The 57,671-nt window shown below is 58.8% G+C and carries 48 protein-coding genes, 1 tRNA gene, 1 pseudogene and 1 riboswitch (2 of these 51 only partly in view); of the genes and pseudogenes, 11 read left to right on the plus strand and 39 right to left on the minus strand.

Features of this window, described 5'->3' with window-relative positions; translation table 11 throughout:
- On the minus strand, positions 1–1,352 hold the 5' portion of the coding sequence (locus AC1ME2_RS10620) for a YgiQ family radical SAM protein (protein WP_480440983.1). The gene continues 949 nt to the left of window position 1, outside the view; the window shows 1,352 of its 2,301 coding nt (coding positions 1–1,352); it begins with the start codon at positions 1,350–1,352; the stop codon falls past the left edge of the window.
- 280 nt (positions 1,353–1,632) lie between these two features.
- On the opposite strand from AC1ME2_RS10620, the gene AC1ME2_RS10625 reads away from it, so the two are divergent.
- Positions 1,633–2,817, plus strand: a complete 1,185-nt coding sequence (locus tag AC1ME2_RS10625) for an alginate lyase family protein (protein ID WP_480440986.1) — start codon at positions 1,633–1,635, stop codon at positions 2,815–2,817.
- Positions 2,818–2,852: 35 nt separating this feature from the next.
- Here AC1ME2_RS10625 and dnaB read toward each other — a convergent pair whose 3' ends face one another.
- The 7 genes from dnaB to rnr all read right to left on the minus strand — a co-directional run bounded on the left by dnaB (position 2,853) and on the right by rnr (position 10,207).
- On the minus strand, positions 2,853–4,247 hold the full coding sequence (gene dnaB / locus AC1ME2_RS10630) for a replicative DNA helicase (RefSeq protein WP_480440987.1): 1,395 nt from the start codon (positions 4,245–4,247) through the stop codon (positions 2,853–2,855).
- Positions 4,248–4,356: 109 nt separating this feature from the next.
- A complete protein-coding gene (rplI, locus tag AC1ME2_RS10635; protein WP_480440988.1) occupies positions 4,357–4,803 on the minus strand; it encodes a 50S ribosomal protein L9 in 447 nt (148 codons plus the stop codon).
- A gap of 19 nt (positions 4,804–4,822) precedes the next feature.
- The gene (locus tag AC1ME2_RS10640; protein WP_480440989.1) at positions 4,823–5,719 is read right to left on the minus strand and encodes a hypothetical protein; all 897 of its coding nucleotides are present in this window, start codon (positions 5,717–5,719) and stop codon (positions 4,823–4,825) included.
- Positions 5,720–5,756: 37 nt separating this feature from the next.
- Entirely contained in the window at positions 5,757–5,987 is a 231-nt protein-coding gene (gene rpsR / locus AC1ME2_RS10645) for a 30S ribosomal protein S18 (protein ID WP_002551829.1), read from the minus strand.
- Between the two features lie 28 nt (positions 5,988–6,015).
- Positions 6,016–6,441 (minus strand): 30S ribosomal protein S6, encoded by a 426-nt coding sequence (gene rpsF, locus AC1ME2_RS10650; RefSeq protein WP_020293663.1) that lies wholly within the window; start codon positions 6,439–6,441, stop codon positions 6,016–6,018.
- 383 nt (positions 6,442–6,824) lie between these two features.
- On the minus strand, positions 6,825–7,592 hold the full coding sequence (rlmB, locus tag AC1ME2_RS10655) for a 23S rRNA (guanosine(2251)-2'-O)-methyltransferase RlmB (RefSeq protein ID WP_480440991.1): 768 nt from the start codon (positions 7,590–7,592) through the stop codon (positions 6,825–6,827).
- Positions 7,589–10,207: a ribonuclease R gene (gene rnr, locus AC1ME2_RS10660; RefSeq protein ID WP_480440994.1), complete on the minus strand. Its 2,619-nt coding sequence runs from the start codon at positions 10,205–10,207 to the stop codon at positions 7,589–7,591. Before rnr ends, rlmB begins: the two co-directional genes overlap by 4 nt.
- A 223-nt stretch (positions 10,208–10,430) precedes the next feature.
- On the opposite strand from rnr, the gene AC1ME2_RS10665 reads away from it, so the two are divergent.
- Positions 10,431–10,517 (plus strand) — tRNA-Leu (locus AC1ME2_RS10665).
- 129 nt (positions 10,518–10,646) lie between these two features.
- On the opposite strand, the gene AC1ME2_RS10670 is transcribed toward AC1ME2_RS10665, so the two are convergent.
- The 13 genes and pseudogenes from AC1ME2_RS10670 to AC1ME2_RS10730 all read right to left on the minus strand — a co-directional run bounded on the left by AC1ME2_RS10670 (position 10,647) and on the right by AC1ME2_RS10730 (position 25,649).
- Entirely contained in the window at positions 10,647–11,531 is an 885-nt protein-coding gene (locus tag AC1ME2_RS10670; RefSeq protein WP_480442085.1) for a methyl-accepting chemotaxis protein, read from the minus strand.
- Between the two features lie 21 nt (positions 11,532–11,552).
- A pseudogene (locus AC1ME2_RS10675) lies at positions 11,553–12,245 on the minus strand (methyl-accepting chemotaxis protein); the annotation flags it as partial.
- 498 nt (positions 12,246–12,743) lie between these two features.
- On the minus strand, positions 12,744–14,036 hold the full coding sequence (locus AC1ME2_RS10680; protein WP_480440997.1) for an adenylosuccinate synthase: 1,293 nt from the start codon (positions 14,034–14,036) through the stop codon (positions 12,744–12,746).
- A 54-nt stretch (positions 14,037–14,090) separates the two neighbouring features.
- On the minus strand, positions 14,091–15,278 hold the full coding sequence (locus AC1ME2_RS10685; protein WP_480440999.1) for an ATP phosphoribosyltransferase regulatory subunit: 1,188 nt from the start codon (positions 15,276–15,278) through the stop codon (positions 14,091–14,093).
- A gap of 291 nt (positions 15,279–15,569) precedes the next feature.
- Positions 15,570–16,439 (minus strand): protease modulator HflC, encoded by an 870-nt coding sequence (gene hflC, locus AC1ME2_RS10690; protein ID WP_480441001.1) that lies wholly within the window; start codon positions 16,437–16,439, stop codon positions 15,570–15,572.
- Positions 16,439–17,605 (minus strand): FtsH protease activity modulator HflK, encoded by a 1,167-nt coding sequence (gene hflK, locus AC1ME2_RS10695; RefSeq protein WP_480441002.1) that lies wholly within the window; start codon positions 17,603–17,605, stop codon positions 16,439–16,441. The genes hflC and hflK overlap by 1 nt, the downstream gene beginning before the upstream one ends.
- 96 nt (positions 17,606–17,701) lie before the next feature.
- Positions 17,702–19,003: a ribosome rescue GTPase HflX gene (gene hflX, locus AC1ME2_RS10700; protein WP_480441003.1), complete on the minus strand. Its 1,302-nt coding sequence runs from the start codon at positions 19,001–19,003 to the stop codon at positions 17,702–17,704.
- A 12-nt stretch (positions 19,004–19,015) separates the two neighbouring features.
- Positions 19,016–19,276 carry an RNA chaperone Hfq gene (hfq, locus tag AC1ME2_RS10705; protein ID WP_219062428.1) on the minus strand — a complete coding sequence of 87 codons (261 nt, stop codon included), beginning with the start codon at positions 19,274–19,276 and terminating at the stop codon, positions 19,016–19,018.
- A gap of 91 nt (positions 19,277–19,367) precedes the next feature.
- Entirely contained in the window at positions 19,368–20,339 is a 972-nt protein-coding gene (gene miaA, locus AC1ME2_RS10710; RefSeq protein WP_480441005.1) for a tRNA (adenosine(37)-N6)-dimethylallyltransferase MiaA, read from the minus strand.
- Entirely contained in the window at positions 20,339–22,276 is a 1,938-nt protein-coding gene (gene mutL, locus AC1ME2_RS10715) for a DNA mismatch repair endonuclease MutL (protein ID WP_480441006.1), read from the minus strand. Before mutL ends, miaA begins: the two co-directional genes overlap by 1 nt.
- Positions 22,273–23,685 carry an N-acetylmuramoyl-L-alanine amidase gene (locus tag AC1ME2_RS10720; RefSeq protein ID WP_480442086.1) on the minus strand — a complete coding sequence of 471 codons (1,413 nt, stop codon included), beginning with the start codon at positions 23,683–23,685 and terminating at the stop codon, positions 22,273–22,275. Before AC1ME2_RS10720 ends, mutL begins: the two co-directional genes overlap by 4 nt.
- A 15-nt stretch (positions 23,686–23,700) precedes the next feature.
- The gene (gene tsaE / locus AC1ME2_RS10725) at positions 23,701–24,171 is read right to left on the minus strand and encodes a tRNA (adenosine(37)-N6)-threonylcarbamoyltransferase complex ATPase subunit type 1 TsaE (RefSeq protein ID WP_480441009.1); all 471 of its coding nucleotides are present in this window, start codon (positions 24,169–24,171) and stop codon (positions 23,701–23,703) included.
- Complete coding sequence (locus AC1ME2_RS10730) at positions 24,159–25,649, minus strand: NAD(P)H-hydrate dehydratase (RefSeq protein WP_480441011.1); 1,491 nt, start codon at positions 25,647–25,649, stop codon at positions 24,159–24,161. The genes tsaE and AC1ME2_RS10730 overlap by 13 nt, the downstream gene beginning before the upstream one ends.
- A 62-nt stretch (positions 25,650–25,711) precedes the next feature.
- Here AC1ME2_RS10730 and queG point away from each other — a divergent pair, with 62 nt between their 5' ends.
- Entirely contained in the window at positions 25,712–26,791 is a 1,080-nt protein-coding gene (gene queG / locus AC1ME2_RS10735; RefSeq protein ID WP_480441013.1) for a tRNA epoxyqueuosine(34) reductase QueG, read from the plus strand.
- A 20-nt stretch (positions 26,792–26,811) separates the two neighbouring features.
- Here the strand turns inward: queG and AC1ME2_RS10740 are convergent, their stop codons facing one another.
- On the minus strand, positions 26,812–27,423 hold the full coding sequence (locus AC1ME2_RS10740) for a trimeric intracellular cation channel family protein (protein WP_480441014.1): 612 nt from the start codon (positions 27,421–27,423) through the stop codon (positions 26,812–26,814).
- Between the two features lie 115 nt (positions 27,424–27,538).
- Positions 27,539–28,096 (minus strand): oligoribonuclease, encoded by a 558-nt coding sequence (gene orn, locus AC1ME2_RS10745; RefSeq protein WP_480441016.1) that lies wholly within the window; start codon positions 28,094–28,096, stop codon positions 27,539–27,541.
- 100 nt (positions 28,097–28,196) lie between these two features.
- Here orn and rsgA point away from each other — a divergent pair, with 100 nt between their 5' ends.
- Complete coding sequence (gene rsgA, locus AC1ME2_RS10750) at positions 28,197–29,228, plus strand: small ribosomal subunit biogenesis GTPase RsgA (RefSeq protein WP_480441017.1); 1,032 nt, start codon at positions 28,197–28,199, stop codon at positions 29,226–29,228.
- Positions 29,229–29,290: 62 nt separating this feature from the next.
- On the opposite strand, the gene motB is transcribed toward rsgA, so the two are convergent.
- A complete protein-coding gene (gene motB, locus AC1ME2_RS10755) occupies positions 29,291–30,340 on the minus strand; it encodes a flagellar motor protein MotB (RefSeq protein WP_480441018.1) in 1,050 nt (349 codons plus the stop codon).
- 3 nt (positions 30,341–30,343) lie between these two features.
- Positions 30,344–31,195 (minus strand): flagellar motor stator protein MotA, encoded by an 852-nt coding sequence (gene motA / locus AC1ME2_RS10760; protein WP_480441020.1) that lies wholly within the window; start codon positions 31,193–31,195, stop codon positions 30,344–30,346.
- A 207-nt stretch (positions 31,196–31,402) separates the two neighbouring features.
- Between motA and AC1ME2_RS10765 the strand changes: the two genes are divergently transcribed.
- The 4 genes from AC1ME2_RS10765 (at position 31,403) to AC1ME2_RS10780 (ending at position 36,743) form a co-directional block, all read left to right on the plus strand.
- Entirely contained in the window at positions 31,403–32,938 is a 1,536-nt protein-coding gene (locus tag AC1ME2_RS10765) for an HDOD domain-containing protein (RefSeq protein WP_480441022.1), read from the plus strand.
- 45 nt (positions 32,939–32,983) lie between these two features.
- Positions 32,984–33,799, plus strand: coding sequence for a rhodanese-like domain-containing protein (locus tag AC1ME2_RS10770; RefSeq protein ID WP_480441023.1), 816 nt, complete (start codon positions 32,984–32,986; stop codon positions 33,797–33,799).
- A 90-nt stretch (positions 33,800–33,889) separates the two neighbouring features.
- Positions 33,890–34,759, plus strand: a complete 870-nt coding sequence (gene asd / locus AC1ME2_RS10775; protein WP_480442087.1) for an archaetidylserine decarboxylase — start codon at positions 33,890–33,892, stop codon at positions 34,757–34,759.
- 178 nt (positions 34,760–34,937) lie between these two features.
- Positions 34,938–36,743: a molecular chaperone gene (locus tag AC1ME2_RS10780; protein ID WP_480441024.1), complete on the plus strand. Its 1,806-nt coding sequence runs from the start codon at positions 34,938–34,940 to the stop codon at positions 36,741–36,743.
- A gap of 71 nt (positions 36,744–36,814) precedes the next feature.
- Here AC1ME2_RS10780 and serB read toward each other — a convergent pair whose 3' ends face one another.
- Positions 36,815–38,032, minus strand: coding sequence for a phosphoserine phosphatase SerB (serB, locus tag AC1ME2_RS10785; RefSeq protein ID WP_480441025.1), 1,218 nt, complete (start codon positions 38,030–38,032; stop codon positions 36,815–36,817).
- A 130-nt stretch (positions 38,033–38,162) separates the two neighbouring features.
- On the opposite strand from serB, the gene AC1ME2_RS10790 reads away from it, so the two are divergent.
- Positions 38,163–39,716 (plus strand): histidine kinase, encoded by a 1,554-nt coding sequence (locus AC1ME2_RS10790; RefSeq protein ID WP_480441026.1) that lies wholly within the window; start codon positions 38,163–38,165, stop codon positions 39,714–39,716.
- A gap of 762 nt (positions 39,717–40,478) precedes the next feature.
- Here AC1ME2_RS10790 and AC1ME2_RS10795 read toward each other — a convergent pair.
- The 9 genes from AC1ME2_RS10795 to AC1ME2_RS10835 form a co-directional block, all read right to left on the minus strand.
- A complete protein-coding gene (locus AC1ME2_RS10795; RefSeq protein ID WP_480441027.1) occupies positions 40,479–41,189 on the minus strand; it encodes a PqiC family protein in 711 nt (236 codons plus the stop codon).
- Between the two features lie 180 nt (positions 41,190–41,369).
- A complete protein-coding gene (gene parC / locus AC1ME2_RS10800; RefSeq protein WP_480441029.1) occupies positions 41,370–43,628 on the minus strand; it encodes a DNA topoisomerase IV subunit A in 2,259 nt (752 codons plus the stop codon).
- A gap of 10 nt (positions 43,629–43,638) precedes the next feature.
- Positions 43,639–44,118 carry a retropepsin-like aspartic protease family protein gene (locus AC1ME2_RS10805; RefSeq protein ID WP_480442088.1) on the minus strand — a complete coding sequence of 160 codons (480 nt, stop codon included), beginning with the start codon at positions 44,116–44,118 and terminating at the stop codon, positions 43,639–43,641.
- A gap of 38 nt (positions 44,119–44,156) precedes the next feature.
- On the minus strand, positions 44,157–45,134 hold the full coding sequence (locus tag AC1ME2_RS10810; RefSeq protein ID WP_480441030.1) for an esterase-like activity of phytase family protein: 978 nt from the start codon (positions 45,132–45,134) through the stop codon (positions 44,157–44,159).
- Complete coding sequence (parE, locus tag AC1ME2_RS10815) at positions 45,134–47,038, minus strand: DNA topoisomerase IV subunit B (RefSeq protein WP_480441032.1); 1,905 nt, start codon at positions 47,036–47,038, stop codon at positions 45,134–45,136. The genes AC1ME2_RS10810 and parE overlap by 1 nt, the downstream gene beginning before the upstream one ends.
- Before the next feature lie 148 nt (positions 47,039–47,186).
- The gene (locus AC1ME2_RS10820) at positions 47,187–47,804 is read right to left on the minus strand and encodes a YqiA/YcfP family alpha/beta fold hydrolase (protein ID WP_480441034.1); all 618 of its coding nucleotides are present in this window, start codon (positions 47,802–47,804) and stop codon (positions 47,187–47,189) included.
- Positions 47,805–47,910: 106 nt separating this feature from the next.
- Entirely contained in the window at positions 47,911–48,726 is an 816-nt protein-coding gene (cpdA, locus tag AC1ME2_RS10825; protein WP_480441035.1) for a 3',5'-cyclic-AMP phosphodiesterase, read from the minus strand.
- A gap of 147 nt (positions 48,727–48,873) precedes the next feature.
- On the minus strand, positions 48,874–49,326 hold the full coding sequence (locus AC1ME2_RS10830) for a DUF1249 domain-containing protein (protein WP_480441036.1): 453 nt from the start codon (positions 49,324–49,326) through the stop codon (positions 48,874–48,876).
- Positions 49,317–49,934 carry an NUDIX domain-containing protein gene (locus AC1ME2_RS10835; protein ID WP_480441037.1) on the minus strand — a complete coding sequence of 206 codons (618 nt, stop codon included), beginning with the start codon at positions 49,932–49,934 and terminating at the stop codon, positions 49,317–49,319. The genes AC1ME2_RS10830 and AC1ME2_RS10835 overlap by 10 nt, the downstream gene beginning before the upstream one ends.
- A 207-nt stretch (positions 49,935–50,141) precedes the next feature.
- Between AC1ME2_RS10835 and AC1ME2_RS10840 the strand changes: the two genes are divergently transcribed.
- On the plus strand, positions 50,142–50,888 hold the full coding sequence (locus tag AC1ME2_RS10840) for an RsiV family protein (RefSeq protein ID WP_480441038.1): 747 nt from the start codon (positions 50,142–50,144) through the stop codon (positions 50,886–50,888).
- Here AC1ME2_RS10840 and cytX read toward each other — a convergent pair.
- Positions 50,857–52,149 carry a putative hydroxymethylpyrimidine transporter CytX gene (gene cytX, locus AC1ME2_RS10845; protein ID WP_480441040.1) on the minus strand — a complete coding sequence of 431 codons (1,293 nt, stop codon included), beginning with the start codon at positions 52,147–52,149 and terminating at the stop codon, positions 50,857–50,859. The genes AC1ME2_RS10840 and cytX overlap by 32 nt on opposite strands.
- A 176-nt stretch (positions 52,150–52,325) precedes the next feature.
- Positions 52,326–54,215, minus strand: a complete 1,890-nt coding sequence (gene thiC / locus AC1ME2_RS10850) for a phosphomethylpyrimidine synthase ThiC (protein WP_480441041.1) — start codon at positions 54,213–54,215, stop codon at positions 52,326–52,328.
- A 156-nt stretch (positions 54,216–54,371) separates the two neighbouring features.
- A riboswitch (TPP riboswitch) is annotated at positions 54,372–54,476 on the minus strand.
- Between the two features lie 178 nt (positions 54,477–54,654).
- Between thiC and AC1ME2_RS10855 the strand changes: the two genes are divergently transcribed.
- Entirely contained in the window at positions 54,655–56,094 is a 1,440-nt protein-coding gene (locus AC1ME2_RS10855; RefSeq protein ID WP_480441042.1) for a TolC family outer membrane protein, read from the plus strand.
- 100 nt (positions 56,095–56,194) lie between these two features.
- Here the strand turns inward: AC1ME2_RS10855 and waaA are convergent, their stop codons facing one another.
- Positions 56,195–57,472: a lipid IV(A) 3-deoxy-D-manno-octulosonic acid transferase gene (gene waaA, locus AC1ME2_RS10860; RefSeq protein WP_480441044.1), complete on the minus strand. Its 1,278-nt coding sequence runs from the start codon at positions 57,470–57,472 to the stop codon at positions 56,195–56,197.
- Between the two features lie 14 nt (positions 57,473–57,486).
- Positions 57,487–57,671: the end of a LysR family transcriptional regulator gene (locus AC1ME2_RS10865; RefSeq protein ID WP_480441045.1), read on the minus strand. It continues 700 nt past the right edge of the window; only the last 185 of its 885 coding nucleotides appear in the window; its start codon lies off the right edge, out of view — the gene reads right to left on this strand; its stop codon occupies positions 57,487–57,489.

Here is a 57,671-nt window from a genome sequence, read left to right on the forward strand (position 1 = left end):
GCGGACTCGATCTCGGTGCTCTTGCAGGCGATGCGATACATGTTCGCCGTCGGGCCGCCGAGGTCGGAAATAACGCCGGTAAAACCCGGAACCTTGTCGCGAATTTCTTCGATTTCGCGAATGATCGACTCTTCGGAACGGTTCTGAATGATCCGCCCTTCGTGCTCGGTGATCGAGCAGAAGGTACAGCCGCCGAAGCAGCCACGCATAATGTTCACCGAGAAACGGATCATGTCGTAGGCCGGGATTTTCTCCTTGCCATACGCCGGGTGCGGAACACGCGCATAGGGCATGCCGAACACGTAGTCCATTTCTTCGGTGGTCATCGGAATCGGTGGCGGGTTGAACCAGACGTCCACTTCTCCGTGCTTCTGCACCAGTGCGCGGGCGTTGCCCGGGTTGGTTTCCAGGTGCAAAACGCGGTTGGCGTGAGCATAGAGCACGGCGTCAGCGCGGACTTTTTCCATGGACGGCAGACGAATGACCGTCTTGTCGCGAGTCATCCGAGGGCTGGCCAACAACTGCACAACCTTGGCTTCCTGCGGATCGTCCACCGGACCTTTTTCCTGCTCGATGGCGCAGGCCTGGGTGTCCTGGGTGTTGACGTACGGGTTGATGATCTTGTCGACCTTGCCCGGACGGTCAATACGCGTGGAGTCGACTTCGTACCAGCCTTGCGGCGTGTCGCGACGAATGAATGCAGTGCCGCGCACGTCGGTGATGTCTTCGATCTTGTGACCGTAGGACAGACGCTGGGCCACCTCGACAATGGCGCGTTCGGCGTTGCCGTACAGCAGGATATCGGCGCAAGCGTCGATCAGGATCGAGTTGCGAACCCGGTCCTGCCAGTAATCGTAATGCGCGATGCGGCGCAACGAGGCTTCGATACCGCCCAGCACGATCGGCACATGTTTATACGCTTCTTTGCAGCGCTGGCTGTACACCAGACTGGCACGGTCCGGACGCTTGCCGGCCATACCGCCCGGCGTGTACGCGTCATCGGAGCGCACTTTTTTGTCGGCGGTGTAGCGGTTGATCATCGAGTCCATATTGCCCGCAGCGACACCGAAGAACAGGTTCGGCTCGCCGAGCTTCATGAAGTCGTCTTTGGACTGCCAGTTTGGCTGGGCGATGATCCCGACGCGGAAGCCCTGAGACTCCAGCAGCCGGCCGATGATCGCCATGCCGAACGACGGATGGTCAACGTATGCATCGCCGGTGACGATGATGATGTCGCAGGAATCCCAGCCAAGCTGATCCATTTCTTCCCGGCACATGGGCAGGAAAGGCGCGGGTCCGAAACATTCGGCCCAGTACTTGGGATAGTCAAATAATGGCTTGGCTGCTTGCATGTCGATGACCGGCGTTGGTGTTCAGGGAGGCAATTTTTATCGAGAAAATCGCGGTCGCGGAATATAGCACAAAAAATAACCAATTCCGACTACGACGGTCGGCTTTAAACGATAGACCCTCGCCACGCCAGCCCCGCTAGCGGGTGTGGCAGCCCAGCTTTTTTCTTGCCTCCCACAGCGATGTCTGATTAACCCGAAGTCACGAGCTGTTGCTCCAGACACGTCGGCAGGACATGGATCGCCAGCCCGACAGGGTTTTATCATTCAGGGAATATAGGCCGTGAACCTACAACGCAGCTCCACCGTCCTGCTCGCAGGGCTCACCTTCAGCGCCGCACTGAACAGCATTGCCGCCGACTCAGCTGCATTCATTCACCCAGGGATATTGCTGAACAATCAGCGACTGGATTTTGTCCGGGAAGCCATCGAACAAGGACGCTCACCCTGGCGACCATCGTACGTGCTATTGATGGCGGATCCCCTGGCCGCTCTAGACTATCGACCATCGCCCTGGAAAACCGTCGAATGCGGGCCGTTTTCCAAGCCGGACAAGGGTTGTTCGGATGAGGTGCGCGATGCACAGGCGGCTTACACACAGGCTCTGGCGTGGTCCTATAGCGGTGAACGCAAGCATGCCGAGAACGCCGTCGCCATCATGAATGCCTGGGCCCGCACACTTGCAGGCGGGCATACCCACTCCAACGCACCGCTTCAAGCCTCATGGTCCGCGCAACTCTGGACGCGAGCAGCGGAAATCATCCGCTATCGCTCCGACGCTTGGGCGCACGTCGATATCGAGCGTTTTTCACACATGCTGCTCACCCAGTATCTACCCGACATACAACGCGGTGCCGCGCAGCGCATCGGCGTCTGTCACTACGGCAACTGGCAAGCGAGCGGTATCGAGGCGCAGCTCAATATCGGCGTATTCCTTGATGATCGCCAACTGTACGAAAAAGCCATCGCTGACTGGCGCAAACGGCTTCCAGCCTTCATTTACTCAAGCGCCGACGGCCCTTTGCCTATCGCGCCACCTGATTGCAGCAAGACAGAAGCCGAGCTGATCACGTACTGGGAGGGCCAGACTGTGTTCGTCACAGGGCACGCTCAAGAAACCTGCCGCGATCTTGAACACACCGCCTATGGATTCGCGGCGTTTATCAATGTCGCCGAAACCGCCTATATCCAAGGCATCGATCTGTATGAAGAGCAATCGCAACGACTGCGCGACGGCATGGAATTCCACACGCGCTACCGGAACGAAAAGGTCACGCCCGACTGGCTGTGCAACGGCAAGCTGGTAGGGGATCTGAACGGAACGCTTGAGGTGGCGTACAACCACTTCGCCAATCGCAAGCAGCAAGCCCTGCCTGAAACACAACGCTGGCTGCTAGAGCGACGTCCGGCACGGGGCTATTTCCACTACCTTTGGGAGACACTGACCCATGCCGAAACCGGTTCGTAATCAAGCAGCCTTGCCGCGAGTGAGTCTCTCGCGGATCAATCGTCGTCGAAGTTGTAACTGCCCGGCGCGAGGTTCTCGAAACGGGTGTATTTGCCGATGAACGCCAGCCGCGTCGTACCGATAGGTCCGTTACGCTGCTTGCCGATGATGATCTCGGCGATGCCTTTATGCTCGGTTTCCGGGTGATACACCTCGTCCCGGTAAACGAACATGATCACGTCGGCATCCTGCTCGATCGCTCCGGATTCGCGCAAGTCGGAGTTGATCGGGCGCTTGTTGGGACGCTGTTCCAGGGAACGGTTGAGCTGGGACAACGCGACCACTGGGCAGGCGAATTCTTTGGCCAGGGATTTCAACGAGCGAGAAATCTCGGAAATCTCGTTGGTACGGTTGTCACCGCTAGAGCCCGGAATCTGCATCAATTGCAGGTAGTCGATCATGATCAGGCCAACTTCGCCGTGCTCACGCACCACGCGACGAGTACGCGCGCGCATCTCTGAAGGGCTGATGCCGGCGGTGTCATCGATAAACAGTTTGCGGTCGTTGAGCAGATTGACCGCGGATGTCAGGCGTGGCCAATCGTCGTCTTCCAGCCGCCCGGCGCGGACTTTGGACTGGTCGATGCGACCCAGCGACGACAGCATACGCATGATCAGCGATTCACCTGGCATCTCCAGCGAATAGACCAGGACGACCTTATCGCTACGCAGAACCGCGTTCTCCACCAGGTTCATGGCGAATGTGGTTTTACCCATCGACGGACGACCCGCAACAATGATCAGGTCAGACGGTTGCAGGCCACTGGTTTTCTCGTCGAGGTCGGTATACCCGGTAGACAGCCCAGTAATCGCGTTGTCGGTGTTGAACAACGTGTCGATGCGATCAATGGCTTTGGTCAGCAGGTCGTTGACGCTGACCGGGCCGCCACTTTTTGGACGCGCTTCGGCAATCTGGAAGATCTGCCGCTCGGCCTCGTCGAGAATCTCGGCGGCGCTACGGCCTTCTGGATTGAACGCGCTGTCGGCGATTTCGGCACTGATGCCGATCAACTGCCGCAAGGTCGCCCGTTCACGCACGATCTGCGCGTAAGCCTTGATGTTGGCGACCGACGGAATGTTTTTTGCCAGTTCGCTGAGATAACCCAGGCCGCCGACCTGCGAGGTCTGGCCTTCCTTGTCCAATTGCTCGGCAAGGGTGACCACGTCAATCGGACTGTTTTGATCAGCCAGTTTGGCGATAGCACGGAAAATCAGGCGGTGGTCATGTCGATAGAAATCGCCGTCCGACACTTGATCGAGCACGCGCTCCCAGGCGTTGTTGTCCAGCATCAGACCACCGAGCACAGCCTGTTCGGCCTCGATGGAGTGCGGCGGTACCTTGAGGGCAGCAGTTTGCAGATCGTATTGCTCAGGCGCGGAAATATCGTTCATGGCCACACGGAATCAGGGGGAACAGAAAGACAAAAGGCACGACCTGTGAACAGGATCGTGCCCGATGTTAACCGCCTGACGAGCAAGTCGCCAGACGATTGAGTGTTGCTTAAGCCGCTACAACAATAACGCGTACAGTGGCTTCTACGTCGCTGTGCAGATGCACGGCTACGTCGAATTCGCCAATGTTACGGATAGTGCCGTTCGGCAGACGAACTTCGCTTTTTGCAACTTCAACGCCAGAGGCGGTCAGTGCATCAGCGATGTCGTGGGTGCCGATCGAACCGAACAGCTTGCCTTCGTCACCGGCGGTGGCAGTGATAGTCACTTCCAGCTCAGCCAGTTGGGCAGCGCGAGTTTCGGCAGAAGCTTTTTTGTCTGCAGCCAGTTTTTCCAGGTCAGCACGACGCTCTTCGAACGCAGCCACGTTGGCAGCGGTCGCAGCGGTAGCTTTACCGTACGGCAGCAAGTAGTTACGACCGTAACCGGCCTTAACATTTACTTTGTCGCCCAGGTTGCCCAGGTTGGCGACTTTTTCCAGAAGGATCAGTTGCATGTGAAAATCCTCTTAACTTTTAACCTTCACCGTCCGCAGATCCGTTATCGACATCTTTCGACGCGAAACGACCGCGAAAATCAATCAGGCTGTCGACGATGGCTAACACCACCAGCAACGGATAGATCAGCTGCATAAACAGCAACAGCGTTACGTACAACCCCACCAACCAGAACCTGCCAAGGTGCTTTCCAGCCACCAGGCCATGTATCAAGGCCAGCCCTGCAAACACCAGCGGTACGCTGCACAACGGTGTCAACATCGCCATCTGTGGACCGAAATTCGGCCCCAGAAGCATGCACACCAGCAGCACCAACGCCGGCACCCGCGGGAGTCTTATGCTGCGAAACTCGCTGCCAAAACCACCTGGGTTGTACAACAACGCTTGCCAGTAACGCCCAAGGATCAGGCTCAACAAACTGACGATCTGCAACAAAGCCGCTATAAGGCCATTAAGGACCGGTGCAATCAGTGCCCCCAGACGCGCTCGCTCTTCTACCGATAACTGCTGGTAGAGACCATCGAGGACTTGCGGCAGGAGTTTTTGCAACTCCAGCGCCATCGCTTCGATGGGTTCGCGGAAAACCGCACCCAGGATTACTGCATACAACAACCCCAATGCCACGCTGACCAGCAGCACGCGGACCCAGGACTGGCTGACACGTAACAACGCTGCCAACCCTAGCGAACCCAACAACACCATAAGCGTGCGGGGTTCACCGAAATACCACCAGACCAAAGCTGGCAGCAGAGCCCAGGCGAGGATGCCAACGGCATCACTCAAGCCGCGCCGCAGAAGCACAAGGCATCCTGCGGCAGCACTCAACCAGAACAACAGCGGCAACGCCGCACATCCGACCACTACGAGAGTGGCCTGCACGCGGCCGCGCATGATGAAATTAGCCATGGCGCGCATGCGTTCTATCCCTTACTACTTTGTCGACTGCCTGGTCTCAGCGGCCGTGGCTGTCGGTGTAGGCCAGCAGGGCCAGGAAGCGGGCACGCTTGATAGCGGTGGCCAGCTGACGCTGATAACGTGCTTTTGTACCGGTGATACGGCTTGGAACGATTTTGCCGGTCTCGGATACGTAGGCTTTCAGAGTGTTGAGATCTTTGTAATCGATCTCTTTCACGTCTTCAGCGGTGAAGCGGCAGAATTTACGACGACGGAAGAAACGTGCCATGTAATTGGCTCCTCAAAAGGTCCGTGGATTACTCGTCAGCGTTATCGCTGGCGTCGCTGTTGTCGCCGTCATCGCCATCGGCGCTGTCGGAGTGCTCAGGACGGTCACGACGCTCACGGCGCTCACTGCGGTTTTCTTCAGCCTTGAGCATCTCGGACTGGCCAGTAACGGCTTCGTCGCGACGGATGACCAGGTTACGGATCACGGCATCGTTGTAACGGAAGTTGTCTTCCAGTTCAGCCAAAGCTTTACCGGTGCATTCAACGTTCAGCATCACGTAGTGAGCCTTGTGAACATTGTTGATTGCATAGGCCAGTTGACGACGGCCCCAATCTTCCAGACGGTGGATTTTGCCGCCGTCTTCTTCGATCAGCTTGGTATAACGCTCAACCATGCCGCCGACTTGCTCGCTTTGATCCGGGTGGACCAAAAAGATGATTTCGTAATGACGCATGAATGCTCCTTACGGGTTGTAGCCTGCCGCTAACTAAAAAGCGGTCAGACAAGGAGTGAATGACACTGTTTGTCTTGCTCAGGGACAGGCACATGAGCGCCTGCCGTGACAGCAAGGGGCGCAATTGTAGAGAAGGGCTTGGAGAGGTGCAAGGCAATTGGTGATTATTTGAGCAGAGAGCCGCTCAGGAGCTTCAGCCATGCTTAGACAAGAACTGTAGGAGATTCCGCCCCGTCTTCGACGCCGCGCTGTCGCACAGCAAACCGGGTCCCTGTAGGAGCTGCCGAAGGCTGCGATAAGGTCCAAAGGACCTTCGCGAGACAAGCCTCATGACCACTTCGCGGTCAATCGCAGCCTTCGGCAGCTCCTACAAAAAAATCAAATCAGCCTTTTTTACCCGTTGCCGCCGCCTTGACGCTGCGCTGACGCAGCGCTTCGAACAGGCACACGCCCGTCGCCACGGAGACGTTCAGGCTGCTGACGCTACCAGCCATCGGCAGGCGCACCAGATAGTCGCAATGGTCGCGGGTCAAACGACGCATGCCTTTGCCTTCAGCGCCCATGATCAGAATCGTTGGGCCGGTCAGGTCTTGCTGATACAACTCCACCTCAGCCTCACCCGCCGTACCGACAACCCAAAGGCCGCGCTGCTGAAGCTTCTCAAGGGTACGGGCCAGATTGGTGACCGCCACCAGGGGAATCACTTCCGCCGCGCCGCAGGCCACTTTTCGTACCGTCGGCGTCAACGTCGCCGACTTGTCCTTGGGTACCACAACCGCGAGTGCACCGGCCGCATCGGCGGTGCGCAGGCACGCACCGAGGTTGTGCGGATCGGTCACGCCGTCGAGCACGAGAATCAGCGGCGCGCCTTCGGTACGGTCGAGCAGCTCGTCGAGCATGGCTTCGCCCCACACCTGACTCGGGCTGACTTCGGCAACCACACCCTGGTGCACGCCTTCGACCCAGACGTCCATTTCGCGACGCTCGGCCTGACCTACGGACACACGGTTCTCGTTAGCCAGCTGAATCAACACCTGAACCCGCGGATCATTGCGGTTTTCAGCCAGCCAGACTTGCTTGACCCGTTTTGGGTGGTGACGCAACAGCGCTTCTACGGCATGCATGCCGTAGATTTTTTCCAACTGACTCATGACTTGGCCTTAGGTTTACGCACCCCACCGCTTTTCGCAGCGGGGGCCGAGCCCGATTTTGGCGGACCCTTACGGTGTTTGCTCGGTTTGGATGACTTGGGCGACGAATCGGAATCCACTTTACTGGACTTTCCCGACGCCGCCTTTCCACCACCTTTCGCTTCTGCCAACAAGGCCTGCTTCAGCTCTCGGCTTTTGCGCACTTCCGCGTTTTTCGCGGCAGCATCACTTGGCCGATAAGCTTCAGCGACTGGCGCAGCCTTGGTCGAAGCGCCACGGCGCCCCGCTTTGGCCGGCGCAGCAGCTTTTTCCACGGCAGCAGGTTCAGCGCCACGACGCTTGCGACCAATCGGTGCGCTGATGGTTTTTTCAGCCATCTCGAAGTCGATCTTGCGTTCGTCGAGATCGACGCGCATGACCCGCACTTCAACGGTATCGCCCAAGCGGAAACTACGACCTGTACGCTCGCCCGCCAAGCGGTGATGGACCGGATCGAAGTGGTAGTAATCGCCCGGCAAGGCAGTGACGTGCACCAGACCTTCGACGTAGATATCGGTCAGCTCGACGAACAGACCAAAACCGGTAACCGCCGTGATCACACCTGGGAACGACTCACCCACGCGGTCTTTCATGAACTCGCATTTGAGCCAGTTGACCACGTCGCGAGTGGCCTCGTCGGCACGGCGCTCGCTCATGGAACATTGCTCGCCCAACTGCTCCAGAATCGCTTCATCGTACGGATAGATGCGCGCTTTCGGGATGGTCATGGCACCTGCACGACGAACGTGCGGGGTGTCTTGCTTGGAGTGGATCACGCTACGGATAGCCCGGTGCGTGAGCAAGTCCGGGTAGCGACGAATCGGCGAAGTGAAGTGCGTGTATGCCTCGTAATTCAGGCCGAAGTGACCCTGGTTATCCGCGCTGTACACCGCCTGACTCAACGAGCGCAGCATCACGGTCTGGATCAGGTGGAAATCCGGACGATCCTTGATGCTTGCCAGCAGCGCCTGGTAATCCTTCGGCGACGGACCGTCTTTGCCCTTGTGCAGCGACAGACCCAGCTCGCCGAGGAAAGCCCGGAGTTTCTCCAGACGCTCTGGCGGCGGACCATCGTGCACGCGGTACAAGGCAGGAATTTCGTGCTTTTTCAGGAATTCAGCCGTGGCCACGTTGGCCGCCAGCATGCATTCCTCGATCAGCTTGTGAGCATCGTTACGCGTGGTCGGCCGGATTTCGGCGATCTTGCGCTCAGTGCCGAAGATGATCCGGGTTTCCTGGGTTTCGAAATCGATCGCGCCACGGGTATGGCGGGCGCTCAGCAGCACCTTGTACAGCGCATAAAGCTGCTTGAGGTGCGGCACGACGCCAGCGTATTCGCTACGCAATTCCTTGGCTTCAGTGGTTTTCGGCTGTTCCAGGATTGCACTGACCTTGTTGTAGGTCAGACGAGCATGGGAGTGAATGACTGCTTCGTAAAACTGGTAATCGGTCATCTCACCGGTTTTGGAGAGGGTCATCTCACAGACCATGGCCAGGCGATCGACGTGCGGGTTCAGCGAGCACAAGCCGTTGGACAGCTGCTCGGGCAACATCGGAATCACGCGCTCGGGGAAGTACACCGAGTTGCCACGCACTTGCGATTCAGCGTCCAGCGCCGAACCGATCTTGACGTAGCTCGATACGTCGGCGATGGCCACGTACAGCTTCCAGCCACCGGAAAACAGACGCAGCTTGCCAGGCCTGGCTTCGCAGAAGACCGCATCGTCGAAGTCGCGGGCATCTTCGCCATCAATGGTAACGAACGGCAGATGACGCAGATCGACGCGGTGTTCCTTGTCTTTCTCTTCGACTTCCGGCTTGAGCTTGGCGGCTTCTTTAAGTACCGCTTCAGGCCAGACGTGCGGGATGTCGTAGGTGCGCAGGGCGATGTCGATCTCCATGCCGGGCGCCATGTAGTTGCCCACTACTTCGACCACATCACCTTGCGGCTGGAAGCGCGGCGTCGGCCAGTGAGTAATTTTCACCTCGACGAACTGACCAATCTTGGCGCTGGAATTGCGTCCCGGAGTGATCAGCACTTCCTGCTGGATCTTTGGATTGTCAGGCACGACGAAACCAATGCCGCTCTCTTCGAAGTAGCGACCAACGATGGTTTCGTGAGCGCGGGAGATCACTTCGACGATCACGCCTTCGCGACGACCTCGACGATCAAGACCAGAAACACGCGCCAGTGCACGATCACCGTCGAACACCAGACGCATTTGCGCCGGGCTCATGAACAGGTCATCGGTACCATCATCCGGAATGAGGAAGCCGAAGCCATCACGGTGACCGGTGATACGGCCAAGGATCAGGTCGAGCTTATCCACAGGGGCATACGTGCCCCGGCGTGTGTATATCAACTGAGCATCGCGCTCCATGGCGCGCAAGCGGCGACGCAGGGCTTCGAACTGGTCTTCAGTTGTCAGGCCAAACTCTTCCACCAATTGCTCGCGACTCGCCGGAGACCCTCGATCGGCAAGATGCTGCAAAATCAGCTCACGGCTGGGGATAGGGTTTTCGTATTTTTCCGCTTCACGAGCGGCCTCGGGATCGAGGGACTGCCAATCGGCCATTAGAATGAGTTCACCTTATCTATATATATTTAGTTTGGCATATACCGGATTGAAACGCGAAGACACCATTCGCCATCTCCGTTCGCTATTTCAAAAATATTTTTCACCACGGGGGTTTACAGGTACTAAGCTCCTCCGTATGATGCGGCCCACAACGACGGCAAACGTTGTTGTAGTTGAAAGTAAACAATAGCTTAACCGCTGTTGCTGAACCCAACGAACTGCCCAGATGGTGAAATTGGTAGACACGCCAGCTTCAGGTGCTGGTGACCGCAAGGTCGTGGAAGTTCGAGTCTTCTTCTGGGCACCAATTCAAACAAAACCGAGCCTCGTGCTCGGTTTTGTGTTTTCTGCGTTTGATATTCTAGATCAACCATCAGAAGCCGCCACCTCAGGGTGCGCCCGGCACACCCTCTTCTAATTCAATAGTTCCGAGTTGTTAAGCGCGGAACTGACCCAGGCTGGCCTTCAATTGTGCCGCCAGACCATCAAGCACTTTACCGCTGGCTGTGGTTTCCACAACCGCCTGAGCCGCGCGCTGAGCCTGAGCATGAATAACTTCCACCCGCCCTCTCACCGCGTGCGCCCCTTGCGCCTGATGCGCCGCAGCCTGAGTTGCAAGGCCAATGGCGGCATGCACCTGCTCTACCGACGCCTGTACCGTCAATTGCAGCTTCGCGCTGTTACGCAGCACTGCCAGACCCTCATTTGCCTGTCGACCTGCCAGACCAATGGCTGCCACCGCTTCTTTGGCGCCCTGCTGCAAGGCCCCAATATGCGCCTGGATATCGCCCGTAGAGCGCTGAGTCTTGCTGGCCAGTGCACGCACTTCGTCCGCCACCACCGCAAAACCGCGACCGGTTTCACCCGCCCGAGCCGCCTCGATCGCCGCGTTAAGGGCCAGCAAGTTGGTTTGCTCGGCGATGCCGTGAATAACGGTCAACACCACTTCAATCTGCTCGCTTTGCTGCGCCAGACGCTCAATGACCTTGGCGCCAGTATCGACCTGCCCCGCCAGCGCTTCGATCAAGTTACCCACCTGCGTTGACGTCCGCGTGTTTTCGTCGGTCGCCACTCGAATGTCGACGACCTGCTTCAAGGCCGCCTGCATCGCATTACTTTCTGCCTGAGCCTCATCCGCCATCTGCGAAAGCGCTTTGAGGCTCGCAGCCACCTCATCACGCTGCAGCTCAGCCGCCTTGCCCGACCCGGCGTTACGCAGGCTCAGGGCGCCGATTTCCACCCCGGTACGCTGCGCCACATCACCCGCCTCGCGCACAATGGGTTGAAGTTTATCGACGAAGCGATTAACCGCTGACGCCATGTCACCGATTTCATCGTCGCTATTGAGCTGCACCCGCTTGGTCAAATCACCCTCACCGGCCGCAAGATCATCCAGGGCGGCAATCAGCAGGTGCAACTTGCTCACGACCCGGCGCCCGAGCACCACAGCCAGTAGCAGTAACACGCCAAGACCAACCAGCGCCAGGCCCAGACCGATCCGCCAGCGCAAGGTGGCTGCCGCTTCCTGAACCGTAACGCTGGTATTGGCGGCCATTGCCGTAGCGGCGGTCTGCGCCGACTGCAAACGCGTACGCAACGCCGCCGAACTATCGGCCGCAGCCCCCACCAGACTGTCAGAAACCAACTGCTCGCCGCTGACGATCAATGCCGAGAAGCGCTTATCCAGAGCAGCAAGGTTCTCCTCGACCGCCGCCGTGGAGACGCCCATCAACACCTTGCCAATCTCGACGCCATTCGGGCTAATTGATGCTTCGACGTAATAAACCGAAGGGTCATTCTTGGCGGCGCTCAGGACTTTATCCATAGGCCGCTCACCCTCCCCCTTGGCGAGTAAGGCCTTGATCTGCGGGCTCTCACGATTCAGGTAGCGGGTCAGGTGCTCACCCTGCGCATCGTCATAAATAACAAACAATACGTTGGGATTGCGCTGAGCGCGGCGGGCAAACTCCGACAGGGTCGGCGTATCGTTATCCCACATGGCACGCGGGGCGACTGCCGCCAGCAACTGCGCCATGTCGTTAGCCGAATCTTGAAGGTTTTTTTCGAGCGTCCCGCGTAACTGCACCTGCTCATCTTTCAGACGCGACGACAGGCCCGCACTCAGACGCTGACGAGTACTGGAAGACAACCCGTCCAGACTGGAGGTAACTTCCCGACTCGCCTGCTCCAATTCCGTAGACAAGTGTTGCGAATCTACACCTAGCCGAGCGGCCAGATCAGCCTCAAGCGCCGTCACCGTGCTCCGCGTCAGAGCGACCGCCACCAACACTTGCACCAAAAGGGCGACACCAAGGGCAATGAACACAGGCCGCAACAAGCGGCTACGTAAAAGAGAAAGGACAGCAGACACAGGATTATCCCTCTACTACGGATGCCACTGAAATGATGGCACTCCTTGAGAGGATAATTACAGCAAGCGTCGTGCCGCGCCAGCACTAACCGATAGGCAGATACGACAAAGGGCCACATAAGTGGCCCTTTGTCGCATTCCAATAACTATTTCAACGGTTTATCAAGCAAACGGATGACGCAGTACGATCGTCTCGTTGCGGTCCGGACCCGTGGAAATGATATCGATCGGCGCACCGACCAACTCTTCCACACGCTTGATATAGGCACGAGCATTTGCTGGCAGCTCTTCCAGGGTTTTGGCGCCCACGGTCGACTCGGTCCAGCCCGGCATTTCTTCGTAAACCGGCATCAGGCCGATGTAGCTGTCAGCATCGGTCGGTGCGTCGATCACTGCACCATTTTCGTTCTTGTAGCCGACGCAGATATTGATGGTTTCCAGACCGTCGAGCACGTCGAGCTTGGTCAGGCACAGGCCGGAGATGCTGTTGATCTCGATAGCGCGACGCAGGATGACCGCATCGAACCAACCGCAACGGCGAGCACGACCGGTGGTTGCACCGAATTCGTGACCGCGCTTGGCCAGGAACGCACCTACATCGTCGAACAACTCAGTCGGGAAAGGCCCCGAACCGACACGAGTGGTGTAAGCCTTGGTGATGCCGAGGATGTAATCCAGGTACATCGGGCCAAAACCCGAACCGGTCGCGATGCCGCCAGCGGTCGTGTTCGAGCTGGTCACGTACGGGTAAGTACCGTGGTCGATGTCCAGCAGCGAACCCTGGGCACCTTCGAACATGATGTCTTTGCCTTCGCGGCGCATCTCATGCAGCGCAGCAGTGACGTCGAGCATCATCGGCTTGAGCAGTTCGGCGTATTCCATGCACTCGTCGAGAGTCTTCTGGAAGTCGATAGCTGGCTCTTTGTAGTAATTGACCAGAACGAAGTTATGGTAATCGAGCAGCTCGCCCAGCTTGGCCGCGAAACGTTCGCGATGGAACAGGTCGCCAATGCGCAGACCGCGACGTGCGACCTTGTCTTCGTAAGCCGGGCCAATGCCACGACCGGTCGTACCGATCTTGAGCTCGCCACGCGCCTTCTCACGCGCCTGATCCAGCGCAACGTGATAGGACAAGATCAGTGGGCAGGAAGGGCTGATACGCAGACGATCACGTACCGGAATACCCTTCTCTTCGAGCTTAATGATTTCTCGCATGAGCGCGTCAGGCGCAACCACCACACCGTTGCCGATCAGGCACTGCACGCCATCGCGCAGCACACCGGACGGAATCAGGTGCAATACGGTTTTTTCGCCATCGATCACCAAGGTGTGGCCAGCGTTGTGGCCACCTTGGTATCGAACTACAGCGGTAGCATGTTCGGTCAGCAGATCAACGATCTTGCCTTTGCCCTCATCACCCCATTGGGTGCCCAGGACTACGACATTCTTACCCATAACACTTGTCCTCTTTCGCGCAAACTTGGTGCCGGCTGCGGCCGGCAGGGAAACTCAAGAAGCCAGCGGCACTAACTGCCAAAGCCCGTCATGCTGAATCAACTGCCGGTCACAATCAGCTTCACGTGCGGCAGATACCGGCTGCCCAGGCAACGCCTGAACCACACGATGGCCGTCGCTACGCAATTGGCAAACCTGCTGCCAGAGCGCTGTATCGGTACTGTCGGGCATCCAGATACCGCCAGACGGTAGCTTGATATCCGCACGCCCCAGTGTGACCAGGGTTTTCAAATCGGTGGAGAAACCGGTCGCCGGGCGTGCCCGACCAAAATCCGCGCCGATATCGTCATAGCGACCGCCCTGGGCGATCATTTGACCTACGCCCGGCACGAACACCGCAAACACGACGCCGGTGTGGTAATGGTAACCACGCAACTCGCCGAGATCGAAATACAGCGGCAATTGCGGGAAGCGCACAGAAAGACGCTCGGCAATCACCAGCAAATCATCCAGGGCCGCCAATACCGGAGCGGGCGCGTGCGCCAGACGATCACGAGCGGACGCAAGCACTTCACGGCCACCACACAAATCAACCAACGCGCGCAACATTGCTGCCAGATCAGCCGGCAAATCAGCCGTGAGCGCGATAACTTCATCTATCGCCTTGCGCTGCAAAGCGTCGAACAGCTGCTGTTCGGCCTGACCAGACAAACCGGCGGCACGCGCCAGGCCACGGTAAATACCGACATGGCCCAGGTCCATATGCACATCCGGCACATCGGCCAACTGCAGCATAGCCAACATCAGGCTAATGACTTCGACATCACTGCTCGGGCTCGCATCGCCGTACAACTCGGCGCCCAACTGAATAGGGCTGCGCGAGGACGACAAGGCCCGCGGCTGCGCATGCAACACGCTGCCGGCATAGCATAGACGGCTCGGCCCTTCGCGACGCAAAGTGTGCGCATCGATACGCGCCACTTGCGGCGTGATATCGGCTCGAAAACCCAGTTGCCGGCCTGATTGCGGGTCGATCACCTTGAAGGTGCGCAGATCCAGGTCCTGCCCTGCGCCAATGAGCAGCGACTCCAGGTATTCGATATGCGGGGTAACGACGAACTCATAGCCCCAGCTCTGGAACAGATCCAACACCTGACGACGCGCCACTTCAATGCGCGCCGCTTCCGGCGGCAGTACTTCTTCGATGCCATCTGGTAGCAGCCAGCGGTCAACCGTTGCCATTACGCCAATCCCCTATGATCCGGGCGGCCAGCCCTGAGGGCGAGCCTTGAGTGAAGCAGAGTGTGGTCATGTTTGGCGTGCTTGTACGTGCAAGCCCAACAGAACGAGCGGCCCGAGACCCGCTGTACAGACCACTCTCCTCGAAAAACCTTGCCCAGCGCTTTAACACGCCACGGCCAATCAATCGTGCAGACGCAAAAAAGCCGGGATTTTCCCGGCTGCCGCATCATACACACGTTTTCCTAAACGATCACCCCGCCAGGCGGTTTTGCCGCCCGGCGGGTGAACCGATTATGGCTTCGATTTTTCCAGATAGCGGAAGAAATCGCTGCTTGGGTCCAGCACCATCACGTCGCTTTTGTTCGCGAAGCTTTCACGGTAGGCGCGCAGGCTACGGTAGAAACCGTAGAACTCCTGATCCTGACCATAGGCCTTGGCGTAGATCGCGGACGCCTGGGCATCGCCATCACCGCGAGCTTCTTCAGACTCACGATAGGCTTCTGCCAGAAGAACCCGACGCTGACGATCGGCATCGGCACGAATGCCTTCTGCCAGCTCGTTACCCTTGGCCCGATGCTCACGCGCTTCACGCTCACGCTCGGTACTCATCCGCTCGAAAACGCTGCGGTTCACTTCTTTCGGCAGGTCAATACCCTTGACCCGGACATCAATAACTTCAATGCCCAGCTCTTTGCTTGCCATCGTGTTGAGCGAAGCGGTGATATCCGCCATCAACGCATCACGTTCGCCCGACACTACCTCATGCAAGGTGCGCTTGCCGAACTGATCGCGCAGCCCGGATTCAAGACGGCGTGACAGGCGTTCATCAGCGATCTGCTTGAGACCGGAGGTCGCGGTATAGAAACGCTCAGCGTCCTTCACCCGCCACTTGGCATAGGCATCGACCATGACGGCTTTCTTTTCAAGCGTCAGGAAGCGCTGCGTCGGTGCATCGAGGGTCATCAAGCGCCCATCGAACTTGCGCACCTGATTGACATACGGAACCTTCACATGCAGACCCGGCTGGACGTCCGCCTGGACGACGCGACCGAATTGCAGCAAGACCGCACGCTCAGTCTGGGCAACGATGTAGAAGCTATTCCAGGCAACGACCGCCAGCACTACACAAACAATCAGGGCGATCAGCGATTTATTGCTCATCAGCGACTCTCCCTTGAACGCGCATCGTGCTGCGGTTCACTCGCGGCACGTGCCCCGACTTCATTGGCAGTAGCAGGTGCTCCGGTTGCAGGAGCAGTGGCGCTACGACCGCTTTCGATCATCTTGTCCAATGGCAGATAAAGCAGGTTGTTCTGCCCTTTGTTGCCACCGGTCACGAGAACCTTGCTGGTGTTGCTGAATACCTCTTGCATGGTGTCCAGATACAAACGCTCACGCGTCACTTCTGGAGCCTTGCGGTACTCGACGACCAGTTTGGTAAAGCGATCTGCCTCACCCTTGGCACGAGACACGACTTCATCGCGATAGCCATTGGCATTTTCGACGATGCGCTGAGCCTGACCACGCGCTTCCGGGATCACACCGTTAGCGTAGGTTTCAGCCTGGTTGCGCGAACGCTGCTCGTCTTCACGTGCACGAATCACGTCATCGAAGGCTTCCTGAACTTCACGCGGCGCCGCAGCGCTTTGCACGTTCACCTGGGTCACTGTGATGCCGGTACGGTACGTATCGAGGAAGCGCTGCAGGCGTTCCTTGATTTCGCTGGCCATCAGCTCACGACCTTCAGTCAGCACCTGATCCATCGCGGTGGAACCCACCACATGGCGCAAGGCGCTTTCAGTCGCATGCTGCAGACTGATTTCCGGCTGATCGACGTTCAGCACGAAATCCTTCAGGTTGGTGATTTTGTATTGCACGGTCAGCGGCACTTCGACGATGTTTTCGTCTTCGGTCAGCATCTGCCCTTGCTTGCTATAGGCACGCTCACGCGTGACGTTTTCCATGAACTTCTGATCGAACGGCGGGAAGTAGATATTCAGACCGGCACCGACGGTTTCGTAGTATTTGCCGAAGCGCAGCACCACGGCTTGCTCCTGCTCATCCACCACGTAAATGGCGCTGTACAGCCAGATAGCGGCCAGTACGACAAGACCAATGCCGAGCAGACCCAAACCGCCGCCCTTGCGCTGACCACCGTCCTCACCACCACCACGTTTTTTACTACCACCGAACAACCCATTCAGGCTTTCCTGCAGCTTTCGGAAGGCCTCGTCGAGATCTGGTGGCCCCTTGCGGTCGCCGCCCTTGCGCTTACCACCCCAAGGATCCTGATTATTCGAGTTGCCACCCGGCTCATTCCAAGCCATAGCGCTCTCCATCTGATAAAGCAAAGACGCACCCACGGCGCGCCGACCAATGCTACAGAATGCCTGTGTCCGCGGCACAACCGCTTTCCCACGCTTTTATTGCAAAGTGTGTTGCTCGATGAATTCCAGCGGTTGCATTCCTTCGCGACTTACCAGGCGATTGAACTCAACACGCGGTAAACGTACCGCCAACAGACTCCCACCCTCCTCATCGTGCTCTTCGCTTTGCACAGCGCCCAACTTGAAGAACTGTGCACGCAGTCGAGCAAAACGCTGAGGCAAGCGCAAGGTGCCAACGAATAAATCATCGCCCAGCAGCTCAGCCACTGCCTGCTTAAGCAGATCCAGCCCTCGACCATCGCGGGCAGACACCCAGACTCGTTGCGGCTTGCCATCGGCATCACGCTGAATCTGGGGCTCTACCCCTTCAAGCAAATCGAGTTTGTTATACACCTCAAGGATCGGCAAGCTTTCTGCCCCGATCTCGCCAAGCACCGCCATCACTTGCTCGATCTGCGCCATGCGTTCAGGCTCATGGGCATCGATGACGTGCAGCAGCAAGTCGGAGTTGCTCGACTCTTCAAGCGTGGCGCGAAACGCTTCGACCAGTTTGTGCGGCAGATGACGAATGAAACCCACTGTATCAGCCAACACGATTGGCCCAAAGTCATCGAGTTCAAGACGACGCAGGGTGGGGTCGAGCGTAGCAAACAGTTGATCTGCGGCAAAGACATTGGAATCGGTCACCGCATTGAACAGCGTCGACTTGCCGGCGTTGGTATAACCCACCAGCGATACCGAAGGAATATCGGCACGCTTGCGACCGCGACGGGCCTGCTCTCGCTGACTGCGGACCTTCTCCAAACGGCTCTTGAGCTGCCGCACGCGAACCCGCAGCAAACGTCGGTCGGTTTCCAGCTGGGTTTCACCCGGACCGCGCATACCGATACCGCCGCCCTGCCGTTCCAGGTGAGTCCAGCCACGAACCAGACGAGTACTCATGTGATCGAGCTGAGCCAGCTCGACCTGCAACTTGCCTTCGTGAGTACGCGCACGCTGCGCGAAGATATCCAGAATCAAACCGGTACGATCAAGCACGCGACACTCGAAAACGCGTTCGAGGTTGCGTTCCTGACTCGGCGTGAGGACGTGATTGAAAATCACGATATCTATGTGCTCGGCTTTGACCTGATCGCGAAGTTCCTCGACCTTGCCGCTGCCAATCAGATATTTGGCTGTTGGCCGATGACGCGGCACGTTAACGAACGCGACGGTTTCGGCGCCGGCCGAAATGGCCAGTTCCTGAAACTCCTGCGGATCTTCACGCGCCTCAGGGTCCTGACCATCCAAGTGAACGAGAATGGCCCGTTCACCACCACCGTGGCGCTCAAAGAACAAAGCAGACTCCTATCAGGCGTTACCTGGCTCAGCGTCGCCCAGCTCCGTTTCGGCTGCACTAGGCAAGCGAATTGGACGAACTGGCACAACGGTAGAGATGGCGTGTTTGTAAACCATTTGGCTGACGGTGTTTTTCAGCAAAATAACGAACTGGTCAAAGGACTCGATCGTGCCTTGCAGCTTGATACCGTTAACCAGATAAATCGAAACCCCAACCTTCTCTTTACGTAAAGTGTTCAGGTAAGGGTCTTGTAGCGAATGCCCTTTTGACATGTGCCGCACTCCTTTAAGGATCAATAGAAAAAATAGTAAGCAAAATGGCTTAAGCCGCTACCCCCCAAGGATAGACGGCAATTGCAAGGTATCAGCTCAATATGGAGACCGATCCCAGGTATTTCAAGGCACGTGGCAGATTGTCGCAAGCCAGGCTGTCCAACCAATGTAAATCTGCCCAGCTACGCAACCAAGTGAACTGGCGCTTGGCCAACTGGCGCGTGGCAATAACGCCACGTTCCTGCATCTGGTCTCGCGTCAGTTTGCCATCCAGATGATCCCAGACTTGGCGATAGCCCACTGCTCGCATCGACGACAACCCCGAATGCAGGTCACCTCGTGCGCGCAGAGCTAAGACCTCATCAACGAAGCCCTGTTCCAGCATTTGTGCAAATCGTTGTGCGATACGGTCATGCAGTAAATGGCGATCCGCCGGAGCGATGGCCAAGTTCGCGACAGTATAGGGTAATTGAGGGCGTCCCGAAGCGGCTGCATCAGTACTTTGCGCAGTTTGTTGCTCGCGAAGCGCGGTCATGCTCAATCCGCTCACCCGATAAACTTCCAGAGCACGAATCAGCCGCTGTGGATCATTGGGATGAATTCGCGCAGCCGACACGGGATCAATCTCGGCCAATTGATCGTGCAGGTCCTGCCAGCCAAGGGTCGCAGCTTCGGCTTCGAGCTGGGCGCGAACCCCCGCATCGGCCGGTGGCATGTCCGCCAACCCGTCCTGCAATGCCTTGAAATACAACATTGTCCCGCCCACCAGTAGCGGAATATTTCCGCGGGCGGTGATTTCGGCCATCGCGGCCAGCGCATCAGCGCGAAAGTCGGCGGCCGAATAGCTTTGTAGGGGATCAAGAATATCGATCAGACGATGGGGAAACTCGGCCAGCAACGCCTTGGAGGGCTTGGCGGTGCCGATGTCCATGCCGCGATAGACCAGCGCCGAATCAACGCTAATCAACTCACAAGGCAGGACCTTGGTCAGCTCAATGGCCAGATCGGTCTTGCCAGCGGCAGTGGGCCCCATGAGGAAAATAGCCGGGGGCAAAGCACTCATCAGCGACCGCGCAAGAAAAGTTTGTCCAGATCATCCAGACCCATTTGGGTCCAGGTCGGACGACCATGGTTGCATTGGCCGCTGCGCTCGGTGTTTTCCATGTCGCGCAGCAGTCCGTTCATTTCCGGCAAGGCCAGACGTCGGTTGGCTCGTATCGCTCCGTGACAGGCCATGGTCCCTAGCAGTTCGTTCAGGTGAGCCTGAATCCGGTCACTGGTGCCGTACTCCATCAAGTCGGCCAACACGTCATGCACCAGCCGATTGGCTTCAGCCTGTTTGAGCAACGCGGGGATTTGCCGAATGGCCAGGGTTTCAGGGCCCAATCGCTGCAGCTCAAAGCCCAGGAGCTGGAACCAGGTGACGTGTTCTTCGGCGCAATCGGCCTCACGCTGGCTGACCGCGATGGACTCTGGAACCAACAAAGGCTGGCCGCTCAGTCCCTCGCTGGCCATGGCGATCTTCAAGCGTTCGTACATGATACGTTCGTGAGCGGCGTGCATATCCACCAGCACCAGGCCGTGGGCGTTTTCCGCGAGGATATAAATCCCTTTGAGCTGCGCCAGGGCATAACCCAGCGGCGGGATGTCGTCCTGAGAGCCCGGCAAAGGTGCCGCCCCGCCTTCCGGCAGCGGCGCGAAGAACTCGCGGTACGCGCTTTGCGCCTCGGCGGTCGGCAGGGGTGCGGAAGTGCGGGGTGAATATTGGTATTGAAAACCCGCACCTGAGCCTGAGCCCGCAGGCCGCACGTAGGGCTCGGCCTGTGGCTGCTCCAGCAGATTATTGGCCAGGCGCATTTCGCCTTGAGGGCCGAACTCACCCGCATCCGGCCCAGTCGGGCGTATCAGCGCAGTCACTGGCGCGGTGCCGGCCAGTTGGTTTTCCGGCCTGACATCACCCAGTGCGCGGTGCAGCGTGCCATACAGGAAGTCGTGAACCATGCGCCCGTCACGGAAGCGGACTTCGTGCTTGGTCGGGTGCACGTTAACGTCGACCACCGCAGGATCAACCTCGAAAAACAGGACAAAAGTCGGATGTCGACCGTTGAACAGCACGTCGCGATACGCTTGGCGCACCGCATGGGCGACCAGCTTGTCGCGCACCGCACGGCCGTTCACGTAGAAATACTGCAAGTCTGCCTGACTGCGGGAGAACGTCGGCAAACCGACCCAACCCCACAAATGCAGGCCGTTGCGCTCAACCTCGATCGGCAGCGCCTGCTCCAGAAAACCCGGACCACAAATCGCAGCCACACGACGGGCGCGAGCGTTGTCATCATTGGCTTCGTGCAGGCTGAGGATCGTTTTGCCGTTGTGCCGCAAATGGAACGCGACATCGAAACGCGCCAGCGCCATACGTTTGATCACTTCTTGCAGGTGATCGAACTCGGTTTTTTCGGCCTTGAGAAATTTGCGACGCGCTGGCGTGTTGAAAAACAGATCGCGAACCTCTACGGAGGTGCCCACAGGGTGTGCGGCCGGCTGCACCCGCGAAGCCATGTCGCGGCCCTCGGTCTCGACCTGCCATGCCTGATCGGCATCACGGGTGCGTGAGGTCAGGGTCAGACGTGCCACCGAACTGATCGACGCCAGCGCTTCACCCCGAAAGCCCAGGCTCATCACCCGCTCAAGGTCTTCCAGTTCGCGAATTTTACTGGTTGCGTGCCGTGCGAGCGCCAACGGCAAGTCCTCAGAGGAGATTCCGCCGCCATCATCGCGCACACGCAGCAGCTTGATCCCGGCCTGCTCAACATCGATATCGATGCGTTTGGCCCCTGAATCCAGGCTGTTTTCCAGCAGTTCCTTGATGACCGATGCGGGTCGTTCGACCACCTCACCGGCCGCGATCTGGTTCGCCAGCCTCGGACTAAGCAACTCAATCCGCGCGCTGCTATTCGTCTCACCGCTGTCGATCACGCCATCCACTACTGACTCGCTCATGGCTGAGCGGCCAGTGTGTTGCTTGGGATATCCAACGTCTGCCCCACTCTGAGCTCATCGGTTTTCAAGCTGTTGGCATTCCGTAACGTCGACACGCTCACCTGATAACGAACCGCAATCATGGCCAGCGTCTCACCCGAGCGAACCGTATGGTCGCGCGGCCCCTGGACGATCTTGCCATTGTCCCGCAGCCAAGCAATGTAGGTGCCCAATGGCGGATTTTGCTGGAAGAACTGTTTAACACCCGCACTGATGGAGCGCGCCAATGCCTGCTGATGAGAGGAGCCAGTGAGCTTCGCCGCTTCCGCCGAGTTGGAGATGAAGCCGGTCTCTACCAGGATCGAAGGGATATCCGGGGACTTGAGCACCATAAACCCGGCCTGCTCGACTCGGGATTTGTGCAGCGACGTGACGTGACCGATATTACTCAGCACTTTCTGCCCGACGTTGAGGCTGGAAGACAGCGAGGCGGTCATGGACAAGTCCAGGAGCACCCCGGCCAGCATCTTGTCCTTGTCGTCGAGACTTACGGCGCCAGCGCCACCGATCAAGTCGGAACGGTTTTCGCTGTCGGCCAGCCAGCGCGCGGTCTCGGAAGTGGCGCCGCGCTCAGACAAGGCAAATACCGAAGCACCGAACGCCGCCGAGGAAGGCGCGGCGTCTGCGTGGATCGAAACGAACAGGTCAGCGCCCTTCTGGCGAGCGATTTCCGTGCGTTTACGCAATGGAATAAAGTAGTCGCCGGTACGTGTCAGCTCGGCACGGTAGCCTTTCTCCGAATTGATCTGGCGCTGTAATTCCTTGGCTATGGACAACACGATGTCTTTTTCCTTCTGACCACGTGCACCGCCCGCGCCAGGGTCTTCGCCGCCGTGACCCGCATCGATGGCGATCACGATATCGCGCTTGCCGTTGGGGACAGGCACCAGCCTGATCTCAGGCTTGGCCGGACTGATCGGCACGGCAGGCGCCGTATTAGCCGCCGTATCGGGCACGACCGGGCTCGCTTGCGCGTCCTGATCGAACAGATCGACCACCAGACGGTTGCCATACTGTTGGTTGGGCGCAAGGATAAAGCTTTTCGGGTTAACAGCCTTTTTAAGGTCGATGACCACGCGCAAATCGGTAGGCGTACGCTGGGCAGAACGCATGCTGATGATCGGCGTATTCTCCGTCGATATCTTCAGGGGCGCTGCCAGCGTTGCACCATTGATGTCGATAACCAGACGATCAGGGGATGTCAGGGTGAAAACACTGTGTTGAACCGGACCGGACAAGTCAAAAACCAGCCGAGTGTTGTCCGGTGCACGCCATAGGCGAACACTTCGTACCTGTGTAGCGGCTAACGCGTCGACAGCCAGTGCCGTCAGCAGCAGACCTACAACAGTAACCAGCGCGCGCATGCGCATACCTAACCCCATCATTTATTTGAATTCCAAAGCCAAAGCGGCACACCAGGTTTCGCCACGCGAGCCTTCCGGGCTCAAAGTCAGTGATCGACCTTCCGCATGCGTCCCAATGGTAATGGTCAGGTCAGGCTTTGGCAAAAAACCTGCACCACGTTGGGGCCACTCGATCAGGCAAAGCGCACTCCCGTCGAAGTAATCACGGATACCCATGTACTCTAGCTCCTCAGGATCGACCAGCCTGTACAGATCAAAGTGAAAGGCCCGCACCGGTCCTATTTCATAGGGTTCGACCAGGGTAAAGGTCGGACTTTTGACCGCACCGACATACCCAAAGCCCCGGATAATCCCGCGGGACAGGGTCGTTTTACCCGCACCGAGGTCGCCTTCCAGAAAAATAACCCCAAGCCCTTCGGTCACCTGGGCGATACGAGAACCGAAGCTCATCATGGCGTCTTCATTGGCCAAATGCAGCGTTAGTTCAGACACGGTGACTGCTCCTCCAATAACTGACGAATGGCTGGAATAACATCACTGGCCGCCAGCCCTCGGCCCAATTGCCCTGCACGCTCGCCCGCGCTGGCGTGTAACCAGACCGCCAGGCACGCTGCCTCGAACGCGGGCAGCTTCTGCGCCATCAACGCGCCGATCAGTCCCGCCAGCACATCGCCCAAACCCGCCGTGGCCATCGCAGGGTGACCGCGATCACATAACGCCAGCCGCCCATCGACACTGGCAACCAGGCTGCCCGCGCCCTTGAGGACGACAACCGCCTTGTATTTCTGCGCCAGCGCATGCGCCGCAGTTGGACGATCCGCCTGAATATCCTGGGTGCTGACGCCGAGCAGACGCGCCGCTTCGCCTGGATGCGGGGTAATCACGCTATCGGGCGGCAGGGTCACGAAATCGCGGGCCAGCAGATTTAGCGCATCGGCATCCCACACTTGCGGCCGCAGGGCATTGGCCGCCGCCGACAACAGACTGCGGCCCCAACTGGCCTGCCCCAAACCTGGCCCCACCACCAACACTGCCGCAGGCTCGATCAAGGCGCGCAACTGATTGGCAGAGCTGATGCCGGTGCTCATCACCTCGGGGACGCGCATCAGGGCGGGTGGTACATGTTCGCTGCGGGTCGCGAGCGTGACCATGCCGGCACCGCTGCGCAAGGTGCTTTCTGCCGACAATAGGGCCGCACCACCAAAACCATGGTCGCCGCCAATCACCAGCACGCGACCGAACATGCCCTTGTTCGCCGTTGCAGGCCGAGCAGTCAGGCGCGGGAGATTAAAGGTATCCAGACGTTTCGCACTGACGGGTGTTTGCGCGACGATCAGTGGATCGGCCTGCAGGTCATCGAATACCAACTCGCCCACCAGGTCCGCAGCATCGCCGGTGAACAACCCCAGTTTCAGGCCGATAAAGGTCACCGTAAGCCGAGCCTGCACGGCAACGCCAAGCGTTCTGCCGGTATCGGCACATAAGCCGGAAGGGATATCGACTGCCACGACTGGCAGACCGCTGGCATTGATTGCATTGATCGCGCTGCGGTAAGGCTCTCGCACGTCAACGCTCAAGCCTGTGCCGAGTAGCGCATCCAGCACAATGCCGCTCAGCGCCTGTTCGGCGGACCAGTCCTTGATGTTGACGCCCGCCGCCACTGCTTCGGCATGCGCCTGCAAGGCGTCGCCGGACAATTGCGCAGGGTCACCCACCGCCAGCACCAGGACCTGCCAGCCAGCTCGCTGGGCCTGCGCCGCAACCAGATAACCATCACCGGCGTTATTGCCGCGCCCTGCCAGGACGGTCAATTCGCGTGCTTCTGGCCAATGGCGGCGCAGCGCTCGCCAGGCCGCATGAGCCGCACGCTGCATCAATTCAATGCCGGGCGTACCGGCTGCAATCAGTCGGGCGTCGAGGTCTCGCACGTGGGCTGCGCTGTACAATGCGTCGGGTTTAGTTGGCAACATGCGTCTATAGGCTCCGATGTCTGGCAGAATTATACGCACCTCAGCCCCGGTTTCCTCTTCGTATGCCCGCTATTATTGCCGATCCGCCCATTACCGCCGACTTGGCCGCCCTCGCCCAATCAATCAAAGACTGGGGACGCGAGCTGGGCTTCCAACAAGTGGGGATTACCGGCCTGGATCTGGCTGAGCATGAACAGCATCTGCAACGCTGGCTTGATGCGGGTTATCACGGCGAGATGGACTATATGGCCGCTCACGGGAGCAAACGTTCGCACCCGGAAGAGCTGGTGCCGGGGACGCTGCGCGTGGTGTCGCTGCGCATGGACTACCTGCCGGGCGACACTGAAATGGCGCAACGTCTGGCCCAGCCGGAAAAAGCCTACGTCTCGCGTTATGCACTGGGCCGCGATTATCACAAGCTCATCCGCAAACGCGTCCAGCAGTTGGCCGAGCGTATTCAGCAAGCCATCGGCCCGTTTGGTTATCGGGCGTTCGTCGACAGTGCGCCGGTACTGGAAAAAGCTATCGCCGAACACGCCGGGCTGGGCTGGATCGGCAAAAACACCCTGATACTCAATCGCAAGGCTGGCAGCTATTTTTTCCTCAGCGAATTGTTCGTCGACCTGCCTCTCCCGGTCGACCCGCCACACACCAGCGAACATTGCGGCAGTTGCACGGCCTGCCTGGACATCTGCCCTACCGCCGCGTTCGTCGGCCCTTACGTGCTGGACGCCCGACGCTGCATTTCCTACCTGACCATCGAACTCAAGACAGCGATCCCTGAAGAGCTGCGCCCGCTGATCGGCAATCGCGTGTTCGGTTGCGATGATTGCCAGATCGTTTGCCCCTGGAACCGCTTCGCCCGGCCCACCAGCCAGGGTGATTTTCAGCCACGACATAATCTGGACAACGCAGGGCTGGCCGAGTTGTTCCTGTGGGATGAAGCAACCTTTCTCAGCAACACCGAAGGCTCGCCCCTGCGCCGCGCCGGCTATGAGCGCTGGTTACGCAATCTGGCGGTGGGGCTGGGCAATGCACCGTCGACCATTCCCGTGCTCGAAGCGCTGGAGGCCCGCCGGGATTACCCGTCAGAGCTGGTGCGTGAGCATGTGGAATGGGCGTTGAGGCAACATGGGCGATGAAGACCGGGGAGGCCAGGCTTTTACGGCTCGTCGTTGTAAACGAACTTGGGCATTTCCCAACAGAAACGGATCGCCAGCAGCCGCAACAAAAAGCCACCAAACAAAGTGATCAGTATCGCCTGCTCACTGGGTAATTCCAGATATTGGCAGAACAGGTAGCACCAGGCTGCCGCAAATGACACGCAAGCATAGAGTTCGCGGCGGAAAATCAGCGGGATGTCGTTACAGAAGATGTCCCGCAAGATGCCGCCAAATACCCCGGTAATCACCCCGCAGACTGACGCCACCAGCACGCCGTGCCCTGTTTCCAGCGCGGTCATGCAGCCGATCAGCGTGAATGCCACCAACCCCACCGCATCCAGCACCAGAAACAGTGCGCGCAGATGGCGCATCAACGGCGCGATAAAAATGGTCACCAACGCCGCGACGCTGGTCAGGATCAGGTATTCCGGGTGTTTGACCCAGGTCAGAGGGTAATGACCCAGCAGCACGTCGCGGACCGATCCACCGCCCAGTGCCGTGACACAGGCGATCAGCACCACGCCAAACCAGTCCATCCCCCGCCGCCCGGCCGACAAGGCGCCAGTCATTGCCTCAGCAGTAATGGCAACTAGATAAAGCATCAGCAACATGGCGGTGTCCAGACGATAAAGCCGCGCAGTCTAACCAGTCAGACGAAGCACCAAAAGAGGGCGCAGCGATAATTATCACGAAGCCCCCCCCGTCTGACCTGTTGCTGTTTGCCCGTCACACCTTAATGAAGTGCTCACGGTAGTGACGCAATTCACCAATCGACTCGCGAATATCGTCCATTGCCAGATGGGAGCCGCCTTTCTCGAATCGCTTCAAGTTTGGCGCCCAGCGGGAGGCGAGCTCTTTAAGCGTGGAAACATCGAGGTTGCGGTAATGAAAGTAGTGCTCCAGCGTCGGCATGTGCCGATACAGGAAACGACGATCCTGGCAAATGCTGTTACCGCAGATCGGCGAACTGCGTTCTGGCACCCATTGCTGGATGAAGGCCAGGGTCTGCGCTTCGGCTTCGGCAGCACTGATACGGCTGTCGCGGACCCGCTGGGTCAAACCAGAGCCGCCGTGTTGACGGGTGTTCCACTCGTCCATACGCGCCAGGGTTTCATCACTTTGATGCACGGCAATCACCGGACCTTCAGCCAGCGTGTTTAATTCACTGTCGGTGATGATGGTCGCCATCTCGATGATGACATCGGTATCAGGGTCGAGACCGGTCATTTCCAGATCGATCCAGATCAGGTTCTGTTTGCTAAATTTTTCTTGCGTGTTCGGCATGTCGCGGCTCCTCAACGTAGGTGCGCAGTTTAGCTTACCCGGCCATGCTAGACTCCTTCGCGTTTTACCTAATCAACTACTTTATCGACTCGGAACACCCATGGCCAAACGCCAACTCAATCGTCGTCAAAACTGGCGCATCGAAAAGATTCAAGGCGAACGCGCTGCCCGTGCCGCCAAACGTGAATCGCAGACCCTTGAAACACTAGAGGGCGGTGATCTCGGCCCCGAGCAGACCGGGCTTGTGATCGCTCACTTCGGTGTGCAGGTCGAAGTCGAAGCTCAGGAAGGCGAACAAAGTGGTCAGGTGTTCCGCTGCCACCTGCGCGCCAACCTGCCGGCGCTGGTCACCGGCGACCGAGTCGTCTGGCGTGCGGGTAATCAGGGCATCGGCGTCATCGTCGCGCAACTGCCGCGTACCACAGAGCTTTGCCGCCCGGACAGTCGCGGTCAACTCAAGCCGGTTGCAGCCAACGTCGACCTGATCGTGATCGTCTTCGCGCCAATGCCGGAGCCTCATGCCAACCTGATCGACCGTTATCTGGTTGCCGCCGAACACGCGGGGATTCGTCCTCTGCTGCTGTTGAACAAGGCCGACCTGATCGACGACCAAAATGCTCCGGCGCTCAATGCGTTGCTGGCGGTGTATCGGCAATTGGGTTATCCGCTGCTGGAAGTGTCTGCGCATCAGGGCGATGGCATGCAGCAGCTGCAAACCCAGCTGGATGGGCATATCAGCGTGTTTGTCGGTCAGTCTGGTGTCGGTAAATCGTCGCTGGTCAACAGTCTGCTGCCAGAAGTCGAAGCCCGTGTCGGCCCGCTTTCCGAGCTGTCGGGGCAAGGTACCCACACCACAACGACCGCACGCCTGTTCCACTTCCCGCGTGGCGGCGATTTGATCGACTCCCCAGGGATTCGCGAATTCGGTCTGGGCCATGTCAGCCGCGCCGACGTGGAAGCCGGCTTCATCGAGTTCAACAACTTGATCGGAACCTGCCGTTTCCGCGACTGCAAACATGATCGCGAACCCGGCTGTGCGCTGCTCAAGGCCCTCGAAGAAGGCCGCGTTCAGCAACAACGGATGAACAGCTACCGCTCGATCATCGCCAGCTTGCCGGAAACCAGTTACTAAGCTTTCCAGCACACAATAAAAAGCCGCGATGATCGCGGCTTTTTATTGTGTGCTGGAAAGCCCTACTTCGTGGTCTTATCCATCTGCAGCACGCCATCCTCAAAGATATTGAGTTTGTCCCGCAGCTCATGGGGCTGCATGGGTGCTTGCGGATCGACAGGGGCCGGAGTGGTTGCGGCGCCCGGTACGCCAGTGCGGGCGGGCGATGGTGCGTCATGTGCCGGGGCAGCAGGTGCAGGCGTCCCGTCGGGCGCTGGCGGTGCGTCCTGACCACTCTCCATACGCAGCTGGGCTTTCTTAGTCAGCACAATGATGTCAATGCGACGGTTCACAGGATTCTGCGGGTTGTTGTGATCGTAAAGGGAGGACGAGGCATACCCCACAACGCGCGCCACTTGCTGGTCAGGATACCCCCCCGCGACCAACGCTCGCCGAGCCGCATTGGCACGGTTTGCCGACAGCTCCCAATTGCCGAACTCACCCGTACCCGCATAAGGAGTGGCATCGGTATGGCCGCTGATGCTGATCTTGTTCGGCACCGTTTTGATGGTGTCCGCCATGGCCAGCAAAATATCTTCGAAATACGGCTTCAAGCGGGCGCTGCCAATGTCGAACATCGGCCGGTTTGCAGCGTCCATGATCTGGATGCGCAAACCGTCCTGAGTGATCTTGAACAGGATCTGGTCCTTGAATTTCTTCAGCTGCGGATTCTCATCGACTTTGGCCTGCAGTTCTTGCAACAGCATATCCAGACGCTCTTGCTCGACTTGCTCGGCCAGAGTTCCAGCCTTATCGCTCTCAATCTTGGTGGTGTCGGGCTGCGGTTCGGACTTGACCTCCGGGTTTAAGGTCTTGTCGGGCGCCAGCGTGGGTGAGCCGCCCAGATCAATGATGTAAGGCGTACCGCTTTCAGTGAAACCCACCGGATCTTTGAAGTACCCGGCAATGGCAATCTTCTGTTGCGGAGTGGCTGAAGAAAGCAGCCACAGCACTAGAAAGAACGCCATCATTGCCGTCGCAAAGTCGGCAAAGGCAATTTTCCAGGCACCGCCGTGATGCCCGGCGGCATAGCGCTTGATGCGCTTGACGATTATCGGCTGATTATTTTCCATGACTCAGCGACCGCGAACCGCTTGCTCCAGCTCACTGAAGCTGGGGCGATGCGCCGGGTACAGAACCTTGCGACCGAACTCTACAGCCAGTGATGGCGCCATGCCTGAGGCTGACGCGACCAGCGAGGCCTTGATGGCCTCGAAAACGTTCATCTCTTCCTTGGCGTCGTGGGCCAGGGACGTGGCCAGCGGGCCAAAGAAACCGTATGCGGCGAGAATACCGAAGAAGGTACCCACCAGTGCCGCACCCACGTGCATGCCGATTGCGGCCTGATCACCGTCGCTCAGCGAAGCCATGGTAACCACGATGCCGAGTACCGCCGCGACGATACCGAAACCGGGCATGGCGTCAGCAACCCCAGTGACCGCATGGGAAGGGTGTTCCAACTCTTCCTTCATGCTTTGCAATTCCATGTCGAACAAGCCTTCAAGCTCGTGCGGCGCCATGTTGCCCGACGACATGATGCGCAGGTAATCGCAAATGTAAGCGGTCATGCGCTCATCTTTGAGTACGCCGGGGTACTTGGTGAAAATCGGGCTGGCCGAGGCGTCTTCGATGTCGCCTTCAATCGCCATCATGCCTTCGCGGCGGCTCTTGTTGAGAATCTCGTAAACCAGGCCGAGAATTTCCAGATAGAACGCGTGATTGAAGCGCGAGCTGAACATCTTCAGCGACTTTTTGATCACGAGGAGGGTCATGTAACCGGGGTTGGCCTGGAGGAACGCACCCAGTGCCGCGCCACCGATAATCATGACCTCGAAAGGCTGAATCAGTGCTGCAATCTTGCCGTGTGAAAGGACGTATCCGCCAAGCACGCTCGCGAAGACGACAATGATGCCGATAATTTTAGCCATAAATAGAGAATTCTTACTGAGTCGGGTTCGAGGTCATGAGCGGAAGTTCTTTAAACTCTTCTTCTACTTATCGGCATAAGTGGGCCAGACTATAGCCAGTTAAGGCGAAAAGCCAGTTCGGCCCGTGTAGCGGGCAGTATGGTACCAATCTGTCCTTGAACCGGCATCCGATATTATATTGCCATCATCGCCGTACAGGCCTCTTGCATGCCCCCAGAAACCTCAGCACAGCTTCCCGTTCCGCGTAGCCTCGATGCTTGGCTCAAGCAGTTGGAAGGTATTCGCTTGCCGGTGCCGATCGCCAGCCACACCCGTGTACTCGGCGCGCTGGCCGATAGCCGCCGCTCGTTACGCGACATCGCAGACCTGATGCAGGAAAGCCCGTCGCTGGTCCTCAGTGTATTGCGCGAAGCCAATCACCACAGCACCGGCTTGACGCAACCGGCAGAAAGTCTTGAGGTGGCGATCAACCGTCTGGGCTTGAAGCATACCGAAGAGTTGCTTCACCGCCTGCCTGCGCTGGAGCTGCAGGACATTCCGTTGGCCCTGCGTCAATTACAGCTGATTAGCCAACATGCGACGCAGCAGGCCAACGGACTGTTCGGCGGCCGAATGGCGCGGCTCTGGCAAGACATTCACTGGGGCAGCATGCTGTTCTTGTCGCCGCTGTGGCCAATGGCAGTCGCCCACCCCAAACTGCTCGAGGAGTGGGAGCTGCGAGTGATTCACAAGGGTGAATCGGCGCTGACCGTCGAGAAGCAACTGTTCGGCATCAGCCTGCTCACGCTGTGCCTGACGCTGGCTGAAACCTGGCGCCTGCCGATGTGGGTCGGGCAGGGTTATCAGTTGCTGATCAACGAACGTCGATTGCTGATCAGAGTGATGCATATTGCCCACGACCATCTTCATCCGCTGCGCCAACGGCAACTGCTGGACGCGGATCCAGCCCTGCAACGCTGGCTCAATCAACCCGCCAACACCATCCTGCTGGCCAACGGCATCGCGCTGTCGGCGCAACAGGCCTGGAACAGCCCGCACAGCCTGCGCTGGCAGTTGTTGACCAGCCTGTATCTGCAACAACCCCTGGGTGAATTACAACAGCTACTGCACCAACGCGCAGTACAAAGCGCCCGCAAGCATTGGGCCCCCGGACTTTGGCACCCGGCAGAAGCCTTGATCTGGCCATGGGAAACGCGGCGGATTCACCGTGGCCTGTTGCCTGCGCCGCCACCGTCCGCCGAGGCGCTGCAAGACTGGCGCAAATACTGTACCGAGCTGCTGGTCGAACCCAGTCGCTTCAACAATGCAATGCACCTGACCACCTCTGCCCGCGATGCGCTGGTGGCCTGCGGGATGCAACGCGTCATGCTGTTGATGACCGATCGCAACATGACCGCTCTGCGCGTCCATCAAATTGCCGGACTCGACAAGGAGGCCGCCAACCTGACCCTGCACATCAGCGAAAGCACAGTGTTGCAGCGCTTGATGGCTCAACCTACCCAACTGCGCCTGACACCGGCCAACAACGCGCAGTTTTCGGCGCTGTTACCCAGTCAACTCAAAGGGCTGTTTACCGGCGAACATCTGCTGCTGCGCTCGCTCAGCAGCAACGGTCGGGTGGTGATGCTGGTGTTTGCCGATCAAGGCGGCGGACCCTTCTCGGAAATCAGCGTGCAGGCCTTTGGTAAAACCGCGCAATGCATCGAGCGCGCCTTGAGCAGCTTTAGCAACCGCAAAGGCTAACGCGTAGGCTACAATTTGCCTCTTCTTTCTTATCGGGAGACCTGTATGCCGGACTTCTCTAGTTTGCCGCTGGTAATCGAACCCAGCGACCTCCTGGCCCGCCTTGACGTGCCAGAACTGATTCTTGTCGACCTGACCAGCAGCGCAAGCTATGGCACCGGACACATTCCCGGCGCGCGCTTCGTGGACCCCAAACGCACGCAAATGGGCCACCCACCTGCGCCGGGCCTTTTGCCATCGCAGGCCCAGCTTGAAACACTGTTCGGTGAACTGGGGCATAACCCCAAAGCTGTTTACGTGGTCTATGACGACGAGGGCGGTGGTTGGGCCGGGCGCTTTATATGGCTGTTGGACGTGATTGGCCACTCGAAGTATCACTATATCGATGGCGGCCTGCACGCCTGGAGAGCCGAGGCATTGCCCCTGTCGAGTGCTGTTCCGCCAGCCGTCGGTGGCCCTGTACCGTTGACCTTGCACAATGAGCCGATAGCGACCCGCGAGTACCTGCAATGCCGCTTGGGTGCCGCCGATCTAGCGATCTGGGATGCACGCGGACCGACTGAATATTCAGGCGAAAAAGTCCTCGCAGCCAAGGGCGGACACATCCCCGGCGCAGTCAATTTCGAATGGACAGCCGGCATGGACCCGTCGCGCGATCTGCGTATCCGTAAGGACATGCCACAGATCCTCGAGAATCTGGGCATTACCAAAGACAAAGAAGTAATCACCCACTGCCAGACCCATCATCGCTCCGGCTTCACCTATCTGGTGGCCAAGGCGCTGGGTTACCCGCGCGTCAAAGGCTACGCCGGCTCTTGGGGCGAATGGGGCAATCACCCCGATACACCTGTCGAAAAATAAGGCGATGCGCCACTCAGGACCACCCCTGACGACGGCTATTTTTTGCCATCCTTTATAATTGCAACTTTTTATAGATGCTTCGCTTTAGGAATTTTGATGAAACAGCGTTTGTTTATTCTCAGCCAATACCTGCTGCCACACCATTTGCTGTCTCGTCTGGCGGGCTGCATTGCCGAGTGTCAGGTGCGCTGGTTCAAGAACGCCTTCACCGCCTGGTTCGCTCGGCGTTATCAGGTCGACATGTCGCAAGCCTTGGTGGAAGACCTGACCGCTTATGAACATTTCAACGCCTTCTTCACTCGCGCCCTGAAACCTGGCGCACGGCCGCTGGATGAAACACCAGGCGCCATTCTCAGCCCTGCCGACGGCGCTGTCAGCCAATTGGGCCCTATCGATCACGGGCGGATTTTTCAGGCCAAGGGGCACAGTTTCAGCGTGCTCGAACTGCTGGGTGGCGATGCCAACCTGTCCGCGCCGTTCATGGGCGGTGAGTTCGCAACTATCTACCTGTCACCAAAAGACTATCACCGGGTCCACATGCCGCTGGCCGGGACCCTTCGTGAAATGGTCTACGTGCCTGGGCGCATTTTCTCGGTCAACCAGACCACAGCCGAAAACGTTCCGGAACTGTTCGCCCGTAATGAACGCGTGGTTTGCGTGTTCGATACCGAGCGCGGCCCAATGGCAGTGGTGTTGGTGGGCGCGATGATCGTCGCCTCGATTGAAACGGTCTGGGCCGGCCTGGTCACACCGCCTAAACGCGAACTGAAAACCGTGCGCTACGACGAAGCCGCCCGTGCGCCGATCCACCTGGAAAAAGGCGCTGAACTTGGGCGCTTCAAGCTGGGCTCCACCGCCATCGTGCTGTTCGGGCAAAATCAGGTGAAGTGGGCCGAACAACTTGCAGCAGGCGCCCCCGTGCAGATGGGTCAGGCGCTGGGGCTGGCCGCACAGGTGTGACCTCAAGTCACTCGCGTCAACACGCTCCATCCGGTAGGCTGGCAGTTGAGTGCTGCCAGCCACCGGCAGCATTCAATCACCGAAAGCGGCCACTCCAAGCCTACACTGCTAAAGTCGGGGTCGGCTATGTTCGGATGAGCAGCCGCTCGAGCCACCGCTGTTGGAGTTTGTTGGGCAAATGAGTAACTCAAGTCTGGAGCTGTTGCTGCGTGTACCCACGCCTATACAATCGAGCCTGTCGTTCTGCGAGGCCACTCCACGAGACCTGAAACGCTGGATAGCCACCCTGCCCAAAGCCAACCTCGGTGAAACCGCCCGCCTGCTCTATCAAGGCATGGGCGAGCTCAACCAGTTATTCACCTCCAGCGACAATCGCCTGCAACTGCTCGAACTGCTGCGCCCTGAAGTGTATTACGTCTGCAAGAACCTTGAGCGGCACTTCCTCAGCCAGGCGATTGTGCTCGACGAACGCCCACGCAAAGTCGCAAACCTCTGCCAGGCCCTGCAAAATCATTTGGCAGTGGGCTACAAGCAGATCATTGCGCGCATCTCGCCCAAGCTGACCAAGGATCGAGTACCGCTGCTGACCACCGCCTTGCAGCGTGCCTTGCACTGCCTCAATGGCCCATTGATTCGTGCCAGTCAGCTGTATTGCCCGGTACCGGAAGGCCTGTGGCTGGAAATGCATCAGATTTATCTGATTGCCCGTCAGCACCAGTTGAATACCATCGCGGTGCCCGACAACCTGGCGAGCCATACCCACACCTTGAGCATCGAGCAAACGTATGTGGTGGCGTTGTTGTTGGGCTGCTCGCGTTGCAACCAGATGCGCCAGCTCAATATCGGTCGGCTGGCCGAAGTCCTCGAATCCTGGAGTGTACTGGTCAAGCTGCAATCACCCGCAGAGGACTCCAGCCTGTTCGCGGTAGCGCAGACCGTCGATGCTCCGCCGCGTTACAAGTCGCTGTTCCCTGATGAGCAGCTACCGGTTCTGCTGGGCATCAATCCGTTGCCGCTGGCAGCAGCCATCAAGGGTTACCTGGATTTGCCTGCGGAAAAACGTGGGCAATCACCACTGCTGGTGCCGCAAGGTTTCAGCCTGGACCTGCTGCAACATCTGGCAGCCGCCTGGGGCGACGTCTCCGAACGGATATTTCAGCGTACGGTCGGCCAAGGCACCCTGACCCTGTGCCTTGGTATGAGCGCCCTGCACTATTACCTGGGCGGACAGAAGTCATTCAGCGAGATGCTCAAACTGCCCGCCGTCAGCATGGCGGCAGAGTTCACTACGCAGTTCTCCAAAATCGCCTCCACTGATGCGTGGGCCAATACCTTCGACACCCCGCGTGACGGTACTACCTCGGACACCATGCTGCCGTACGAGGAGATCCAGTATCATCAGGCCGAAGCGGATGGTGGCGACCCGGCGTCCAACGCCCAGGAGACGTTTCCCACCCATGCACTGAGCGTCATTAACCACAGCCCGGGTGGCTACTGCCTAGCTTGGCCTAAAGAGGTGCCTCCCCAGCTACAGGCAGGGGAAATGGTCGGTATTCAAGACGGTGCAGGCCAGGGCTGGAGCATCGCGGTCGTGCGCTGGATTCGCCAGGTGCGCGGCGGCGGCACGCAAATGGGTATCGAACTGGTTGCACCCTATGCTCAGCCGTGCGGCCTGCAACTGGTGCGCACTGGCGAGCAAAACAGCCAGTACCTGAGGGCGCTGCTGCTACCTGAAGTAAGCGCAATCGACCAGCCGGCGACAGTATTGGCACCGCGCCTGCCCTTTCAGGAAGGCAACGGAGTGAAGATCAACACCAACGGTGAAGAGCGTAGTGCCAGCCTGGGCAAGCGTCGCACCGGCACGGGCAGCTTCAATCAGTTCGAATACCAGGTGATTGAAACACCACGCAAACAAGGCCCTGCCGGTAGCCCCGAAAATACGACGCACGAAGAAGAATTCGATTCGTTATGGACGTCGTTGTAGCCAGCGCTGCACCTGGCAGACCGCGTCACTCCCACAGATAGCCAGGTGGCTATCTGTGGGAGCAAAAAAACCTACAATCCCCGCCCATCCCGATCACGAAAACCGAGCAGGTAAAGAATCCCGTCCAGCCCCAGCGTCGAGATCGCCTGTTTAGCCGACTGTTTGACCAGCGGCTTGGCGCGAAAAGCGACGCCAAGACCGGCAATCGCCAACATTGGCAGGTCGTTGGCCCCATCACCGACGGCAATCGTCTGCTCAAGGCTCAGGCCTTCTTTGTGCGCCAGCTCACGCAGCAGGTCGGCTTTGCGTGCAGCATCGACAATCGGCTCGATGGCCACGCCAGTCACCTTGCCGTCGACCACTTCCAGCTCATTGGCGAAAACGTAGTCGATCCCCAGCTTGGCCTGCAGCTGCTTAGCAAAGTAGGTGAAGCCGCCGGACAGAATCGCGGTTTTGTAGCCCAAGCGCTTGAGTTCGGCAAACAGGGTTTCGGCGCCCTCTGTCAGGCGCAGCGAAGCGCCTATTTCATCCAGCACACTCACATCCAGGCCCTTGAGCAGCGCCAGACGCTCTTTGAAACTGGCACGAAAATCCAGCTCGCCACGCATGGCCCGCTCAGTAATTTCCGACACCCGCTCGCCAACGCCGGCAGCCTTGGCCAACTCGTCGATGACTTCGGCCTCGATCAGCGTCGAGTCCATATCGAACACCGCCAGACGCCGGTTACGCCGGAACAGCGAATCCTGCTGGAACGCAATATCGACGTTGAGCTCTTGCGCCACGCTGAGAAACTCGGCTTGCATCGCCTTGGGATCGGCCGGTTCGCCGCGAACGGAAAACTCGATGCAGCCCTTGCCTTTATCAGCCGGAGTATCGAGCGGCATGCGCCCGGACAAACGATCGATCTGATCGATGTTCAGGCCATATTTGGCGGTAATGGAGCTGACACGCCGCAATTGCTCGGCCGTGACCTTACGGGTGAGTAGCGTCACGATATGCCGCGCTTTGCCCTGCCCGTTGACCCAATGCTCATAGTCCTCTTCGGAAACGGGCGTGAAGCGCACCTGCTGATCGAGCTTGTAAGCGGTGAACAAAATATCTTTAAGCACCGAGGAACCTTGTTCGGTCCCCGGAATTTCGACCAGGATGCCAAACGACAAGGTGTCGTGAATCACCGCCTGACCAATATCGAGAATATTCACCCCACCCTGGGCAAGCACCCCGGTAATGGCCGCAGTGAGACCCGGACGGTCTTCACCAGTGATGTTAATCAGGACGATTTCGCGCAAGGCGCACCCCCGCAGTGGAAAAAAACCGCATTCTAACCACTTTCAGTGACCACCGGGCACAGCGAGCGCTTTGCCGCTCCGGGGTCGGTCGCTATACTGCCCGGCAACTTCACCAAAAGAACAGTGCTCAGTGAACCGGCCCACGCCAGTTAAACCCGATAATTTTTTCCTGCTGATCTTTCGGGCATTGCGCCATAGGCGTGTACCGCTTGCTTTGCGTATAGCCAGCCATAACGTGATTCTGGTCGCCTTGGCGCTGGTGATTTATGCCTGCGTGATGGGCCTGCAGTTCAAGCAGGCCATGCACGAACAGGCTGACGCCCTTGGCCAGGCCCTAACCACGCAAACCGCCACGTCCGCCACCGAACTGCTGGTGTCCAACGACATCCTCAGCCTCAACGTGCTGCTGGGAAATCTGGTCAAAAACCCGCTGGTGGCCCACGCCGCCATCTATAGCGTGGACAACCGTATCCTTGCAGAAGCCGGTCAGCGCCCGAAAAATGGCCTGTTGGGCGAAGCTGAAGGTTTGTACGAGATCAAGATTACCTTCCAGGACGTGATCGCCGGGCATTTGCGCATCAGCCTTGATATGGCGCAGTTCCAGCAGCCAATGACCATCAGCTTGCAAAGCATGGGCATCCTCAGCGGGATTCTATTGGCACTGGCACTGGCACTGAGCTTGCGCCTGGGTCGCTATATCTCGACACCCCTGCTGCAATTGCGCGTGTGGCTGCGCGACATCGACGAACACACACCAGCCACCGAGCGCCAGGATGAAATCGGTGACCTGGCCCGTCAGTTGCACGCCTCGTTCGCGCCGGAACCGCCTGAACCTCAGCCGATGCCAGAGTCCGAATACGACGAGCTCGGCGACGACGATCCGTACCTTGAAGCAGAAGAAGACGCCGGACCTGGGTTTTCGGCGAATGACCCGCACGAACCCGGCTTCGACGAAGCGCCTAAACCTCGCCTACCGGCACAAGCGCCCAAGCGTATCGTCGCTGAAGAAGATGAGGAGGAGGACGAAGAAGACCCGTTCGCCGATCTGCGCGATCACTCCACCCCGGCGCCAGCAGTCAAGCCAGCCCCGATAGCCCCGAACCGGCCACAGCGCAGCGCGGTCCTGGCCGTACAACTGGGCGCTCAGGATCAGCTACGTCGCCTGCCCCGTGCTCGCCTGGCTGACCTGCTGCAACGCTACCGCGATTGCCTTGATCAGGCCGCTTCGCTGTACGAGGGCGAACTGCACACCCTGAACGACGGCAGCACCCTGATGCTGTTCCACAGCCAGGAAAGCGGTGACGACTACCTGACCAATGCCATCTGCTGCGGCGAACTGCTGCGTGCGCTGAGCCATGCCTTGCAAATCGAAGTCGCAGACAGTGGTATCACCCTGCAATTGCAGTTGGGCCTGATCTTGGGTGATGGGTTGTTCGGACTAAGCCAGATCGACCTGTTGCTGACTGAAACCGCGCAAGACGCATTGGCGCTGTCGCAACACAGCCGGAACCTGCTGCTGGTCGAGCGCAGGATCAGTGACGATGTCCTGATTCGCCAACGCGCCCGTATCCGTCCTATCGCTAGCCCGGAAGGCGCGTGCTGCGTCGAACGACTGATGGAGCCCTACCCGTCCATGCTCGAACGCCAACTGGCGCGGATGCACGAGAGCCGGGGCAAGGTTTAACCGATACCGCCATCGCGGGCCCGCCCGCGATCGCTTCGGAGTCGCGCTCGACCGCAGCAGTCGCAAAATCAGGCGGCCCGGGTCTTTCAGTAAAACCGTGCTCGGGCATCCTACGACCGCTTCGCGCTCGATCGCGGCGGGACGCGAAGTTGCAAGCAAGCTCCTCCTATAAAACTGTTTTTTAATCTTTTAAAAACAATGAGTTGTCGCTGGATCTTAGGTGTATATCCGGCATTTTGGTGTGCTGGAATTACGGTTTCGCTCTTACAGCGAGGAACCTTTTTCAGACGTCGGGACGCCGAACCGCAAAAAGGTACCCCAAAACGCTTGCCCCTCCATGCGGATCCTCGCTTAGGCTCGGACTTCCCTCGCTCCGGCGTTGCTCCGGGGGCCGCCGCAAGGGGCCGTCCATGGCCCCGTGCGGCTAACTCGGCGTCCTGCCTCGTTACCCCCTGCGCAACGCCTGCGCTCGGCCTTCTGGAAAAGGGGCCTTGCCGTAATTCGGCAGTCAATTCACTCCAAATCCCAAAGGCAGATCAAAATCTCTGTAGGAGCGAATTCATTCGCGAAGGCGGCTTATCTGACACGCCATCAATCACGACACACAAATCGCAACCCAGTTTGCTGCGCGACAGCGCGACAGCGCGGCGCCGGAGACGGGGTGGGCCCTCCTACAAGGCCTACTGAACACCAACAAAAAGCCCACATCGCTGTGGGCTTTTTGTTGGGCGGTATTCCGTCCTGAATAAGGCGGGTACTTCCTCAGAAGCGGAACACTTCCATATCGGTACGAATCGGCGAAGCCATGGGCATCCTCGGTTTGTCCTGATCCTGATCCTTGGGGGGGCGGACCTGGGCCGAGACTGGCTTTTTAGGGGCATCCACAGGCTGGTTGGCCAGCGGTTTGAGCGCAACGCTCAGCTGATCGGCCAGACGTTGCAACAATATGCCTTGCGCCTTCACCTGTGCGGCAGAGGTCCCGACGTGAGGCTCTTCCAGGTGTACCAGCCGGCTATCGCGAACCTGCCCCTTACGATCCAGCAAGCGCCATTGCGCATCGAGAATCGCCGGTTGGCCTACGCCCGAATCAAGCCGGGTGATGGACAACAGGACCTGCACATCCGGTGTAAAACCCGCAGCCGCCGGAGCCAGCACAACACGCTGACTGTCCAGCTTCCAGGCCAGTTGACGCAACAGCAATTGGTCAATGTCCGAAGACAGACTGCCGGCCCAACGACCCTCGGTCGATGCGGTCAGACTGCCATCTGGCTGGCGTTGCAACAGGGTTTCACGTTGCAGATAATCAGCCACTGAAACCGGCCCCAACAATACGGCCATTCCTGCACTTTGTTTAGGTTGACCCGGCTCACCGGCGTCAAGCTGATACAACGAAGTCGGTTGTTGCACACTGCAACCGGCAAGCCCAATTACGCCGGTCATTAACAAAACAAAAGGAAGGCGTAAAAAATTCATCATCCCATCCAGGTAGTCGCCACAAGGCGCACCACAGCGTCAATACTCACACAAGACATGAAGGCACTCAGCCACGCTGGTGACTCAAGACGTCATATCATCCGTGAATATTGGCTATGACTCCAGCGATTATGCGTCGATCGTCATGGCAAAACGAAGACCGAACGCTCTAATCCGCCTTTAGAGGCTATTTTCAACCAACAATGCATCCACTCGCTGGAAACCCCGCGGGAGCTTATTGCCACGTCGACCCCGTTCACCCTTGTAATGTTCAAGGTCATCGGCTTTCAGTGACAGGGTGCGCTTGCCGGCCTGCAGCACCAATGTCGCGCCGTCCGGGAACACCGCCAGGTCGGTCACGTACTCTTCGCGACTGGCCACACGCTCACCCGGAATGCCGATGATTTTATTGCCCTTGCCTTTGCCTAGCTGCGGCAAATCACTGACTTTGAAAATCAACAAGCGCCCTTCAGTGGTCACGGCGGCAAGCCAGTTCTGCTCACGATCCGCCACTGGCCGCGGCAGAATCACCTTGGCACCATTGGGCAGGCTCAAGAGCGCCTTGCCAGCCTTGTTCTTCACTTGCAGGTCTTCACCCTTGACCACGAAGCCGTAGCCCGCGTCGGAAGCGATGACATACAGCGCGTCGTCGTCCGGCAACAGCACACATTCAAAGCTCGCCCCCGGTGGCGGCGTGAGACGACCGCTCAAGGGTTCGCCCTGGCCTCGGGCGGACGGCAAGGTGTGCGCTGGCAGCGAGTAGCTGCGCCCCGTGGAGTCGATGAACACTGCAAACTGGTTGGAACGCCCCGCAGCCGAGGTCTTGAAGCCATCTCCGGCTTTGTAGGAAAGCCCAGCGGCATCGATATCGTGCCCCTTGGCACAGCGTACCCAGCCTTTATCCGAGAGCACGACCGTGACCTGTTCGGTCGGCATCAGCTCGTTTTCCGACAACGCTTTGGCTTCAGTGCGGGAAACGATAGGCGAGCGACGGTTGTCGCCGTACGTTTCAGCGTCCGCGATCAGTTCGGTGCGCACCAGCTTGCGCAGCTTGGTTTCACTGCCCAGCAACGATTGCAGACGCGTCTGTTCTTTGCGCAACTCATCCTGCTCGGCCCGCAGCTTCATTTCTTCGAGGCGAGCCAACTGACGCAAACGCGTGTCAAGGATGTAGTCGGCCTGAATTTCCGACAGCGCGAAACGCTCGATCAACTCCGCTTTCGGGTGTTCAGCGGTGCGGATGATATGGATGACTTCATCCAGGTTCAGGTAAGCCGTGAGCAAACCATCCAACAGGTGCAAGCGACGCTCGACCTTGTCCAGACGGAATTGCAAGCGTCGGCGCACGGTGCCGATACGGAATACCAGCCACTCGCTGAGCAGTGCCTTGAGGTTCTTGAGTTGCGGCTTGCCATCTAGGCCGATGATGTTGATGTTCACCCGGTAGCTGGATTCCAGCTCGGTGGTGGCGAACAAATGCTGCATCAGCTCGTCGAGTTCGACCCGATTGGAGCGCGGGATGATCACAATGCGGCAAGGATGCTCATGGTCCGACTCGTCACGCAGGTCAGCAACCATCGGCAACTTCTTGGCCTGCATCTGCGCAGCGATCTGTTCCAGCACCTTGGCGCCGGACACCTGATGCGGCAACGCGGTGACGACAATATCGCCGTCTTCGATGCGATACACCGCTCGCATACGCACCGAGCCTTTGCCTGTTTCGTACATTTTCAGCAGGTCGGCACGCGGGGTAATGATTTCCGCTTCGGTCGGATAATCCGGGCCCTTGATGTGCTCGCACAGCTCTTCGATCGTGGCCTTGGGCTCATCGAGCAAATGCACGCAGGCAGAGGCGACTTCACGCAGGTTGTGCGGTGGTACGTCCGTGGCCATACCGACAGCAATGCCGGTGGTGCCGTTTAGCAGGATATTGGGCAGGCGCGCCGGCAACACGGCCGGCTCATCGAGGGTGCCGTCGAAGTTCGGTACCCAATCCGCCGTGCCTTGGCCCAGCTCGCTAAGCAGTACTTCGGAATAGCGCGACAGCCGCGCTTCGGTGTAACGCATGGCCGCGAAGGACTTCGGATCATCCGGCGCACCCCAGTTGCCTTGGCCGTCGACCAATGTGTAGCGATAGCTGAAAGGCTGCGCCATCAGCACCATGGCTTCGTAGCAGGCCGAGTCGCCATGGGGGTGGAATTTACCGAGTACGTCACCGACCGTACGTGCCGACTTCTTGTGTTTGGAGTCGGCATCAAGCCCCAACTCACTCATGGCGTAGATAATTCGCCGCTGCACAGGCTTCAGGCCGTCGCCGATATGCGGCAGGGCACGGTCCATGATCACGTACATCGAGTAGTTGAGGTAGGCCTGTTCTGTGAAGTCAGCCAGTGATCGGCGTTCTACGCCATCTAAGCTGTCTGCAAGGGAATCGCTCATGCAAGCCTCATCATTTCGTGGTCTGGCGCAGCAGCATGGTGCCGCCGCGCTGGGTAAATTCGAGTTGTTTCATTGCGCTCATGCCCAGCAGTATCTGTTCGCCTTCCAGACCGGGCGTCACCAGGGCGCGCACGTCATGCAGGACGATATCACCCACTTGCAGACGGTCGATTGTGGTGCGAAACGCCTGGCTTCGGCCATTGGCAGTGTTGGTCGTCACAGGCATACCGCGCTTGAGGTGCAACGTGTCCGCCACTTCGGCTGGGATCGCTACGTCCGTAGAGCCGGTATCCAGCAAAAACTGCACGAGATGACCGTTGATCTGAGCGTTACCGACAAAATGACCTTGGTCATTGCTCAGCAGTAAAACCTGGATATAACCGTCGCCATGTTGCGACGTCACCACCGTATTGGGGTTTTCCTGACGCTGCTCCCATTGCCCAAAAAAGCGTGTGGCCAGAAATAGCGCAGCACCCCACGCCAGAATCATCAGCACGCGACCCGCACGTTTGCCGGGGAGCTGCTGACTCACGGCTTGGCGCTCCAGCCGCCCTCGGGTGCCGCGAAACGCCAGACTATCGGACGTTTCTCGCCGTCGGCCCGGGCACCAAAGTTATTGTCGACACCGATCCAGGCGCCTTCCGCGTCGATGACCAGCGCCTCGGCCAGCCCATAAGGCTGCGAATAGCGTCGCGACGGCACCAATGCATCATCGGCAAACGACCAGCAACGCTCGACCTTCCCGGTGTTCAGATCGCGACGGCAGACCCGGTATGCGGCACGCTCCAGGGTAAACAGCTTGCCGTTGAACAAAGAAATATCGGAAAAATCTTTCGGCGCCTGGCGACTGCCCATTTGCGCCGGCATGGTTTGCTTGCCCGCCTCACTGAGGATCACGCAGCCCCCTTTGCAGCTCCAGGCAGCCTGCTCACGATGGACCACCAGCAACCCGCGCTTCTCCCGCTCGGCCGCCAGCCACAGCCGATCGCCGGCCGGACTGATGGCGATGCCCTCGAAGATCGCATTGAAGTGCTGGAGCATTCCCTCCGCACGCGCTTGGCGAACCAGACTCGGTGGCAGCTTCAGCCAACTCGGCGCGCCGGAAACCGGCACTTGCAGCACCGCCGCGTACCCCTCGCTGACCAGGTAACGATTCCCCGCGGCGTCGCACGTCACGCCCTCGAAATCCAGGGCGCCCCCACGAACCAGCGACGACGCCCTGACCATCGAACGCACGCTCAACGCCAGACCACTGTCCGGCACGGGCGGCACGTCGATGGTATTCGCCTCAGCCTTCCACACCGCCGATGAGGTATCGAGTCGGTAGAGCAAGGCATCATCGCGGTCCGACACCGTCCACAGCTCGCCATTGCACGACGCCAGTCCCGAAAGATTGCCGCCCACCATGCCATCGACCGCATGTTCGGACAGCATTTTCAGTTCAGCCAGCGGCGCTGCGAATACCGGTGAAACGATCAGCCATAACGCAACGAACCAGCCTCTCATCAAGTGAGAACCTCGGCCAGATTGCCTTTTGATTCGAGCCAGGTCTTGCGGTCGCCCGCGCGTTTTTTTGCCAGCAGCATGTCCATCATTTCCGAGGTCGCCGCGTAATCGTCCAGCGTGAGCTGGACCAGGCGCCGGGTGTTCGGGTCCATGGTGGTTTCGCGAAGCTGGGGCGGGTTCATCTCACCCAGGCCTTTGAATCGGGTGACCTGCGGCTTGCCGCGTTTCTTTTCCGCGACCAGACGATCGAGAATCCCATCGCGCTCAGATTCATCCAGTGCGTAATAGATCTCTTTACCCAGGTCGATCCGGTACAACGGCGGCATGGCCACGTAAACGTGACCTGCGTCCACCAGCGGGCGGAAATGCTGAACGAACAACGCACAGAGCAAGGTTGCGATGTGCAGGCCGTCGGAGTCGGCGTCGGCGAGAATACAAATCTTGCCGTAACGCAGCTGGCTGATGTCCGCAGCACCTGGGTCAACGCCTATAGCCACGGCGATGTTGTGCACTTCCTGGCTGGCGAGCACTTCGCCACCATCGACTTCCCAGGTGTTAAGAATCTTGCCGCGCAACGGCAGGATCGCTTGAAACTCTTTGTCTCGTGCCTGCTTGGCAGAACCGCCAGCGGAGTCACCTTCGACCAGAAACAGCTCGGAGCGCATTGGGTCTTGCCCCGCGCAATCGGCCAGCTTACCCGGCAGCGCAGGGCCTTGAGTGATGCGTTTACGCTCGACCTTCTTGCTCGCCTTCAGACGACGGCCAGCGTTGTTGATTGCCAGCTCGGCCAGCTGCATGCCGAGTTCGGAGTGCGTGTTGAGCCACAGGCTGAACGCGTCCTTGACCACGCCAGAGACGAACGCCGCCGCTTCACGGGATGACAGCCGCTCTTTGGTCTGGCCGGAGAATTGCGGTTCCTGCATTTTCATCGACAGGACAAACGCAATTTTCTCCCAGACGTCTTCGGGTGCCAGCTTGACGCCACGCGGTAGCAGGTTGCGGAACTCGCAAAACTCGCGCATTGCGTCGAGCAGGCCCTGACGCAGGCCGTTGACGTGGGTACCGCCCTGCTGGGTAGGAATCAGGTTGACGTAGCTTTCCTGAACGCTGTCGCCACCCTCGGGCAACCAGAGCAACGCCCAATCGATGGCTTCTTTATTACCGGCGAAACTGCCGCAAAACGGCTCATCCGGCAGGCGCAAAAACTCGCTGACCGAATCTTGCAGGTAAGAACGCAAGCCATCTTCGAAATGCCACTCGATTTTCTCGCCCGTGGCTTTGTCTTCGAAGCTGACCAGCAGCCCCGGGCACAACACCGCCTTGGCTTTGAGCACGTGCTTGAGGCGACTGACAGAGAATTTAGGTGTATCGAAATATTTAGGGTCCGGGGCGAAGTACACGCTGGTCCCGGTATTACGCTTGCCAACCGTGCCGATTACCGCCAGCTCGCTGGCTTTGTAGCCGTCGGCGAAGGTCATTTCGTATTCGTTGCCGTCGCGCTTGACCCGAACCCGAACATGGTTCGAGAGCGCATTCACCACGGAAATCCCCACGCCGTGGAGGCCGCCGGAGAACTGGTAGTTCTTGTTCGAGAACTTGCCGCCCGCGTGCAGCTTGGTCAGGATCAGCTCGACGCCAGACACACCTTCTTCCGGGTGCATGTCGACCGGCATGCCGCGACCGTCGTCGGACACCTCCAGCGAGTTGTCGGCGTGAAGGATGACCTGCACCGATTTCGCATGCCCGGCGAGGGCTTCGTCGACGCTGTTGTCGATGACTTCCTGGGCGAGGTGGTTCGGCCGCGTGGTGTCGGTGTACATGCCCGGGCGTTTGCGTACCGGGTCGAGGCCCGAGAGGACTTCGATGGCGTCTGCGTTATAAGAGCTAGCGCTGGGATTGGCCATGGGGTCTCGTCGTCAGTCGTTCATGAAATTTCGGAATATCGGTCAATATCTGTAGGAGCTGGCTTGCCCGCGATCGACCGCGTAGCAGTCGCAGATAACAGCGAAGGTCGTTCCGACCTTATCGCGGGCAAGCCCGCTCCTACAGGTGTTACAGCACAGACAAATCAATCGCCTGGAGCAGCTCTGGGGCGAATCCTGCAAAACTCAGCAACGCCGGCAACTGCTCGGTGAAGCCCTGAAAACTATGATCACCGCCGGGCTGAATGCGCAAGGCGCACGCTCGGTAATAGGACTGGGCACTGCGGTAGTCCAGGGTTTCATCACCGGTCTGCAACCATACCTGGAAGCGCAGCGGATCCTGCGGGGCGGGCACTTCCAGTTCGGCCAGGGCCTGCACATGGTCGTGGGTCAATTCCCAGCTTTCGCCGCTGTAAAAATTCTGTTGAGTACCCAGATACCCGTCAAACAGCCGATGCGGCATGACCGCCGGGTTGATCAGCACAGCCTTGAGGCCATGGCGCTCAGCCAAGTGAGTGGCATAGTAGCCGCCGAGGGAGCTGCCGACCAGCAGCGGCCGACCCAGTTCGGCGATCGATGCTTCCAGCTGAGCGATCGCCTGACGCGGGTGATGATGCAGCGCCGGCACCCGTAAATGCTCATCGAGGCCGAGCGTTTGCATCAAGGTCGACAACTGGCTGGCCTTTTTCGAGAGCGGCGAGCTGTTCAAACCGTGGATGTACAGCAGTGTGGATTGTTCGCCGATCACATTCCCTCCTGAAACGTTTGAACGCAAGCAAAGACGCGCAGTTTACAGCGACTGCCGCCCGATGACTTGCCTTCAGACGTTTCCCACTCAAATCAGGACGGATCGTTCAATACCCTTGACCACTGTAATCCACGTCAAAGTCCAGCCCCTCTACCCGGGAGACACCGGTTTCAAGGCCGCCGTCTGCGTGCAGACGCAGCCAGCGGTAGCCTGGCGCGGCACTGTCGACCTTGAACTCGACACTGCCCGGCGCGAACTGAATGCAGGTGGACGGCGATGCCAGCAAACGCACTCCATTGCGCAGTTCATCGTATTCCTGATGGACATGGCCCCAGAGCACTGCGCGCACCTGCGGGAATCGATCGAGTACGGCAAACAACGCATCAGGATTACGCAGGCCGATGGGGTCCATCCAGGCACAACCGATGGCCACCGGATTGTGGTGCAGGCACACCAGATGATGGCATTCGGGTGCTTCGCTCAGAGACTGCGCCAATAGCTGCAATTGCTGATCCTGCAAGTAACCCGGCACCGAACCGGGCACCGACGAGTCCAGCAGAGTGATACGCCAATGGCCGAGGTCGACGATCGGCGCGAGAAAATCGCTCTGCCGCGCAGCCTCGGTCATCGCAGGCACCTCATCGTGATTCCCGGGAAACCAACGCGCCGGTGCCGGAATCTGCCCACTGGCCTGACGAAACGCCTGATAAGACTCAAGGCTGCCATCCTGGGATAAATCACCGCTGGCGATCAGCAGGTCGATGCGAGGTTGTTCGGCCAAAACCCGCTCAATCACCTTATTCAGGCTTTCAAGGGTGCGCATGCCCAGCAGTTTTCGGTCTGCATTGGCAAACAAATGGCTGTCGGACAGTTGGACCAGCATGACCGAAGAATCGGTGGTGTGAGTAAGGGCGCTCGGCAAGGCCATCTCCTTGAGCGATGTGGACACAATTATGCGATCTGGCCCTTGCGAGGGTAAACCCGTCAGCAAGACCTGCGCCACCTTCTAGAAAGCAGCCTTCTAGATATCAGTAATAGATGCCGTTTGTCAGCGCAGGGATGAAAAACCTCAGCGCACCGCTTCAAACTCATGCCCACACGCCAGGCAATGGCTCAGCCATTCACCCAGAAACAGGTTGAGCTGGGCCTTTTCATCAGGCTGGTGCATGGCGGCATTGGGATAAGGGTAGATGCCGCGAAATCGACGAGCGTGTTCGGCGCCGATGACTTCGGCCATGCGGGCGTCGTGATAGACCTGTACTTCCAGCTTGGGCACCGGCAACCACGGCAGGCTGTGCTCCTGACGTACTTGCAGGGTGGTGGTGTACGGGCAATCCAGCAGCACTTCGACGGTCAGCACGCCAAGCATTTGATCGCCCTGGGTAACTGCCACCCGACGTGAGCGTTGCTCGTTGCGCATGCCGGGGAGCAATCGCATCAAGCGCGCATAGTTGGCCTCGCAGGCAGCTTGCAGCCCGATAAGATCAACACGGTAGCGCTCGCGCACAAGGTTCACGACCATAGCCCCCTGACTTCAGTCCGGTTCAATGCCAACCATTGCAAAGCAATAAGGGTCGGGGCATTGAAAATTCGTCCATCGCGTATGGCCTTTAACGCATCGTCAAATGCCCACACCGTCACGCGAATATCCTCGCCTTCCGCTTCCAGCCCGTGCAGCCCACCCGCCCCCTCGCTGTCGCAATGCCCCAGGTACAGGTGAACGTATTCACTGCTGCCGCCCGGCGATGGAAAGTACTTGGTGATCGGCAACATCGCACTGAACGTAAGCCCAGCTTCCTCTTCTGCTTCGCGGTGGGCAACTTCTTCTGGTTGCTCATCTTTGTCGATCAGACCCGCCACCAGCTCAATCAGCCACGGATTATCGACTTTGCCCAGCGCACCTACCCGAAACTGCTCGATCAGCACCACTTCGTCGCGCCTTGCATCGTACGGTAGCACGCACACAGCATCGTGACGGACGAACAACTCGCGACTGATTTCGCGGCCCATGCCGCCCGCGAACAACTCGTGACGCAAGTGAACGCGATCCAATTGGTAAAAGCCCTTGAAGCAGTTTTCACGTTGCGTAATATCCACCGCCTTCGGGGTGGTTTTGATCGTATCAGTCATATATTTCTCACTACTGGACCCGCGTCTGCTTCGCGCCATCCTAGCGTGCTCTATCGCTGGATGCAGCCCTTAAAAGTGTTGTCGAGGTAACCGGGGTAGACGGCTGGTCCGCAAACAACTTCTAATTAGCCTAGTGGCGAACCGATGGAGCTGCTTGCAGTCGAACCACGTCAACTCGCCTTTTTTTTGTTACTGCCAAGGATCAACATGTCAATTTTGAGGATCACTTCGCTGGCGTGCATCGCACTGACGCTGGGCGCCTGCCAAAGCCTCTTCCAGCCCAATATGCGTGCACCGCTTGAAGTACGGCGTGATGCCTCGGAGCAGATCAAACCGGGCTGTACCGGGGTGGACTGTCCATTAGTAAATATCGACACCGTGCATTTTCCGGATGAGCCGACACTCGACAGCCTTGTCGAGAGATCCCTACTGCAAATGACCGGCAACTCGCCAAGCGCACCGTTGCCCGTGTCGCTTAAAGCGTACGAAGAACAATTTCTGCGTGAAGCGCCAAGCCATAACGGCAGCTATTTGCAAGCCAAGGTACGCGAACAGCATGACGGTCTGGTGATTGTCGAACTGTCCAGTTATCTGGACACCGGTGACGAACAGGGAACACCCGGTCGCGGATTCATTAACTATTCCCGTCAGCAACACAGGGCGCTGGCCCTGCAAGACATGCTTTTGCCGGGGCAGGAAGAGGCGTTCTGGCTGACAGCGCAGCAAGCCCACAAAGAATGGCTGATTAACACCAGCCTCGCTCAGGATCCTGCGTTCGTAAAGACGTGGCCGTTCCAGAAAACCCCTAACGTCGCCCTGACCGCTGGCGGAATCATTCTAAAATACGGCGTGGCAACAATTGCCCCTTATGCCAGTGGCCACATTGAGCTGAAGATGTCTTACCTTCAGCTCAATGGCATCCTCAAGCCGGAACTGTTCCCGCGCCGCGATTGAATGCCTGGCCCAGCAACAGTTGCAGCACGCCAGCCACGATCAGGGCTGGCAGTGTTGCACCCACGTCAGGGTACAGGTTGGCCAGCAGGTGATAGGTGCTGACACCCCCCAGCCAGGCCAGCAGCGTCATCCAGCGAAAGCCAACGGTCGCCATCTGGCTGCTACGTCGGCGCTGGATGAAGTGATCCACCAGCACAACACCGAACAATGGCGCGAACACCGAGCCGATCAGCAGCAGGAAGTTCTGGTACTGCGCCAGCGGCGCGAAGCAGGCGATCAGGGTGCAGATTACGCCGATGGCCAATGACAGATGCTCGACCTTCAAACGCAGCAGAATCCCGCTGGACACCGCCGCCGAGTGAATATCGGCGAACGCGTTTTCTGATTCGTCGAGCAGAATCAGTAACAGTGGAATGCCCAGCCCCGCACCGGCCAACGCCAGCAGCAACGCATTGATTTCGCCACTCGGCGCGAACGCCAGGGTGTAGGCAACGCCGAGGCTCATTAGCCAGAAGTTTCCGATAAAGAAGCCCAGCGCAGTACCGCCGAAGACACTCTTGGCGCGCTTGCCGAACCGGGAATAGTCGGCGATCAACGGCAGCCAGGACAACGGCATGGCAATGGCGATATCAAAACCCACGGCAAATGGCATCGAACCGTCACCGGCGTGCGACCAGAGTGCGGACAAGTCGGTCTTAGTCAGCAGGTTCCAGGTCAACCATACACACGCCGCCAGCAGCAGCCAGATGCCCCACTTGCGCAGTATCTGACGCACAAAGTTCAAGGGTCCGCTGACCGCCAGCAAGGTGGCCAATGCGCCGAAAAACAAGGTCCACAGCAGTGGGTTGGCCCACAAGCTGCCCTCGGCGAACGCACGTGCGCCCAGCAAGCTGGCGGCGTCACGCATGATGATGATCTCGAAAGCACCCCAACCCACCAATTGCAGCAGGTTGAGTACCGCTGGCAGCGACGCGCCACGGGTGCCAAGGCTGAGCTTGAGCGCGGCCATGGCCGAAAGCCCGGTATCGCTGCCGATCACGCCCACAGCGGCCAACAGCAAAACACCGACGAGGGTGCCGAGGAAAATGGCCAGCAGAGACCCTGACATGCCCAGCCCCGGCGCCAGCAACGCGCCGGTTTGCAGGACCATCAGGCCAATGCCGAGGGAAAACCACAGGGAAAACAAATCACGACCACCGAACACACGCTTGCCCACAGGCACCGCGACGTCGGGGGAGTAGGTATTGGTTGAGGGGTTCACGGGGGGTTATCTCAGAGGAACAATGGTTGTCAGGTCGCAATGGGGCGGACTGAGGAATCTATGGCGTCTGGACTGATGTCTCGCGAACAAGTTCGCTCCTACAGGGGATCGCATTTTTTCTGTAGGAGCGAACTTGTTCGCGAGGCAGGCGCCGCGGTGTTTCAGGTCAACTCAATTCAAACCTTTTTGTACAGCTGGCTACCTTCCTGCTTGAAGCGCTCGGCCTGTTCTCGCAGGCCCTCCTGCACGGCCAGGTCCACAGTTTCGATGTGCTGGTTGGCTGCGTATATCCGAACTTCCTGGGTAATCTTCATCGAGCAGAACTTCGGCCCACACATGGAACAGAAGTGCGCAACCTTGGCCGAGTCCTTCGGCAGGGTTTCGTCGTGGTACGAGCGCGCGGTATCCGGGTCGAGACCCAGGTTGAACTGGTCTTCCCAGCGAAACTCGAAGCGCGCCTTGCTCAAGGCATTGTCGCGAATCTGCGCGCCGGGGTGGCCCTTGGCCAAGTCCGCCGCATGGGCCGCGATCTTGTAGGTGATGATCCCGGTCTTCACGTCATCCTTGTTCGGCAGACCCAAGTGCTCCTTGGGCGTGACGTAGCACAGCATGGCGCAACCAAACCAGCCGATCATGGCCGCACCGATGCCCGACGTGATGTGGTCGTAGCCCGGCGCGATGTCGGTGGTCAACGGCCCGAGGGTGTAGAACGGCGCCTCGTCGCAGCACTCCAGCTGCTTGTCCATGTTCTCTTTGATCAACTGCATCGGGACGTGGCCCGGGCCTTCAATCATCGTCTGGACGTCATGTTTCCAGGCAATCTTGGTCAGTTCGCCGAGGGTTTCCAGCTCACCGAATTGCGCGGCGTCGTTGGCATCGGCAATCGAACCCGGACGCAGGCCGTCGCCCAGCGAGAAGCTGACGTCATAGGCCTTCATGATTTCGCAAATGTCTTCGAAATGCGTGTACAGGAAGTTTTCCTGGTGATGCGCCAGGCACCACTTGGCCATGATCGAACCGCCACGGCTAACAATCCCGGTCACGCGCTTGGCGGTCAGCGGTACATAACGCAACAGCACGCCAGCGTGAATAGTGAAGTAGTCGACGCCCTGTTCGGCTTGCTCGATCAACGTGTCGCGGAACAGCTCCCAGGTCAGGTCTTCGGCTGCGCCGTCAACTTTTTCCAGCGCCTGGTAAATCGGCACAGTACCGATCGGGACCGGCGAGTTACGGATGATCCATTCACGGGTTTCGTGGATGTGTTTGCCCGTGGACAGGTCCATGACCGTGTCCGAACCCCAGCGAATACCCCAGGTCAGTTTGGCGACTTCTTCTTCGATGGAAGAACCCAGCGCGCTGTTGCCGATGTTGCCGTTGATCTTCACCAGGAAGTTACGACCGATGATCATCGGTTCCAGCTCAACGTGGTTGATGTTGGCAGGGATGATTGCGCGGCCGCGGGCGATTTCGTCACGGACGAACTCAGCGGTGATTTCTTTCGGGACGCTGGCACCGAAGCTGTGACCCGCGTGCTGCGGCGTCAGAAGACCGGCTGCGCGGGCTTCCTGCAACTTCATGTTTTCGCGGATGGCGACGTATTCCATCTCAGCGGTAATGATGCCCTGACGCGCATAGTGCATCTGGCTGACATTGGCGCCGGCCTTGGCCCGACGCGGGTTGCGCACATGGGCGAAGCGCAGTGCTGTCAGCTCGGCATCGCTCAGACGCTCTTGGCCAAAGTTGGAACTCAGGCCCACCAGGCGCTCGGTATCGTTACGCGATTCAATCCAGGGCGAACGGATGTCCGCCAGGCCTTTGCGCACGTCGATGATCACGTTGGGGTCGGTGTAGGGGCCAGAGGTATCGTAAATAACCACCGGCGCGTTGATCTCGCCGCCAAAGTCGGTCGGCGTCACGTCCAGCGTGACTTCGCGCATCGGCACAAGGATGTCCGGGCGCGAGCCCTGAACATAGATTTTTTGCGAGCGGGTGAAGGGCTGAACAGATCCCGAATCGACCTTGGCCGAATCGCTCAAATTGGTGGCGTCTTTTAGTTTTTTACTCATCACGGGCACTCCAGGCATCATCCAGCGGCGGATTAATTGTCGGAGCAAACCTGAATGGCATGGATGCACCAGGGCTGGTGCTGAGTATCGAAAGGAGGCGTTACTGTTCATTTATTGAACAATCGACCCCGGACGACACTCAAGAGGACTCGCCGGGAGACGAGAAATCTTGTTCCCTACGCAGGCGTTAACCCGATCAGGTTCAACGGGATCCGGATTAACCGATCTCAGCCTCATAGCAAGGCACCCCGACAAGAACGTCGCCAGTCTAGTCAAGACGCAGGCAGAACGCCAACATCGTTGTATATCGTTCGATAAATGGCGGATATGCAGGATTGTTGTGAGCAACCCCGAGAATTACACTCTCAGCGTTGCGGATCGTGCCCCGTAGTGGCGGCCTCCACATCACCCTCGCACTATCAACTCTAGGGAACGTCTCATGCTGCGCAAACTTTCACTGGCGCTTGCCGTGTCTTGTGCTTCCAACGGAATGGCCTGGGCAGCAGACATGCCTTTACCGATCAAGACGGGCCTGGTCAACGTGTATCAGGAGGCCGTGAATAACAACGCCGATCTGGCTGCCGCCCGCGCCGAATACGCCGCCCGCAAGGAAATCGTGCCCCAGGCGCGCGCTGGCCTGTTGCCTAACCTGTCTGCTGGTGCGGACATCAACAACACCCGCACTCAAATTGACCGACCCGCGATGGCCGCCACCCGCAGTGGCAATGTCTATCAAGCGACCTTGAGCCAGCCCATCTTCCGCGCCGATCGCTGGTTCCAGTTGCAGGCGGCCGAAGCAGTCAACGAGCAAGCCGCGCTGGAGCTTTCCGCGACCGAGCAGAACCTCATTTTGCAGAGTGCACAGGACTACTTCACCGTCCTGCGAGCTCAGGACACCCTGGCCTCGACCAAGGCTGAAGAGGCCGCCTTCAAGCGACAACTGGATCAAGCCCAGGAGCGCTTTGATGTCGGCCTGTCCGACAAGACCGACGTGCTCCAGTCCCAGGCCAGTTACGACACTTCACGCGCCAACCGGATCATCGCCAAACGCCAGGTGGAGGATGCCTTCCAGTCGTTGACGACCTTGACCAACCGCGACTACAACGCCATCGAAGGCATCGTTCACACCCTGCCGGTGCTGGCGCCAACGCCCAACGATGCCAAGGCCTGGGTCGACACCGCATCGCAACAGAACCTGAACCTGCTCGCCAGCAATTACGCGGTGAGTGCCGCTGAAGAAACCCTGCGCCAACGCAAAGCCGGGCATGCACCCACCCTCGATGCGGTTGCCTCGTACAAGCGAGGGGATAACGATGCGCTGGGCTTCAGCAACCCCAACTTCACGGGCCAGAATTATGGCGGCAATGTCGAAGAGCGCAGCATCGGCGTTGAGTTGAATATCCCGCTCTACAGCGGTGGTTTGACCAGCTCGCAGGTGCGAGAAGCCTATTCACGCCTGAACCAGAGCGAGCAGCGCCGCGAAGCCCTGCGCCGTCAAGTGGTGGAAAATACCCGCAACCTGCACCGCGCAGTGAACACCGATGTCGAGCAAGTTCAGGCACGCAAGCAATCCATCATTTCCAACCAGAGCGCGGTGGAAGCGACCGAAGTCGGTTATCAGGTGGGGACACGCAATATCGTCGACGTGCTCGACGCCCAGCGCCAGCTGTACAGCTCGGTGCGTGAATACAACAACACGCGCTACGACTACATCATCGACAACCTGCGCCTGAAGCAAGCGGCCGGCACGCTGAGCCCGGGTGACTTGCAAGACCTGTCACGCTACCTCAAAGCCGACTACAACCCGGACAAAGACTTCCTGCCGCCGGACCTGGCGAAGGCAGCGCAGAAAAACGTCGAGAAACCTTCGGAGTATTGATCGCTTTCGCAGGCCTGTCGCCACAGGGTGAGCGAGATTTCTAGATGTGGGAGCGAATTCATTCGCGAATGAATTCGCTCCCACAATGTGAACTGCAGTCTTACAACCCCGACACCCGCCCCAGCATCCCCAACAACCGCTGCAACGCGCCCTGATTGGCGCGCATCACTTTCAGGCCGGCGTCGGCCATGATGCGGGCAAGTGCGGGTTGATCGAACAGGCGCTGCACCGCTACCGCCAGCCCCACCGCGTCACTCACTTCTTCCAACGCTCCGGCGTCGCGCAGCAGCGTGGCAATCTCCAGGAAGTTGAACAGGTGCGGGCCGCTCAAGACCGGCTTGGCCAATGCGGCAGGTTCCAGCAGGTTGTGCCCGCCACTGGGCACCAGGCTGCCACCGACGAACGCACAATCGGCCAAGGCGTACAGAAACAGCAACTCCCCCATGGTGTCACCCAACAGCACCGTCGTGGTTGACGTCACCGCTCGCCCCGTCGAGCGACGAATCGTCTCGAAGCCTTGCTGCCAACACAGGTCATGGACGCTGGCGAAGCGTTCAGGGTGGCGCGGCACCAGGATCAATAATGCATCGGGGTGGCTGACGAGCAACTGTCGATGGGCCGCCAGCACGGTTTCATCTTCGCCTGCATGGGTGCTGGCCGCGATCCATAGTGGACGCCGGCTGGCCTGCCATTGCTCGCGCAGCTCAGCGGCACGCACCAATAACTGAGGGTCGATGCTCAAATCAAACTTGATTGACCCCGTGACCTCGACACGGTCGGGCCGCGCCCCCAGGTCGAGAAAGCGTTGCGCCTCGACCTCGGTCTGCACGGCGAACCCACTCATTTCGGCGAGCATCGGCCGGGTCAACTTGGCGAAACGTCCATAACCGCGCGCCGAGCGCTCAGACAGCCGGGCGTTGGCCAGAACCACTGGAATACTGCGCTTGGCGCATTGGTGAATGTGGTTGGGCCACAGTTCGGTCTCCATGATGACCCCGAGCCGAGGCTGGACATGATCGAGAAAACGTCCGGCTGCCCAGGGTAAATCGTAGGGCAGATAACAATGCTGAATGCGCGGTTCGTCAGCGAACAGCGCCTTGATCCGCTCCGAACCGGTCGGCGTCATGCAGGTCACGGTAATCGGCAACTGTGGATAACGCGTCAGCAAGGCGCGGATCATCGGTGCCGCCGCGATGCTTTCGCCCACCGATACCGCATGCACCCAAATACCGCCGTGTTGCATCGGCGGCAGGCCCAACGAAAAGCGCTCGCCGATTCGCTGTGCGTAAGCGGGGGCCTTACGCGCCCGCAACCACAGGCGCAGCGCGACCAAGGGCAAACCAAGATGAAACAGCAGGGTATAAAGGGTTCTATTCATGGCGCCGGAGTTTATCAGCCAATCGCCTGCAAATGCCGAGCAAAGCATTCGGCCAGCCACCTGGCCGCCGGACCCAGTGGCTCGTCACGGCGCCAGACCATCTCCACCACCAGGGCCGGTGGGGTCCAGTCGCTGGTCAGTTCGACCATCTGATTCTGGTACGCCGGGTACTGCACCACATGCCGGGGCAACCAGGCCC

The sequence above is a fragment of the Pseudomonas sp. ASL9 genome (assembly GCF_056680335.1).

Coding starts and splice junctions, on each gene's coding strand:
- AC1ME2_RS10810 (WP_480441030.1), bottom strand. CDS start 45,134: ATGAGAGGCTGGTTCGTTGCGTTATGGCTGATCGTTTCACCGGTATTC.
- rpsR (WP_002551829.1), bottom strand. CDS start 5,987: ATGGCACGTTTCTTCCGTCGTCGTAAATTCTGCCGCTTCACCGCTGAA.
- AC1ME2_RS10840 (WP_480441038.1), top strand. CDS start 50,142: ATGTCAATTTTGAGGATCACTTCGCTGGCGTGCATCGCACTGACGCTG.
- rnr (WP_480440994.1), bottom strand. CDS start 10,207: ATGGCCGATTGGCAGTCCCTCGATCCCGAGGCCGCTCGTGAAGCGGAA.
- thiC (WP_480441041.1), bottom strand. CDS start 54,215: ATGAGTAAAAAACTAAAAGACGCCACCAATTTGAGCGATTCGGCCAAG.
- AC1ME2_RS10805 (WP_480442088.1), bottom strand. CDS start 44,118: ATGATTCTGGCGTGGGGTGCTGCGCTATTTCTGGCCACACGCTTTTTT.
- miaA (WP_480441005.1), bottom strand. CDS start 20,339: ATGAGTGCTTTGCCCCCGGCTATTTTCCTCATGGGGCCCACTGCCGCT.
- AC1ME2_RS10670 (WP_480442085.1), bottom strand. CDS start 11,531: ATGGCGTCAGCGGTTAATCGCTTCGTCGATAAACTTCAACCCATTGTG.
- rsgA (WP_480441017.1), top strand. CDS start 28,197: ATGGCCAAACGCCAACTCAATCGTCGTCAAAACTGGCGCATCGAAAAG.
- AC1ME2_RS10770 (WP_480441023.1), top strand. CDS start 32,984: ATGCCGGACTTCTCTAGTTTGCCGCTGGTAATCGAACCCAGCGACCTC.
- AC1ME2_RS10835 (WP_480441037.1), bottom strand. CDS start 49,934: ATGACTGATACGATCAAAACCACCCCGAAGGCGGTGGATATTACGCAA.
- hflC (WP_480441001.1), bottom strand. CDS start 16,439: ATGAGCAATAAATCGCTGATCGCCCTGATTGTTTGTGTAGTGCTGGCG.
- motA (WP_480441020.1), bottom strand. CDS start 31,195: ATGGCTAAAATTATCGGCATCATTGTCGTCTTCGCGAGCGTGCTTGGC.
- hfq (WP_219062428.1), bottom strand. CDS start 19,276: ATGTCAAAAGGGCATTCGCTACAAGACCCTTACCTGAACACTTTACGT.
- rpsF (WP_020293663.1), bottom strand. CDS start 6,441: ATGCGTCATTACGAAATCATCTTTTTGGTCCACCCGGATCAAAGCGAG.
- rlmB (WP_480440991.1), bottom strand. CDS start 7,592: ATGAGTCAGTTGGAAAAAATCTACGGCATGCATGCCGTAGAAGCGCTG.
- AC1ME2_RS10640 (WP_480440989.1), bottom strand. CDS start 5,719: ATGCGCGCCATGGCTAATTTCATCATGCGCGGCCGCGTGCAGGCCACT.
- AC1ME2_RS10765 (WP_480441022.1), top strand. CDS start 31,403: ATGCCCCCAGAAACCTCAGCACAGCTTCCCGTTCCGCGTAGCCTCGAT.
- mutL (WP_480441006.1), bottom strand. CDS start 22,276: ATGAGCGAGTCAGTAGTGGATGGCGTGATCGACAGCGGTGAGACGAAT.
- AC1ME2_RS10740 (WP_480441014.1), bottom strand. CDS start 27,423: ATGTTGCTGATGCTTTATCTAGTTGCCATTACTGCTGAGGCAATGACT.
- AC1ME2_RS10830 (WP_480441036.1), bottom strand. CDS start 49,326: ATGGTCGTGAACCTTGTGCGCGAGCGCTACCGTGTTGATCTTATCGGG.
- dnaB (WP_480440987.1), bottom strand. CDS start 4,247: ATGAACGATATTTCCGCGCCTGAGCAATACGATCTGCAAACTGCTGCC.
- orn (WP_480441016.1), bottom strand. CDS start 28,096: ATGCCGAACACGCAAGAAAAATTTAGCAAACAGAACCTGATCTGGATC.
- AC1ME2_RS10795 (WP_480441027.1), bottom strand. CDS start 41,189: ATGAATTTTTTACGCCTTCCTTTTGTTTTGTTAATGACCGGCGTAATT.
- AC1ME2_RS10855 (WP_480441042.1), top strand. CDS start 54,655: ATGCTGCGCAAACTTTCACTGGCGCTTGCCGTGTCTTGTGCTTCCAAC.
- parE (WP_480441032.1), bottom strand. CDS start 47,038: ATGGCCAATCCCAGCGCTAGCTCTTATAACGCAGACGCCATCGAAGTC.
- AC1ME2_RS10720 (WP_480442086.1), bottom strand. CDS start 23,685: ATGCGCATGCGCGCGCTGGTTACTGTTGTAGGTCTGCTGCTGACGGCA.
- queG (WP_480441013.1), top strand. CDS start 25,712: ATGCCCGCTATTATTGCCGATCCGCCCATTACCGCCGACTTGGCCGCC.
- AC1ME2_RS10780 (WP_480441024.1), top strand. CDS start 34,938: ATGAGTAACTCAAGTCTGGAGCTGTTGCTGCGTGTACCCACGCCTATA.
- waaA (WP_480441044.1), bottom strand. CDS start 57,472: ATGAATAGAACCCTTTATACCCTGCTGTTTCATCTTGGTTTGCCCTTG.
- AC1ME2_RS10730 (WP_480441011.1), bottom strand. CDS start 25,649: ATGTTGCCAACTAAACCCGACGCATTGTACAGCGCAGCCCACGTGCGA.
- parC (WP_480441029.1), bottom strand. CDS start 43,628: ATGAGCGATTCCCTTGCAGACAGCTTAGATGGCGTAGAACGCCGATCA.
- AC1ME2_RS10685 (WP_480440999.1), bottom strand. CDS start 15,278: ATGGCAACGGTTGACCGCTGGCTGCTACCAGATGGCATCGAAGAAGTA.
- AC1ME2_RS10680 (WP_480440997.1), bottom strand. CDS start 14,036: ATGGGTAAGAATGTCGTAGTCCTGGGCACCCAATGGGGTGATGAGGGC.
- rplI (WP_480440988.1), bottom strand. CDS start 4,803: ATGCAACTGATCCTTCTGGAAAAAGTCGCCAACCTGGGCAACCTGGGC.
- hflK (WP_480441002.1), bottom strand. CDS start 17,605: ATGGCTTGGAATGAGCCGGGTGGCAACTCGAATAATCAGGATCCTTGG.
- motB (WP_480441018.1), bottom strand. CDS start 30,340: ATGGAAAATAATCAGCCGATAATCGTCAAGCGCATCAAGCGCTATGCC.